This is a genomic window from Curtobacterium herbarum (assembly GCF_016907335.1).
Taxonomy (GTDB): Bacteria; Actinomycetota; Actinomycetes; order Actinomycetales; family Microbacteriaceae; genus Curtobacterium; species Curtobacterium herbarum.
The window spans coordinates 1,815,240-1,871,208 of sequence record NZ_JAFBBT010000001.1 but is presented as its reverse complement, the minus strand read 5'-3'; the positions used below and the strand labels follow the sequence as shown (position 1 = coordinate 1,871,208).

Sequence of the window (55,969 nt, the reverse complement as noted above, 5' to 3'; positions counted from 1 at the left end):
ACGGGAGGCGACATGTACTACCTCGTGAACGTCCTGGACGGCGGGCCCTCATCGGGAACGCAGACGACCGGGCGCGCCTCGGACGCGGAAGCATCAGCGGTCGACGACGTCAACGAACGTCTCCGCGCCGCAGGTCAGTGGGTCTTCGCCGCGGGGCTGTCGGAACCGTCACGGTCGACCGTCGTCGACGACCGCGACGCCGCCGGACTCGTGCACCGCGGCCCGGCCGTCGACGCGCCGGAGCACGTCGCCGGGTTCTGGATCTGGGACCTGCCGGACGACGACACGGCCCTCCGGCTGGCGCACGAGGCCTCGCGGGCGTGCAACCGGCGCATCGAGGTCCGCCCGGTGCTCTGACGACGGGGCCCGTGGCGGGTGTCCAGCCGGCCAGCCGGTACGGTCGGGGCAGGGAGACGCCAGGCCCGTGCGAGGGGCGCACGGTGGCGGAACGAGGGGGAGCGCGCATGGGGAACGTCGTCGGCGCCGACTCACTGCGCTGGTACCGCCCGACCCTGGAGGCCCGCACCCCCGGCCCGGCGCTCCTCTGGCTGCACGGCGGCGGCTTCTTCCGCGGGACCCCTGTGCAGCCCGAGGCGCACGACGTCGCCCGTGTCCTCGCCGACCAGGGCATCACCGTGGTGACCGCGGCCTACCGCCTGGCACCGTTCCCCGGCACCGGGCGGTTGCGCTGGGGTCGAGCGGAACGGGAACGCTTCCGCCTGCCACTCGCAGACGTCGTCGCCGCGGCACGAGCTGCTTCGGAGGAGTCGCCAGACGGCATCGTCCTCGGCGGAGCGAGCGCCGGTGCATGTCTGGCCGCCGCGGCGACCCTGCACGCGCTCGACGACGGCGAGCCCCCGGTCGGCGCCGTCTTCGCGTACGGGTTCTTCCACGCCACCCACTCGCGGACCGGCGACCCGGCACACCGCTCTCGGGGACACCGTCGGATCACGCACGCACCCTGGGCGCTCGACGTCGCGAACCGCAACCACGCCGGCACGCGGCAGGCGCTGGCGCACCGGTACGCGTTCCCGGGTGGGCACGACCTCACCGGGTTCCCGCCGACGCTCGTCGTGAACGCCGAGCGGGACACCATGCGGGCCTCGGGCGACCGCTTCGCCGCCGAACTCGCGGACGCGGGTACCGACGTGGAACGCCACGTCCTGCCGGGCAGTGCGCATGCCTTCCTGAACCGCCCGGGCCTCCCGGCCTTCACCGCGGGGACCGGGCTGATCGCGGAGTGGGTGCGACGGCGGCCCAGCGGCGGGTGAACAGCCGGTGCGGATCTGGCCGGATCGCTTGTGTCCGTCGAATGGATAGCCGTACTCTCCGAGAGTGCGCATATCCGAACTAGCCCGAGAGGCGGCGACGCCGCTGACCGCCGTCAAGTACTACCAGCGCGAAGGCCTGCTGCCCGCGGGCGAGAAGACCGCCCCGAACCAGACCACGTACGACCGACGACACGTCGACCGCGTCCGCCTGGTCCGCGCACTGCTCGAGACCGGCGGCCTGTCGATCGCCGTCGCCAAGCAGGTCCTTGCCGTCCTCGACACCGACGACGCTCCGCTCGCCGAGGTGTTCGAGGTCGCCCAGTACGCCATCACCGACACGCGGTCACCGGAGACCGCCGCCAGCCGGGAGGCCCGTGCCCGCATCGCAGACCGGGTCGCCGCCGCCGGGTGGGCCGCAACGACCGACAACCCCGGTCACGAGACCGCGGCCCGAGCGCTCGACGGCCTCGCCACGATCGGCTTCGACGCCCCCGACGACTACCTCGACGCGTACCTGACGGCCGCCGCCACCGCGGCCCGCGCCGACGTCGCCGCGCTGCAGAGTCGCGACGGCCGGGACTCGGTCGCCGAGCTCATGGTGATCGGCACGGTACTCGGTGACCCGCTGTTCGCCGGACTCCGGCGGATCGCCCAGGAGGACGCGACCCACGACCTGTTCCCCGTCCCGGCAGCGCCCACGACCAGCGCGACCACCGCCACCAGCGCGACGACCGCCACCAGCGGCTCAGTGGAGCCCCGATGAACGCCGCGATCCGCCGCGCCGTCGCCTGGCATCCCGCGCTCATGACGGTCGCCGGGGTCATGGTGCTCTGCACGGCGGTCAGCGTCGTCGGGCTGCTGGTCGACCCGCGGACACTCGTGGGTGCGCCGCTGTGGGCGAAGCCGCTGAAGTTCTCGGTGTCGATCCTGCTGTACGCCGTCACCTGGTCGTGGCTGATCGCCCACCTGCCCCGGTGGCAGCGGCTGGCGCAGCGTCTCGGCACGGTGATCGCGCTCGCGCTCGTCGTCGAGCAGGCCCTCATCCTCTGGGCCGCGGCGGCCGGCACCACCAGCCACTTCAACGTCTCGACACCCCTGCACGTCGTGGTGTGGGGCGTGATGGCGGTGTCGATCACCGTGCTGTACCTCTGCACGTTCGTCACCTCGGCCGCGCTGTTCTTCCTGCGCCTGCCGACACCCGCGCTCACGGTCGCCGTCCGGCTCGGCGCGGTGATCGCCCTGGGCGGCATCGGTGTCGCGTTCCTCATGACTGGTCCGACGCCGACCCAGCTGACGAGCCCGGACGGCATCGTCGGCGCGCACGCGGTCGGCGTGGCGGACGGCGGTCCGGGGCTACCGGTCCTGGGGTGGAGCACCACCGGCGGCGACTACCGGGTCGCGCACTTCGTCGGCATGCACGCCCTCCAGCTGATCCCGCTCGTGGCGCTGGCGCTGACGGTCCTCGCGCGCAGTGTTCCGCGACTGTGCTCGGACACCACACAGGTGCGCATCGTGGTCGTCGTCTCGCTCGCCTACGCGGCCGGCACCCTGCTGCTGACGCTGCAGGCGGCAGCCGGTCAGTCGGTGGTGCACCCGTCCGCAGCCGTGTCCGCGGTGGCCGGGGCGATCCTCCTGGCCGCATCCGCCGCCACGGTGCTCGCGCTCCTCCGGCGACCGCGGCTGCCGCTCCCCACGACGTAACCGAACCGTGTCCCGCCGTCGGGACCGACCGGTGCAGGATCGTCGCATGGGGACGGGGCGGGCGGCGGTCAGCGGCGGGGCGGCGGCGATCGCCCTCGTCGTCACGGTCGGGGTGGCCGGCTGTGCGGGCCCGGCGGCGTGCACCGCGATCGGCTGGGCCAACGGTGTCGAGGTGACCCTGCTCGGCGACACCGCAGCGGTCGCTACCGTGACGGCGTGCGGCGGGGCCGGATGCACCCCGCCCACCGCCGACGAACCGCTCGCCGACCCGCCGGAGGCCGCCCTCGGCAGCACGCCGACCCCGGTGTCGGGCGGCGTCCGCTGGCCGCTGCACCTGGGCATGGACACGCCGAGCCGTGGGGCGGTCGCCGTCTACGACCAGGCCGGCACGCTGCTCAGCGCGCAGGCGGTGCGGTTCCGCTGGGACAGCCCGCACGCGGCGGACCCGTGCGGCGGCCCGTCGTCCGGACGCGTCACGGTGCGCCTGCCAGCATCACCCGGCTGACCGTGTCACCCGACTGACGGGCGTGACCGGAGCCGGACGGGAGGCGCGACACCAGCCCGCACCGCGCCTCCCGTCCGGGACGACGTCGGTGAGCCGGCCCGTCGCGTCGGTCACACCGGCGTCGGCAGCTCCAGGCCCTTGAGCTCGCGCATCACGGAGTTGAGGTGCCACTGGTCGCGGAACAGGCCGTAGCGGTCGCGGTCGGTGGTCACGATCTCCAGGTCACGGCGACGCTCGAGCAACGCGAGGTCGGAGTCGGTGACCAGGCGGACCATCGTCCACGGCAGCGGCTCGACGCGGACCGCGGTGCCGAACTCCGCCTGCAGCCGCGAGGTCAGGACCTCGAGCTGCAGCGAGCCGATGACGCCGACCATCGGGGCCTGCGCGGTCCGACGCTCGGACTCGAGCAGCTGCACGACGCCCTCGCCGGCCAGCTGCTGCATGCCCTTCCGGAACTTCTTCGCCGTGCTCGGGTCGGTCGGTGCGACCGTGGCGAACATCTCCGGCGCGAACCGGGGGAGCGGCTCGAACTCGACCGCCTCGTCGCTGTAGAGCGTGTCGCCGGGGTGCAGCATCGTGGCGTTCACGAGGCCGACGACGTCGCCGGGCCAGGCGACGTCCACGGTGTCGCGCTCCCGACCGAAGACGCTGAGCGCGTGCTTGGTGTTGAAGCGACGCCCGGACTGCGCGTGGGTGAGCATCATGCCGCGGTCGAAGCGACCGGAGCAGATCCGGACGAAGGCGACCTGGTCGTGGTGGGCCGGGTCCATGTTCGCCTGCACCTTGAACACCTGGGCTGCGAAGGGCTCGGTGACCGGGCGGGGTGCACCGTCCTCGGTGCGACGCGGCAGGGCAGGGGGAGCGGTGTCGCGGAGGAACCGCAGCAGGTCGACCGTGCCGAGGTGCTTGGTGGCGACGCCGAAGAACACCGGCATGCTGACCCGCGCGTGGAAGTCGTCCTGGTCGGGCAGACCACGGACCTCGCGGGTGAGTTCGACCTCTTCGAGCGCGGTCGCCCACGCGGAGCCGAAGCGCTCGGCCGCCTCGGCCCCGGAGCGGACCGTCGCGACCGGCAGGTGTCCGCCGCCGGTCGACTCGTACGTGGTCAGGGTCTCGGTCGTGGTGTCCACGAGTCCCTGCAGGTCGCCGGCTTCGCCGACCGGCCAGGTGACCGGGGTCGGCACGCGGCCGGTGCGCTCCTCCAGCTCGTCGAGCAGGTCGAGGGCTTCACGGCCGGGGCGGTCCCACTTGTTGACGACGGCGATCACCGGGATGTCGCGCGTCCGGCACACCTCGAACAGGCGGATCGTCTGCGCCTCCATGCCCTTCGCGGCGTCGATCAGCATGACCGCGCAGTCGACGGCTGCGAGCGCACGGTAGGTGTCCTCGGAGAAGTCCGCGTGGCCCGGGGTGTCGACGACGTTGATGAGCGTGCCGGCGGCGTCGAGCTGGACGACCGCCGAGCTGATCGAGATGCCGCGGCTGCGCTCGATCTCCATCCAGTCGGACACGGTCGCGCGGCGGGTGGCCTTGCCCTTCACCGCGCCCGCTTCGTCGATGGCCGACGCTGCGAGGGTCAGCGACTCGGTCAGCGTCGACTTGCCCGCGTCCGGGTGCGCGATCACGGCGACGGTGCGGCGGCGGTCGGCTTCCCGCTCGATCGTGCCGGCGAGGGCCGCGTCCGCCGGGGCCGGACCGGTCACGCGCCGACCCGCTCGGGGCGTCGACCGACGGCGAGACCTGGGCGTTCCGACTTCTGCACCCCACGACGATACCGACTGCCCCGGACAGTCGACGAACCGGCAGTGTCCGGCAGGCCCGTCCGCGTCCGGCGAGCATCGCCAGCAGGCGACGGATCAGCGTGATCCGGTCTGCTGGGAAGATCGTCGGATGGATCCTGACGAACCCGATGAGGGCGACCGTTCCGACGCCGCAGCTGCAGCCGTGGACGCGTTGCGCACAGCCGCGGCGAACGCGACGATCGCCGCTGCTGGGCAACCGTGCGAGGACGGGTTGTTCCTCCGCGCCAGCGAGCGCATCGGATCGGGCAGTCCCGAGTTCTGAGGCGCGCGATGCGGCCGCTGGCTGGACCCGGCCTACTCCTTCGACTTGGCTGCGCAGGTCACCGTGTCGGCGGTCTGTCCGGAGACCGAGTCCGGCAGCTCGGCGGCGGACGCGCTCGACCCGGGCGTCGCCGGAGCCGTCGTCGGGCTGCCGGCTGCGGGCGGGGTGGTGGTCCCCGATTCGCTGGATGGTGCCGACGCTGTCGCGGTGGGCGCGTCCGGATCCCGCACGGCCGAGCGACCGAGGCTGTTCGGTGCGAGCTGCACGGGTTCGTCCGCCTGCAGCGCCGCGGTCAGGGTCGCCGCCGGCCCCTCGGACACCAGGACCCGGGCCGGGTCGGCGGGGTCGTCGACGACGGGGAACTGCAGGAACACCATGTTCGAGAGCCCGACGGTGTTCACCGCCAGGGCGAGGCGCGCCAGGGTCGCCGGGTCGTTCAGGGTGTCCGACAAGACCATGTTCTTGAAGGCGGTGTCCGCGAGCCGCAGGACCTTCGCCGGGTTGGTGAGCGTGCCGGCGGAGACGGTCTGGCGGGCGAGCGCCGACATGAAGGTCTGCTGGTTGCTGATGCGGCCCAGGTCGCTCGCGTCGCCGACGCCGTGGCGGGACCGGAGGAACGCGGCGGCTTCTGCGCCCTGCAGCTCGCGGTTGCCGGGCTGCAGGTCGAGCGCCGGCGTGACGTCGTCGTCCTTGATCGGTGTGGCGAGGCACACCGTGACGCCGCCGACCGCGTCGGCCATCCGGACGACCCCGTCGAAGGTGATCTTGCCGGCGTATGCGATCTGCAGTCCGGTGAGCTTGCCGATGGTGCTGGCGACGCAGGCGAGCCCGTGCTTCTCGCCGCCGCGAGAGAGGGCGGTGTTCAGCATCGCGGCGGACGAGGCCGGGGTGACAGCACCGTCGTCGTTCGTGCACGCCGGGATCGGGACGACGAGGTCGCGGGGGAAGCTGATGACCGACATGTTCGAGTGGTCGGCCGAGATGTGCACGAGGATGTTGGTGTCGTTGTTGCCGACGCCGTTGCTCGCCTGCTGGTTCGCCGCGTCGTCGAAGCCGGCGCCCTGCCCGTCGCGGGTGTCGGTCGCGACGAGCAGCATGTTGACCTCGCCGGACTGGGCCGTCAGCGCGGGTGCCTTCTTCGCCGTGGTGCCGGGCATCGCCAGCGAGACGGACGGCTGCGCGCTCTGCAGGACCTGCCAGGTGGCGATCGCGGCGACCGAACCGGAGCCCACCACGGCGACCGCGGCGACGACCGCGATGCCGCGCAGCACGAACCCGAACGGACCCCGGCGACGCAGTCGACCGTGTCGGATGAGCGGTGGCGGGCTCGTCGTCCGGTCCGCGTGCGCTCGTCCGTCGTCCGACATGCATCCCCCAGGGTCAGTCCGGAAGTGGTCCCGGTCCCGTCATCATGCCGGACGGCGGGACTCTGCACCGTCGAGACACCTGAGAGACCGTCAGGCGGCGGTGCCCGCGTTCACAGCGAGCGGCGCGGTGCGGAGCGTCGGGCAGTGCTCGGGAGTCGGGTGCTCGGAGATGTGGATGACCTCGTCGAGCCGGTCCCGCGTCGCCGTCAGCTCGGCCAGCTGCGCGGAGATCCGGTCGCGTTCCTGCACGAGCAGGGCGAAGGACTCGGGCGTGGCCGTCCCCGCGTCGACGCAGGGCAGGAGCCGCACGATGGTGCGGCTCGGCAGCCCGGCGCCGAAGAGCTGCTGCACCAGACGGACCCGGTCCACGGCCTCCGTCCCGTACGTCCGCTGTCCGCTGCCGGACCGGGTGGCGGTGAGCATCCCCTGCTCCTCGTAGTACCGGAGCGAGCGGACGCTCACCCCGGTCCGGGCCGCGAGGTCGCCGATGCGCATGTCGTCTCCGTTCGGGGCTTGCCCCTGACACTGATGTGAGGTCCTACCGTAACCGAGCCGCAGCGGGACGGACCCGCGCGGCGGAAGGACACCACCACCATGGACATCACCGGATCCGTCGCCCTCGTCACCGGGTCGAACCGCGGCATCGGACGGCACTTCGTCGAACAGCTCCTGGAGCGTGGCGCGTCGAAGGTCTACGCCACGGCTCGACGCCCCGAACTCGTCGACGTCGCCGGGGTCGAGGTGCTCGCCCTCGACATCACCGACCCGGCCTCGATCGCGGCCGCCGCTGCTGCAGCCGGCGACGTCACGCTGCTGATCGACAACGCCGGCGTCCTGTCGTCCGGCTCGCTGCTCTCCGACGACCTGTCGGACGCCCGTCGAGCCGTCGACACCCACCTCTGGGGAACGCTCGAGGCGATCCGGGCGTTCGCCCCCGTCATCGAGCGGAACGGCGGTGGCGCGATCGTCAACGTCCTCTCCGCGCTCTCGTGGTTCTCGGCACCGGGCGCGGGCGGGTACGCCATCGCGAAGGCCGCCGAGTGGAACATGACCAACGCCGTCCGGCTCGAACTGGCCGGTCGAGGTGTCACCGTCCAGGGCCTGCACCTCGGTGCTGCGGACACCGACATGATGGCGGGCTACGAAGGTCCCATGACGGCCCCCGCGGACGTCGTCCGTGCGGCGCTCGACGGGGTCGAGCGGGACGCCACCGAGGTGCTCGTCGACGACTGGACCCGCATGGTCAAGGCTTCCCTGGCGGGCGACCCCGTCGACTTCTCCGCGCAGATCGCCTGAGCCGGTCGGCGCACGCCGACCGGAACCAGGCTCGGGGACTGACGGACGGGAGGCACGGCGCACCACGTGCGCCGTGCCTCCCGTCCGTCTCGTCCGACGGTCCGGATCAGGACCCGGTGGGTCCGTAGAAGGACGACACCTCGTCGAGCTCCAGCTCGGCGGTCTGCTGGATGAGGGCGAGCAGGTCCGCGTCGAGACCCGGCGCGAACTCCTCCAGGCGCTCCTCGGCGATGAAGGAGGGCGCTCCCGTGGGTGCCTGCTCCGACGCGTCGAGGTCCGTCCCGTCCTTCGACGGCGAGGCGCCGCGGAAGATCTTGCCGGCCTCGGACTTGCCGTCGAGGTCGAAGCTGTACTGCTTGCTCTGCAGGCCGAGGTCGACCAGCTCCTTGACCTCGGGGAACTGCTCGGCGTTGGTCTTCGGGATCGGCAGCAGCGTCTTCCACTCGACCCCGAGCGTCTCCAGTGCCTTGGCGTAGGCGTTCTCGTGCGCCTGGTCGCGGACGATCAGGTAGGCGACCGTCGCACGGGCGGTCGGGTTGTCCGTCATCTCGTAGATGCGGCACTTCTGCAGGCGCCCGGTGGACTCGAGCATGAGGTTGTAGAGCAGGTCGAGCGGCAGGTTGCCGGAGTTGTAGACGTAGCTGCCGCTCCACGGGTTGCCCGCCGAGTCGACCGGCAGCGCGCCCTGCGCACCGACGAGGTAGTGGTGGATGTTGCTCGTGTCGAGCGCGATGTTCAGCGGAGTCGCGCCCTTGGCTCCCGGGGTGTCGAGCGGGTCGGTGAGCTTCCCGGAGTACTGCGGCGAGCCGTCGAGCAGACGGGAGATCGTCGTGCCGATGAGCTCGACGTGGCTGATCTCCTCGGTGCCGACGCCCTGGATGAGGTCGCGGTACGGCTTCGCCGCCGGGCCGCGGAAGTTCATCGCCTGGAAGAGGTACTGCATCATCGTGCGCATCTCGCCGAACTGGCCGCCGAGACCTTCCTGCAGGGCGTTCGCCGCTGCGGGGTCGGGCTCGCCGTCGGCGATGTCGTTGATCCAGGTCTGTGCGTGGAAGTACATGTGTCTCCTCGACATCCGGACAGCGGGGGCGCCGTCTCGCCAGACCCTGCTCGGCGACACCGGCCAACGGGCACAGATCCGCGTGTCCTGGACTGCCCCGTCCAGCGTGCTCCCGGTGCTCCGGACCGTCAGAGGCGTTCGCCCGTCAGGTCCGCCAGCGCAGCGAGGAGTGCGCCCTGGAACGCCGAGTCGCGCGCCGCAGCCACTGGCGTCGCCCGTTCCCGGTGGTACCAGTAGCCCGGTGTCGCGGCGTCGGGGTCGTCGGTGACGGCGAGCCAGTCCTGGGTGTGGTGGCCGGCCTCCAGGTCGTCGGGTGCGCCGGCGCCGCCCATCTTCGTCGGCACCCAGCCCGGGTCGACGGCGTGCGCGACGACGCCGGGCCGTCGGCGGGGGAGCACGGCGGCGAACGCGGTCACGAACAGCTTGCTGTCCGAGTACGACGAGCCGGTCGACGTGCCCCAGTCGATCCGGTCGAGCGAGGTCGAACCGCCGCGGTGCATGCCGCTCGACAGGACGACGTGCCGCCGGACGTCCGGCAGCAGTGCGGTGAGCAGGTACGGCGCCACGACGTTGACCGGCAGGACGTCCGGGCCGGAGATGACGCCGGCGTTGTGGATGACCGCGGTGAGTCCGGCTCCGCGGAGGTCGTCGGCCATCCTCCAGAGGGCACGGATGTCGGCGAGGTCCGCCGTGACCAGGGTGGCGCCGCGGTCGACCAGGTCCGCCAGGGTCTCCGCGCGCCGGCTGTTGCGCGCGTGCACGACGACGTGGTGTCCGTCGGCGAGCAGGGACTCGGCGGAGCGTCGTCCGAGTCCATCGGTGGAGCCGGTGACGAGGACGGTGTGTTCCATCAGCGCAGCGTACGTCGTGACGCGGGTCTCGGGGCCGGTCCGTCGCCGTACCCACGGTCCTTCCCGGCACCACGACCTGCGGCGCGCGACGATCGTGGGAGCCGCGGAGACCCGGCCGACCGAACCGAGCACCGCGACTGCGCGGCAGCGGTCGGACGGGCGCGACGACCCGGGGGAGAATGGGCCCGTGGACGGTCAGGGACAGCAGCCGCGGTGGCGGAAGACGTGGTCGATGGTGCAGGTCGGCGTGCTGTCGGCGGCCGTGGTCGGGTGCATCGTGCTCCTGCTGACCGGCGACGGCACGCTCGACCGGGTGTACGCGGTCGCGCTCGTCTTCTTCGGCATCGCCCTGCTCGGGCACGTCACGTTCCTGGTGCTGACGGCACGCGCTGAGCGGCACCGCTGAGCGGCACCGCCGAGCGGCACCGCCGAGCGGCACCGCTGAGCGGCGACACTGACCCTCCCGTCCGGGCCGGACGGGCACGCTGCGCGGACGACCCGTACGTGCGCGCATCCGCACCCTGCCAGGCTGGAGTCCCCATGGAACTCATCGCGCCCGAACTCGTCGTCGTGCTCGTGGTCGCGATCGCCGTCGCCACCGCCGTCTCGAACCGGCTGCGCGTCGCGCCCCCGGTCCTCCTGCTCGCCTTCGGTGCCGCGATCGCGTTCATCCCGGTGTTCGGCAAGGTGGAGCTGCCGGCCGACGCGGTGCTGCTGCTGTTCCTGCCGGCGCTGCTGTACTGGGAGAGCCTGACGATCTCGCTCCGGGAGATCCGCGCGAACCTCCGCGGCATCGTCCTGATGGGCACGCTGCTGGTCGTCCTGACCGCCGGCGGTGTGGCGACCCTGCTGCACCTGCTCGGCATGCCCTGGGGCCCGGCGTGGGTCCTCGGTGCCGCGGTCGCCCCGACGGACGCCACCGCCGTCGGCGCGCTCACCCGGTCGCTGCCCCGGCGGAACACCACGGTCCTCCGCGCCGAGTCCCTGGTGAACGACGGCACGACCCTCGTGATCTACGGCATCGCCGTCGCGGTGACCGCGGGCGAGCAGGAGCTCACCGTCTGGAACGTCTCCGGCATGCTCCTCCTGTCCTACGTCGGCGGGATCGCGGCCGGACTGCTGACGTCCTGGCTCGGCATGCTCGTCCTCCGTCGGATCCACGCGGTCGTGCTCGAGAACCTCCTGACCCTCCTGGTGCCGTTCGCGGCGTTCCTCCTGGCCGAGGCGGTCGGCGCCTCCGGTGTCCTCGCCGTCGTGGTCGCGGGGCTCGTCGTCAGTCAGGTCGCACCGAAGCTCGACCGGGCCGAGACCCGCCAGCAGGTGCGGTCGTTCTGGTCGTTCGCGACGTTCCTGCTCAACGGTGCGCTGTTCGTGCTCGTCGGCATCGAGGCGACGATCGCCGTCGGCAACCTCGCCGGCAGCGACATCCTGATCGGCCTCGGTCTCATCGGCGCCGTCTCGGTCGCCGTCGTCGTGCTGCGCTTCGCCTTCCTCAACCTCTCGTGGGGCACCATCCGTCTCGTGACCCTCCGGACGGGAGGCTCGCCCCGCGAAGGACACCGCGACCGGTTGGTCAGCGGGTTGACCGGGTTCCGCGGCGCCGTCTCGCTCGCCGCCGCCGTGGCCGTCCCGCGGGTCGTCGAGAGCGGTGGGGCGTTCCCGGACCGTGACCTCATCGTGTTCGTCACTGCGGGCGTCGTGGTGGTCACCATCGTCGGGCAGTCGCTCGTGCTGCCCGCCGTGGTCCGCTGGGCGGCGTTCGACGGCAGCGGCGAGGTCCTCGAGGAGCGTCGGTCGGCGGAGCGGACGGCGATCGAGGAAGCCCTCGACGCGCTGCCGCGGCTGGCACGGAAGACCGGCGCCGAGGCGGAGATCGTCGACCGCATCCGCGAGGACTACGAGGGCCACCTGGCGCTCGTGAAGGCCGAGGAGAGCGACGACGACGACCACCCGCTGCTCGTGCAGCGCGGGGCGGCGGTCGAGCTCGAGCTGGCCCTCGTCCGGCTCAAGGCGGCGACGGTGCTCCGGCTGCGCGACCAGGGCGACATCGACGACCTGGTGCTGCGCCAGGTGCGTGCCGAGTACGACGCCGAGGAGACCCGGCTCCTCCGGCTCGACGAGCGCGAGTAGCCGACCCCACCGGCCCGGCCGGCCCGGCCCGCCCACCGGTCACGACACCCCGCTCCTGTTCCGCCGAGCGGTCACCGATCGTCGTTCCGGAGCGTCGACAACGACGGTTCGTGACCGTTCGGCGGACCCCGCCCGCGCGCGTCGGGCCCACGCCCGCCACGGCAGCGACGACGCCAGGGCCGCACCGATCACGACCGTGCCGAACCAGGCGACGACGGTCCCCGGCACCGGCACGAGCAGGCTCGTCCACAGCAGGACGGCGAGCACACCGAGCACGTACGCGGCCCCCGCCTTGAGGTACCGCAGCCGCCGCAGCCCGGCTGCCTGGTCGAGGTGCGAGGCCAGCCGCGCCAGGAACATCGCGCCGACGCCGATCGCCGCCGCACCCACCGCGGCCTGCTCGAGCGCACCGAGACCGTCCGTGCCGAGCACCCCGGAGCCGGACAGCGAGTACACGCCGTCCAGGATCTCGAACAGCATGAACACCACGAGCCCGCGCTCGAACACGACCGTCGACGCGTACAGGTGGATGCGCCAGGCCCCGCTCCCGGTGCCGATCGACCCGGTGTCGGAGCCGGCAGCCGGACGCCCCTGCAGTGCCCACCGCGCCAGCCGCTTCGACCCGAGGTACGCGGCCAGCCCGGCGAGGCCGCCGACCAGGACCGGCACGACCTGACCCAGCAGGACGGACGTCGGCTGCCCGGCGGCCGCCACCGCGACCAGGACGGAGGTCAGCGCCACGCCGGTCGCCGCGGTGACCAGCGACCAGACGCGCGGCCGGGCGACGGCGGCGAGGCGGGCCTCCAGACGGCCGAGCCAGGACTTGCGGGACGCCCGGTCGGTGTTGAACAGGTACTCGGCGAACACCAGCCAGATGAACGCGGCACCGAACGCGGCGAGCGCGGGACGGACCTCCTGCAGGTGCGCGGCGAAGGCGCCCGGGGCGAAGACGGCCTCGCCGACGGTGGCCGCGGGGTCCTCGGCGGACCCGACGACGACCGCCACCGGTGGCAGCAGCAGGCGCATGCCGAGCACCCCGGCGACGATGCCGAGCGACAGGAACAGCCGTCTGGCGGGGGAGTGCAGGCGGCCGGCGATGCCGGCCATCGGTACCGACGAGTCGGCGGCCATCGCGATCTCGAGGAGCGCGAGGGCGACGAAGGCGACCGCGGCGGCGGGGCCGAGGACGACCCAGGCGAGGACAGCCGCGACGACGGTGAGGGACAGGGGGACGGTCAGCAGGGATCTGGCCATCGCCCCATGGAGCGCTCCCGACCTGCGTCGGTGCTGGGGTGGGCCTGGGCAACGGCCTGGAGGAACGGGCCGGTTCCCCGGTCCGGGTGACGGCCCGTCCCCCCTTCCGCGGACCGGGGCGGGCGGCTGCCGCTGCGGTCGGGTCCCGGGTGACTCAGCGGGAGCGCGACGGTCAGTGCAGTCCGCCGTCGTGGAGGGTGAGCACGCGGTCCGCCGATGCCAGGGCAGCCGGTTCGTGGGCCGCGTGGACGACGACGACCCCGCGCTGCGCCTCGGCGGCGAGCGCGTCGAGCACCAGTCGGAGTGATCGGGCGTCGACGCCGGCGGTCGGTTCGTCGACCAGAAGGACCGGGGCGCGCTGGGCGAGGCCGGTCGCGACGAGGGTGCGTTGCCGTTGGCCGCCGGAGAGCTCGGCGAGCGGTCGGTCGGCGAGGTCGGCGAGTTCGAGTCGGTGCAGCTGTTCGTCGACGAGGTCACGGTCCCGGCGGCCGAGCGGACGCCACCAGGGGAGGGCGCCCCACCTGCCCATCGTGACGGTGGCGCGCACGGTGAGCGGTGGCCCGGGGTCTGGGACGGTCTGGGCGACGTGCGCGACCCGGCCCGGTGTGGTGCCGCTGACCCGTCCCTCGGCGGTGGGCAGGGTGCCGGCGACGGCTTCGAGCAGGGTGGACTTGCCCGAGCCGTTCGCGCCGGCGACGACCGTGACGGTGCCGGCGTCGAAGTGCGCGTCGGTGCGGTGCAGGACGGACCGGGGGCCGCGGCGGACGGTGACCGCGTGCAGTCGGACGGGCTCGTGGGGCATCTGAGGAGACTATCAGTAAGGAGAATCGTTTTCATGTAGCGTTCGGGACCGTGACCTGGCTGACCGATCCCTTCTCCGTCGACTTCATGCTCCGAGCCCTCGCCGCCGGGGCGACCGCCGCGGTGCTCTGCGCGGTCGTCGGCACGTGGGTGCTCGTGCGGGGGATGGCGTTCCTCGGCGAGGCGCTCGCACACGGCATGCTCCCCGGGGTCGCGGTCGCCACGCTGACCGGTGCGCCGGCGGTCCTCGGCGCCGCGGTCAGTGCCGGCGTGATGGTGCTCGGCGTGCAGGCGCTCCGTCGACGTCGCGGACTGTCGGTCGACACCGCGATCGGACTGCTCTTCGTCGGCATGCTCGCGCTCGGGGTGATCATCGTGTCCGGGTCGCGCTCCTTCGCCACCGACGTCACCGCGATCCTGTTCGGCGACGTGCTGGCCGTGACCGTCACCGACGTCGTCACACTGACCGTCGCGGCTGCCGTCGCCCTGGTCGTCACGGGCCTGTTCCACCGGTCCTTCACCGCCACCGCCTTCGACCCGCGGAAAGCCCGCACGCTGGGGCTGCGCCCCCGGCTGGCGGAGGTGGTCCTCGTCGCCCTGGTGACCCTCGCGGTCGTGGCCTCGTACCGCGCCGTCGGCACGCTCCTGGTCGTCGGACTGCTGCTGGCTCCCGCGGCCGCCGCCCGGGCCTGGACCCGCGGCACCGCCCAGACGATGGTGCTCGGCGCGGCCCTCGGGGTCGCGGCGGTCACCACCGGGCTCCTCGTCTCGTGGCACGCCGGCACTGCAGCCGGAGCGAGCATCGCCCTCGTCGCGATCGTCGCCGTGGCCGCCTCGCACGGACTCCGCCGTGCCGTCCAGCTCCTCGTCCCGAACCCCCGGAAGGAACCATGCACCACCTCCGCACCCACCCCGGCCGGATCGTCGGCCCGGCGTCCCTCGGCGTCGCAGCCACGCTCCTCCTGACCGCCTGCTCCCCGTCCGGTCCCCCCGTGGCGGAGCGCGGAGCGTCGTCGTCCGCGCCAGCAGCCCCGCACGGCTTCGTCGCCGGCGCCACCGAATCCGCCGAACCCCAGCTCCGGCTGGTCGTGGCGGACACCGACGGGCGGGTCGCGCTGCACGACCTGCTCACGGGGGAGTCCGACGAGCTCGACGCCGTCCCCGCACCGCGGCACGCGGCGACCGACGGACGCTTCCTCGTCACCAGTGACGGTTCCGGCTCCACGATCGTCGACGGTGGCTCGTGGACGGTCGACCACGGTGACCACACGCACTACTACGACGCCTCCGCCCGCGTCGTCGGCTCGCTCGACACGGGCGGCCCCCTGACGGTGGCGTCCGCCGAGACCGTCACGACCGTGGCGTGGCCGGACTCGGGGACCGCCGTCGCGCTCGACCGGGCTGCACTCGGCCAGGGGGAGGTCCGTCTCACCGCGACCGTCGACGGCGCGGGGGTGCTCCTGCCGCTCGGCCCGTCACTCGTCGCCGGCGACGCCGAGCGGGACCGCGTCGAGGTGCTCGCCGGTGACGGGCGGTCGACCGGCGTCGGAGCCGACTGCACCGACCCCGCGGGTGGCATCACGACCCGCGTCGGCGCCGTGGTCGGGTGTGCCGACGGTGCCGTCCTCGTGACCGAGGACCCCGACGGTGGTGACCCCGTCGTCGAGATGATCGCTGCGCCAGCCGGTCTGCCGCGCGCGACCGACTTCGCGAACCGCACCGGTCGGCCGACGGTCGCCGCGCTCGCGGGGGACACCGGGTACTGGCTCCTCGACACACGCGAGCGCGCCTGGGAGCACGTCCCGACCGAGCGTCCGCTCGCGCAGGTGGTCGCGGTCGACGACGCCGACGAGCACGTCGTCGCCCTCGACGCGGACGGGAGGATCGTGGTCTGGTCCGACGGGCAGCGGCACCGGGTCGAGACCGGACCGCTGGTCACACCTGCCGCCGACGCCACGCTGCAGCTCGACGCGCAGCGCGCCTACCTGGCGGACCCGGCGCGGTCCGTCGTGCACGAGATCGACTTCGCCGACGACGCACGCCTCGCCCGGTCGATCGACGTCCCGGTCCGCCCCGACGTCCTCGCCGAGGTCGGCCGGTGACCCGGGTCCTGCGCGCCGCCCTCGCCACCGCCGCGGTGCTCGCGACGCTCGGAGCCGCGGGGTGCACCGCCGCCGGCGGGGGCGACCGACCGCTCGTCGTCGTCACCACGAACATCCTCGGCGACGTCGTCGAGCAGGTCGTCGGCGAGAGCGCGGACGTCGAGGTGCTGATGCCCGCGGGTGCCGACCCGCACTCGTTCGAGGTCTCCGCCCAGCAGGCCGCGCGGATGCGTGCCGCCGACCTCGTGGTCGAGAACGGTCTCGGGCTCGAGGAGGGGGTGGCTCGGCACGTCCGGGCAGCCGAGACCGACGGCGCCCGGGTGTTCACCGCAGGGGACGCGATCGACGTGCTCGAGTGGACCACCGAGGACGCCAGCGGACCGGACCCGCACTTCTGGACCGACCCGGCGCGGATGCGGGCCGTCGTCGACGCACTCGGAACCGAGCTGCACGACGTCCCCGGGCTCGACGACGCCCGGCTCGACACGGCGCTGGACGACTACCGCGACGACCTGACCGACCTCGACCAGGACATGACAGCGGCCTTCGCGGCGCTGCCGGAGGACCGCCGGGCGCTCGTGACGAACCACCACGTCTTCGGCTACCTCGCCGACCGGTTCGACTTCCGCGTCGTCGGAGCGGTGATCCCGAGCGGGACGACGCTGGCGTCCCCGAGTGCCGCCGACCTCCGTGACCTGGCCACGGCGATCGAGGACGCCGGCGTGCCCACGGTCTTCGTCGACGCCTCGCAACCGGCCCGACTCGCCGAGGTGCTGGCGGACGAGGTCGACGTCCACGTCCGGATCCGGTCCCTCGCCACGGAGTCGCTCAGCGCCGAGGGTCAGGGCGCCGCGACGTACCTGGAGATGATGCGGTCGAACACCGCGGCGATCGTGGACGGCCTGTCGGTTCGCAAATGAGAATGAGAATCAATACAGTGTCGACCATGACGACGAAACGACTCCTCGCACCGGCCGTACTGCTCGGCGCGACCGCCCTGCTCCTCACCGGTTGCGCCAGCGCCGACCGTCCGGCGGGCACCCGCGCCACGGACACCGCGACCACCGACCGCACGAGCACCGACACCGGCCACCGCGTCACGCTGACCGTCGACGGCGGCCTGCTCGTCCTCGACCAGGACCTGCACGTCGTCGGCGAGCACGACGTCGACGGCTTCACCCGCGTCAACCCGGCCGGCGACGACCGGCACGTCCTGGTGACCGTCCCCGAGGGCTTCCGCGTCCTCGACACCGCCGCCGGCACGACCGGTGACACGGCCCTGACCGACCTCACGTTCCCAGCGGACACCGGCGGACACGTCGTCGTGCACGGTGACCGAACTGCGCTGTTCGCCGACGGCTCGGGCGACGTGACGACCTTCGACACCGCCGACCTCGGCACCGCCGTCGCGTCGGGGGAGCTGCCGGAGGCCGACACGACCGAGTCCGAGGCCGCCCACCACGGCGTCGCGATCGAGCTCGAGGACGGCACGCTCCTCACCACGATCGGCACCGAGGAGTCCCGCTCCGGCGTCCGTGCGCTCGATGCCGACGGGCAGGAGACCGTCCGCAGCGAGGAGTGCCCCGACGTGCACGGTGAGGGCGCGGTGGCCGACGAGGTCGCCGTCTTCGGCTGCAGCGACGGTGCGCTCGTGTACCGGGACGGGGCCTTCGAGAAGCTCGACGCACCGACCGAGTACGGCCGCAGCGGCAACCTGTTCACGACCGAGACGTCGAGCATCGCCGTGGGTGACTTCAACGACGACCCGGACGCCGAGGGGTACCTGCTCCACCAGGTCGCCCTCGTCGACGCGGCAGCCGGCGAGTACCGGGTCGCGGACCTGCCCGACGGCGTCGGCTTCACCTTCCGTGACCTGGCCCGTGGCCCCGGCGACTCGGCGGTCGTCCTCGGCAGCGACGGCGCCCTGCACGTCCTCGACGAGGAGACCGGGAAGTCCCTCGACACCGTCCCGGTGATCGACGCGTGGGAGGGACCGGCCGAGTGGCAGGACGCCCACCCCGCGCTGGAGGTCGTCGACGGCATCGCCTACGTCACCGACCCGGCGGAGCGCCGCGTCACCGCGGTGGACCTCGAGACCGGCGACGTCGTCGCGACGAGCGAACGCCTGCCGGGCGTCCCGAACGAGATCGCGGTCGTCTGACCCACGACCCGACCACCTGACGGACGGGAGGCCCGTGGTGACACCGCCACGGGCCTCCCGTCCGTCCACGCGCTTACGGACCGGACGCCTCCGCCGATAGTGCGCACTGACCACCCACGGACGGGCGGTCGAACACCTGCCCCACGGACGGCGGCGGGTCGATCGAGAACCAGGACGGGCCATGATCGTCGTCACACGACTGAACGGCAGCGGATTCGCTGTGAACCCCGATCTCGTGGAGCGCATCCAGGAGACGCCGGACACGACGCTCATCATGGTCGACGGGGCGAAGTACATCGTCCGCGAGTCGTTGGCCGAGGTCATCGACCGCATCGCCGCGTACCGGGCCCGCATCGTGAGCATGGCGTACGGCACCGACCTGCCCGTCGGCCGGGACGCCACCGGCCCGCAGCCGGTCCTCGCCCCGGTCGCGCCGCTCCGCACGCAGGACGGGGGTCGCTGACGTGGACATCGCGACCATCATCGGGATCCTCCTGGCCTTCGGCGCCCTCTTCGGCATGATCGAGATGGAGCACGTCGAGCTCGGCGGGCTGTTCCTGCCGGCGCCGATCCTGCTCGTGTTCGGTGCCACCATCGGCGCCGGCATCGCCAGCACCACGCTGAAGGACGCCCTCTCGGCGTTCAAGTCCGCCCCGAAGGCGTTCACCGGCAAGGTCACCCCGCCGCAGGCCGTCATCGACGACGTCGTCGGGCTCGCCGAGACCGCCCGGTCCAACGGCCTGCTCGCCCTCGAGCAGGAGGCCGACAAGCACGACGACCCGTTCATGAAGAAGGCGCTGCAGAACATCGCGGACGGCACCGACGGCGACGAACTCCGGATCCTGCTCGAGGACGAGATCGAGTCGAACGCGGCACCGATGCGGAGTGCGAGCTCGTTCTTCATGGGGCTCGGCGGCTTCGCCCCGACGGTCGGCATCATCGGCACCGTCGTCTCGCTCACCCACGTGCTGGCGAACCTCGGCAAGCCGGACGAACTCGGCCCGCTCATCGCCAGCGCCTTCGTGGCGACCCTCTGGGGCCTGCTCACCGCGAACTTCCTGTGGTTGCCGATCGGCGGCAAGCTGCGGAAGCTCGCACAGCTCGAGTCGGACCGGCAGACGCTGCTGATGGAGGGCCTCCTGGCCGTGCAGGCGGGCAGTCAGCCGCGTCTCCTCGGCGAGCGTCTCACCGCGATGGTCCCGCCGAGCGCGCGCGGTGCCTCGGGCAAGGGCGCGAAGGCGAAGGCCGGCGCCGACGACCAGCAGCTGGCGGCCTGAGCATGAGCGCCAACCCCCGCGGCCGTGGTCGCGGTCGCGGTCGGAAGCAGGGCGGCCACGACGAGGCCGAACACCCCGACGAGCGCTGGATGGCGTCGTACATGGACATGATCACGGTGCTCATGTGCATGTTCCTGGTGCTGTTCGCGATGTCGACCGTCGACCAGGAGAAGTACATCGCCCTGAAGAACTCGCTCGCCACCGGGTTCGGCGAGGTGACGTCGCAGAAGGTCGACACCGCCTCGGGCACCGTCGTCACGAAGGACCAGGTCGAGGACGGTTCCGGCTACTCGGTCGACAAGGCCCAGGCCGACCACTCCACCGCGGCGTCGGGCACGAAGGACACCAACGTCGACCCGGCCTCGACCGTCGTCCCGGCGACCGCGACCAAGGCGGACATGAAGGCGGCGCAGGCCGAACTCGACGACCTGAAGGCCATCGAAGCGGCGATCAAGGGCAACCTCGACAAGGCCGGGCAGTCCACGAACGTGCAGTTCACGGTCGACGCGCGCGGCCTCACCGTCCGGCTGATCGGCAGCGAGACGTACTTCGGCACGAACAGCGCCGACCTGTCCGACCAGGCGAAGCGGATCATGGACGCCATCGCCCCGGTCCTCCGCGGTGCCGACCACGACGTCAGCGTCGAGGGCCACGCCGACAGCCGGAACTCCACCGCCCCGTACGCCACGAACTGGGAGCTCAGTGCCGCCCGCGCCACCGGGGTGCTCCGCGACCTGGTCGAACGCGGCAGCATGCCGGCCGCCCGGATCCAGTCCGTCGGCTTCGGCTCCAGCCGGCCGCTCGCGAAGGGCAGCACGGACCAGGACCTCGCGCTCAACCGCCGGGTCGACATCGTGGTCCTGTCGAACGCCGACCAGGACGTCAGCGCCCTGATGCCGACCCTGGCGAAGGCGCAGGACGGAGCCCGTTCCGGGTAGGCACGACCGTCGCCCCAGAAGAGGGGCCAGAGCTGACGGGCGCCCTCCGGCGGCCGAGAGTACGACTCGTGACCGAGACCCTGACCGCGCCCGAGGTGTACGACTTCGCGCGCCCGTCGACGCTCGCTCGTGAGCACGCCCGGGTCCTGGAACTCGCCTTCGAGACGTTCGCCCGCCAGTGGGGCACGCAGCTGACCGCCAAGGTCCGTGTGCTCAGCCAGGTCACGTGCGAGCAGGTCGCGATGATGACCTACGACGAGTACGCCGCGTCGCTGCCCGCCCTCACCGGCATGGTGCTGCTGCCCATCGAGGGCGTCCCCGCCAAGGGCGTGCTGCAGGTCCCGCTCGACGCCGCCCTGACCTGGGTCTCGCACTCGCTCGGCGCCTCGAAGCCGCTGCCGACGCCCGAGCGCACCTTCACGCCGATCGAGCAGGCCCTCGTGCGCCGCCTGGTCGAGGACGCGCTCGACGACCTCCGCTACTCGCTCGGCGGGCTGCTCGACCAGACCGTCACCGCCGGCGCCTTCCAGTTCAACAGCCAGTTCGCCCAGGCCGCGCAGAAGTCCGACCTGATGATCGTCGCGTCCTTCGAGATCCGCGTGGGGGAGCGCGTCGCCGCCAGTACCCTCGCGCTGCCCGCCGAGGCCGTCCTGCCGCAGCTCGTCGACCGGCCCGCCGACGTCTCCACCGCCGACGCGAAGGCCCTGCTCGACGCCCAGCTCGCGTCGGTGCCGGTCGGCGTCTCGCTCCGCTTCGCCCCGGCCACCGTGCTGCCCGCGCAGGTCCTCGGCCTCGCCGTCGGCGACGTCCTGCCGCTGCCGCACCCGCAGCACCGCCCGCTCACCATCTCCGTCGACGGTGAACCCGTCGGCACCGCCGCCGTCGGCGCGAACGGCTCGCGGCTCGCGGGCGTCGTCGTCACCACCACCGCATCGGAGCCGTCCGCATGACCGCCGTCACCTCAACGCTGCACACGACCGCCGCCGAGGCGCTCGCCAGCGCGCTGCCCACCGCCGTCCCGCTCGTCGCCGTCGCCCAGCCGGGAGGCCCGTCCCCCGACCTGCAGGCACGTGCCGCCGACGCCGTGGTCGCCTCCTTCGTCGGTGGCGTCTCCGCGGACCTCGCCGTGGTGCTGCTCGACCTGGCCGCGATCACCGCCGCGGGCGGCGTCGACTCCGGGCTCGTGTCCGTCGCCGACGTGCTCCGCCCGTCCCTCGAGGCCGCGGTCGCCCCGCTCGGCGCCGGTGTGCTCGGCGAGGGCCGCCGCGACTCAGCCGTCGCGCTCGTCGCCGACCCGGAGGCCGTGGTGTTCGCCCTCACCGCCGCCGGGCAGCCGATGGGCTGGGTCGCGATCCGGATCCGCGAGAACGGCACCGTCGCCGAACCGGTCGCGGTCGCCCCCGTCCTGACCACCGGCAACCTCGGCCGCATCAACAGCGTCGAGATGACCCTCACCGTCGAGATCGGCCGCACCCGGATGTCCGTCCGCGACGTGCTCGGCATGGAGCCCGGCGCCGTCGTCGAACTCGACCGCTCAGCCGGCGCCCCCGCCGACGTGCTCCTCAACGGCCGGCTCATCGCCCACGGCGAGGTCGTCGTCGTCGACCAGGACTACGCCGTCCGCATCACCAAGATCCTCGACGTCGCCGAGACGGTCTGACCCGGTGGACACGCTCGTCATCGCGCTCCGCGTCGCGCTCTCCCTCGGCGTGGTGCTCGCCCTCATGTGGGTGCTGCACCGACGCATGCAGAAGGGGCAGTTCGGCGCGGGCCGCACCCGGGGGCGCCGTTCGGCGTCGCTCGAGGTCGTCGCCCGCCAGGGCATCGGCGGCAAGGCGAGCGTCGTCGTGGTCGACGTCGACGGGGAGCGGCTCGTCCTCGGCGTGGCCGAGCACGGCGTGACCCTCCTCACGAGCGGCCAGGCGCCGGCGCCGGAGCTCACGATCGTGACGGGTCCGGTCGCGCTGCCGACGGCGGACGCGTTCCGTGCGGAACTGGACCGGCACGACGGGGGTGTGACGGGCCTCCCGTCCGACGCCGCTGCAGCGACCGCGACCGACGTCGCCCTGCCGCTGCGGCCGCGCGGCCGCCGTGCCGCGCCGCGCACCACCTCGGTCGTCCCGACCGCCGCGCAGCTGCAGGGCTCCGTCCTCTCCGCGGACACCTGGCGCCAGGCCGCGTCGGCACTCCGCTCCCGGCGGACCGGGTGAGCGCGGCCCGCACGGGTCGGCTCCTGCTGCTCGTCCTGCTCGGCGTCACCGTCGTCGCCGGGTACCTCATGCTCACCACGACCGGCGCGCACGCTGCCGGGGTCGTCCAGCCCACCGCTCCGGCGGCGCCGACCGCCCCGGCGACGCCGTCCACCGGCGGCTTCAGCGTCGACGTGAACGGCCCCGACGGCACGCCGTCCTCGGCCGTCGTCACCCTCATCGGGATCACGCTGCTCAGCGTCGCCCCGGCGCTGCTGCTCATGATGACGTCGTTCACGAAGATCTTCGTCGTCCTCGCGATGACCCGGAACGCACTCGGCCTGCAGTCGATCCCGCCGAACCAGGTGATCGCCGGACTCGCGCTGTTCCTGTCGCTCTTCGTGATGGCGCCGGTGATCGGACACGTCAACGACGACGCCCTGCAGCCGTACCTGGCCGGGCACCTCGACTTCCAGCAGGCCGTCGAGATCGGCACCAAGCCGCTCCGGACGTTCATGCTGCACCAGACCCGTGACGAGGACGTCGCGCTCATCACCCGGGCCGCCGGTCAGGCGAACCCGGAGCACATGAGCGACGTGCCGATGACCACGGTGATCCCGGCGTTCATCATCTCCGAGCTCCGCAGCGCGTTCATCATCGGGTTCGTCATCTTCATCCCGTTCCTGGTCATCGACCTCGTCGTCTCCGCGGCGCTCATGTCGATGGGCATGATGATGCTCCCGCCGGTGATGATCTCGCTGCCGTTCAAGATCCTGCTGTTCGTGCTGGTCGACGGCTGGGGGCTCATCATCACCTCGCTCATCGAGAGCTACCACCTGTGAACCAGCAGGCGGTCATCGACCTCACCCTCCAGGCGCTCCTCGTCGCGGGGAAGCTCGCCGCGCCCGTGCTCGTCACCTCGCTCGTCGTCGGGTTCGCGATCTCGCTGTTCCAGTCCGTGACGCAGATCCAGGAGGTCACGCTCTCGTTCGTGCCGAAGGCCCTGGCCGTCGCCATCGCCCTGGTCGTCTGCGGCAACTGGATGATCTCCGAGATGATCGCGTTCACCCACGTGGCGTTCGACATGATCCCGAAACTGCTCGGGAGCGGCTGATGGACCTGTTCGTCGACGCCGCCCGACTCGAGGGCACGATGCTCGCCGGGGTCCGGCTCGTCGCGTTCTTCGTCGTCGCGCCGCCGTTCTCGTACAAGGCGTTCCCCGGCGTCGTGAAGGTGATCCTCGGCCTGGGGCTCGCGATCGGTGTCGCTCCGAAGGTCACCGCCGGGTACGAGCAGCTCGACACGGCCGCCTTCCTGGTCGCCCTCGTCACCCAGCTGCTCGTCGGCCTGGTGCTGGGCTTCATGGTGTACCTGGTGTTCGCGGCCGTGCAGTCCGCGGGTGCCCTCGTCGACCTGTTCGGCGGGTTCACGCTCGCGCAGGCGTACGACCCGCAGTCCCAGGTGAACGGCGCACAGTTCACCCGGCTGTTCCAGATGGCGTCGCTCGCGCTGCTGTTCGCCTCGGGCGGGTACCAGCTGATCATCGGCGGGCTCGTCCGCTCGTTCGACGGTGTGCCGCTCGTGGACGGCCGGTTCCCGATCGACGGCGTCGCACCGATGCTCGTCGCCGCGTTCGGGCAGATGTTCCTCGCCGCACTGCAGATCGCCGGACCGCTCGTCGTCGTCCTGTTCCTGGCCGACGTCGGTCTCGGGCTCCTGACCCGTGTCGCCCCCGCGCTCAACGCGTTCCAGATGGGCTTCCCGATCAAGATCGGCCTCACCGTCCTGTTCGCCGGCGCGCTGTTCATGGCGCTGCCGAGCGTGGTGTCCTCGCTCACCGGCGACGCCGTCCAGGCGATCACGGGCAGGGGGTGACGACGTGTCCGACAGCGGAGAACGCTCCGAGCAGGCATCCGACAAGCGGATGCGCGAGGTGCACCGGAAGGGGCAGCTCGGACGGTCGCAGGACCTCAGCGCGTGGATCGGCATCGCCGTCGCCGCGCTGATGATCCCGTCGACCATCGGGCACGCCTCGGCCGCCGGACAGCAGCAGCTGCACGCCGTGACGCTCGTCATCGCGGACCCGAGCATCGGCACCCTGCGCCAGGTGCTCGACGACGCCCTCGCCTCGATCGGCAGCACGGTCGGACCGATGCTCGCCGTCGTCGCGGTCGCGGTGCTCGCGGTCGCGGTCGCGCAGGGCGGCGTCCACATCAAGAAGCTCACCCCCGAGCCGGACCACTTCGACCCGGTGGCCGGCGTCAAGCGGGTCTTCGGCACCCAGGCGCTCTGGAACGGGCTGAAGGCACTGCTGAAGACCGCGGTCGTCGGCCTCGTGCTGTGGTTCGCCGTCCAGGGACTCGTCCCCGTCCTCATGTCGAGCGGGTCCCTGCCGCTGACGAGCGTCCTCGAGGCCGCCGGCGCCGGCGCCGGCACCCTGCTCCGGGCCGCGATCGCCGCCGGGCTCGTCCTCGCCGCCCTCGACGTGTTCGTGGTCGTCCGCCGGAACCGCAAGCGCACGATGATGACCAAGCGCGAGGTCAAGGACGAGAACAAGCAGGCCGAGGGTGACCCGCTCGTGAAGTCGCAGCGCCGCTCCCGCCAGCTCGCCGCCAGCCGGAACCGGATGATCGCCGCGATCGGCACCGCCGACGTCGTGATGACCAACCCGACGCACTACGCGGTCGCGATCCGGTACCAGGCCGGCAAGTCCGCGCCCCGGGTCGTCGCGAAGGGCGCCGGTCCGGTCGCCGACGCCATCCGGCAGAAGGCCACCGAGGAGCGCGTGCCGATGGTGCAGGACATCCCGCTCACCCGGGCACTGCACGCCGCGTGCGAGCTCGGCCAGGAGATCCCCGTCGACCTCTACACGCCCGTCGCCCGTGTCCTGTCCTTCGTCATGACGCTCGCCGCCCGCGGGGCCACCGCCGGCACCCACACCCCGCCCCGTCCCACCACCCCGGAGGAGGTCGCCACCGTGCTCGACCCGACCACGCTCAGCGGCGACGTCCGCCCCCGGAAGCTCCGGACCCCGCGTCCCGTCACCGACCACACTCCCGGAGAGGCCCTCCCCGCATGAAGCGCGCCGACCTGCCGAAGTTCGCCGTCCCGGTGCTCATCGTCGGCATCATCCTGCTGCTGATCCTGCCGGTGCCGCCGTTCCTGCTGGACGTCCTGATCATCTGCAACATCCTGCTCGCGCTGGTGATCCTGCTCACGACGCTGTTCGTCAAGAAGCCGCTCGACTTCTCGGTGTTCCCGTCGCTGCTGCTCGTCGCGACGCTGTTCCGGCTCGGGCTGAACGTCGCCTCGACCCGGCTCGTGCTCGCACAGGGCTTCGCGGGCGACGTCATCCAGGCGTTCGGGCACGTCGCCGTCGCCGGTTCGGTCATCATCGGCGCGGTGATCTTCCTCATCCTCGTGGTGATCCAGTTCGTCGTCGTCACGAAGGGCGCCGAGCGCGTCGCCGAGGTCGGCGCACGCTTCACCCTCGACGCGATGCCCGGCAAGCAGATGGCGATCGACGCCGACCTCAACGCCGGACTCATCACCGACGTGCAGGCCAAGGAACGGCGTGCCGCGGTGTCCGCCGAGGCCGACTTCTACGGCGCGATGGACGGTGCGTCGAAGTTCGTCAAGGGCGACGCGATCGCCGGCATCCTGATCCTCGTCATCAACCTGGTCGGCGGCATCGCGATCGGCATGCTGCAGAACGGCATGTCGATCACCGACGCCCTGTCGCACTACGGCATCCTCACCATCGGCGACGGCCTGGTGTCGCAGATCCCCGCGCTCCTGATGGCCGTGTCGACCGGCATGATCGTCACCCGTTCCGGCGCCGAGTCCGACATCGGCACCTCGGCGTCCGACCAGCTCTCGCAGTCCCGCACCGCGCTGATGATCGCCGGCGCCGCCGCGATCGCGATGGGGTTCATCCCCGGCATGCCGATCCTGCCGTTCCTGCTCATCGGCGCGACGCTGCTGTTCACCGGGTGGCGGATCGGCCAGAACGCCAAGCGCGCCGCCGCCACGGCCGCCGAGCAGCAGGCACGCGAGGCCGCCGCACCCACCAGCGACACCCCCGAGGACCTGCTCGAGCAGATGCGCGTGCACGCCCTCGAGATCCTGCTCGCCCCCGACCTCGTCGACATGGTCTCCGGCGCCTCCGACGACCTGCTCGGTCGGGTCCGGGCACTCCGCCGGAAGATCGCGGTCGACATGGGCATCGTCGTGCCGCCGGTCCGCACCCGCGACAGCATCGACCTGCCGCCCGCGACTTACGCCATCCGCATCGCCGGGGTGGAGGCCGGCCGCGGCACCGCCCCCGCCCGCAGCGTCCTGGCCCTCGGCGAGCAGCTCGACGGCCTGCCCGGCGACCCCACCGTCGAGCCCGTGTTCGGCCTGGCCGGCAAGTGGGTCCCCGCGGAACTCCGGCACGCCGCCGAGATGACCGGCGCGACCGTCATCGACCGGGTGTCCGTGCTCGTCACCCACCTGCAGGCCGTCATCGGTGACAACGCCGCCCGACTGCTCACCCGCGAGGACGTCAAGGTCCTGACCGAGGGCGTCAAGCAGGTCAACCCCGCCGCCGTCGAGGAGCTCGTCCCCGGCATGCTCTCGATGGCGGAACTGCAGCGCGTCCTGCAGGGGCTGCTCGCCGAGCGGGTGCCGATCAACGACCTCGGCCGCATCTGCGAGGCACTGACCCTCCGCGCGAAGGTCTCCACCGATCCGGAGGGCCTGGTCGAGTCCGCACGCGCCGCACTCGGCCCGGTGCTCGCCGCCCGACACCTCGACGGCACCGTGCTCCGGGTCGTCATGATCGACCCGGTGCTCGAACAGGCGATGCTCGAGGGACTCCGACCGTCCGAGCAGGGCAGCCAGATCCTGCTCGACGCACACCGCATCGAACAGGTGCTCGGCTCCGTCCGGGACGCGGTCCGCGCCGTCGAGGACCAGGGGCTCTCCGCCGTCCTGGTCTGCGCCCCACAGCTCCGCCCGGCCGTGCACCGCATGGTGTCCGCGCAGGCGAACGGCCTGCCGGTGCTGTCGTACCAGGAGGCCACCGCCGCGGGCTCCACCATCGAGACCGTGGGGGTGGTCCGTGCCGCCGATCCGATCGCAGCGTAGCGGCGCCACGCTCGACGAGGTCCGCGCCGGCGTCCTCGCCGAGTTCGGCCCCGGCGCCCGCATCGTCTCCGCCGAACGCGTCACCAGCGGTGGGGTCGCCGGGCTGTTCCGGAAGGCCCACGTCGAGGCCGTCATCGAGGTCCCCGATCCGCTCGACCCGCCGACCGCGCGCGTCGCCATCGCGTCCTCGCCGGCGAAGCGGGTCGGGATCGCGGCGCTCCTCGCCGACGCCGAGGCGGCCGAGTCCCGCATCGCCCGGACCGACGGCACCGCGGACGCCCGTGCGGACGCCTTCGCGTCCGTCCTCGACGGCTTCGCCTCCGACGGACTGGCCCCGCCGCGTCGGGCCGCCGGCCGACCTGCGCCGGGCGAGCCGGGCCTCCCGTCCGCGACCGACGGATCCGTCGCGACCGTCACCAGCCTGCCGGGAGGCCCGGACACCGATCCGTGGGTCGACCTGCGTACCGAACTGCTCGCCCCCGGCACGACCGTGCCGACCCCCGCCCCGCCACCTGCACCAGCCGTCCGGTCGGCGGACGGCGACCTCGTCCTGCTGGTCGGCCGCGCGACCGACGTGGACGCCGCCGCCGGGGTCTTCGCGAACCGGCACGGACTGCGGGCGACGGCCGCCTCGGACCGGCGGAGCGGGATCCTCGCCCGCGCCGACGCGGTCCGGGACGGCGTGGCGCTGCTCGCGGTCGCCGCGTGGACCGACGTGGCGACCACCGCGTCGCTCGCGCCGGACCAGGTGTGGGTCGTCGTCGACGTCGGACGGAAGCACGAGGACGCCGTCGCCATGCTGACCGCCGTGGTCGAGGTCGGGGTCCCCATCGCCGGCGTCCTGGCCATCGGTGCCGAGGAGACCAGCACCCCGGAGACCGTCCGCCGACTCGGGGTCCCGGTCCGCACGCTCTGACCGGCGCTAGGGTGGTCGGGTGCTGGTACTCACGCGGAAGGTCGGCGAGCGGATCCTCATCGGTGACGACATCGTCATCACGGTGCTCGACTCCCGCGGTGACGGCGTGCGAATCGGGATCGATGCCCCGCGTGGCGTGAAGATCCAGCGTGAAGAGGTCGTCCGGGCCGTGGCCGAGGCGAACGTCGCCGCCGCTGCCGGAGCCGACGACGACGCCGAGGCCCGCCTGCGCGCCGCACTCGGCGCCCCGCGGCCGCCCGCCGCGGACTGACGCGCGCGCGGCGCCGTCGCGCCGTGGCGCCGTTCGGCTGCGCCGAACCGCGTCCGGCCCGAGCCGCGGGATCCCGCGGTTCGCGCGGGTTGCCGTTGGGCGGGTCCGCCTCGCGCCGCCCTGCGCCGACCCGTCGGCGCCGCTGCCGCAGCCGGCTGGCCGCCCGCGGCGCGGGTCGGCTGCGCCGAACCGCGTCCGGCCCGAGCCGCGGGATCCCGCGGCTCGCGCGGGTTCCCGTTGTGCGGGTCCGGCCCGCGCCTACGGCCGGGGCTTCTTCTCCTGCTCGGGGAGCCGACCCGCGGCACGCTCGGCGGCGTACCAGGCGCGGGCCTCGTCCTGCCGAGCCTGCTCGTCACCGGCAGCGATGGGGGAGCGGAGGTGCTCGGGCTCGTACCCGAACGACTCGATCAGCTGCGGGACGACCGGGCGGATCCGCGCGACGAGCCGGTCGACGTACGCCGACACCGCGCGGGCCCGCTGTGCCGAGAGGCGCCCGTGCAGCAGGTGCCAGTCGAGGTGCTGCTCGATCAGCCCGAGGGCGAACAGGTCCCGCAGCCAGACGAGCACGGTCCGGGTGTCTCCCGGCGGCACGTCGGCGATCGCGTCGGTGAAGGCGTCCCACTGCATGAGCTCCGCGTGCGCCTTCGACGCCTCGATGAGCTCGTGCTGCGAGCGGTTGAGGAGCACGGCGGCGCGGGCACGGTCCTTGCCGGCGGTCCGCAGCCGCATCCCGATCTCGGTCACCATCGTCTCGACACGCCCGGCCAGCAGTGCGCGCTGCGTCCCGGCGTCCTGCAGGTCGGTGACCGAGGCCGCGAGCGACCCGCGGTCCGACACGGTCTGGCCGAGCCGACGGAGGCCCGTGGCGTCGGCGAGCTTCGCGCCCACCTGGGCGGCGACGAACTTCGCGGTCGACGCGGCGTCACGCGGTGCCGCCTTGCGGAAGTCGGTCAGCAGGCGCTTGCCGACGAGCTGCAGCAGCACGGTGTTGTCGCCCTCGAAGGTCACGTAGACGTCGAGGTCGGCCCGGAGGCTCGTGATCCGGTTCTCGGCGAGGAACCCCGCGCCACCGGTCGCCTCCCGGCACTCCTGCAGCGTGTCCAAGGCTGACCAGGTCGACATCGACTTGAACGCCGCCGCCTGGGTCTCGAGGTCCTCGCGGCGCTCCGGGGTGTCGGCACGGCCGCTGAACACGTCGTCGAAGGTCTGCAGCAGCTTCTCGTGGGCGAAGGACTGCGCGAACACGGTCGCCAGACGCGGGATCAGGCGGCGCTGGTGGCGGCCGTAGTCCAGGAGCACGCCCTCCTGCCCGTCACCGGTCGGGAACTGCCGGCGCTGCATGGCGTAGGTCAGGGCGATCTGCAGCCCGACCTTCTGCGCGACGACCGCGGCTCCGTCGAGCGACACGCGGCCCTGCACCAGCGTGCCGAGCATCGTGAAGAACCGACGGCCGGGGGACTCGATCGGCGACGAGTACGTGCCGTCCGCGGCGACGTCGCCGTACCGGTTCAGCAGGTTGGTGCGGGGGATCCGGACGTGGTCGAACCAGAGCCGGCCGTTGTCGATGCCGTTCAGCCCGCCCTTGACGCCGTCGTCCTCGCCGCCGACCCCGGGCAGGAACCCGTCGTCGTCGCGGAGCGGGACGTAGAACGCGTGTACGCCGTGGTCGACGCCCTGGGTGACGAGCTTGGCGAACACGACCGCGGCCTTGCCGTGCAGGGCGGCGTTGCCGATGTAGTCCTTCCACGCACCGCGGAAGGGTGTGTGCACGACGAACTCCTGCGTCTCCGGGTCGTAGGTCGCGCTGGTCGCGATGTTCTGCACGTCCGAGCCGTGGCCGGTCTCGGTCATCGCGAAGCAGCCGGGGACGTCGAAGGCGATGATGCCGGGCAGGAACTCGCGGTGGTTCCGCTCGGTGCCCAGGTGGTGGACCGCGGAGGCGAAGAGCCCCCACTGCACGCCGGCCTTGATCTGCAGCGACGGGTCGGCGACGGTCAGTTCCTCGAACGCCGCGAGGTTGCCGCCGTGGTTGTCCTGGCCGCCGAACTCGAGCGGGTACGGGCGCTGGATCGCACCGGCGTCGACCAGGATGCGGAGCTGCTCGAAGACCCGCGCGCGGTGCTCGGCGATCGGCTGTCCCTCGATCTTGTGCAACGCGGGGTCGCGGGCCAGGCGGCGGGAGATCCGGCGGTCCTCGGCCCAGCGACCGAGCAGGTGCTCGGCGAGCAGGTCGACGTCGATGCGGACGTCGGTGTCCGTGCCGCCGGTCGGGGTCCCCGCTGCGGGGTCGCCGGTGGCGTCGGCCTTCGGCGCGCTGCCGGTGTCGGTCGGGCGGCGTTCGGCGCTGCTGCGGACTGGTGCGATGTCGACCATCGGGTGCCTCCTGGACTGCACGGTGGTCGGACCGCGTCACTACACGGCGGTCCGACCAGATCAGCGTAGGCACCCGTGTTGCGGATGGCATGACAGCCGTGCCAGGGCCACAACCGGTCGGCCGGGCGACACGACGACGTTCGTGGGAACCCTCCAAGACCCGCCCGGGACATCCGTCGGGACCCTGGTGCCGATTCGGTGCGGCCCACGTTCCGGAGGCACACTGTGCGCCATGTCGAGCACCACGAAGCCCGAGCGGCGCACCAGCGGACGCACCTTCTTCGGGCAGCCGTTCGAGCTGTCCACGCCCTTCGCCGTCGAGCTGTGGGAGCGCTTCTCGTTCTACGGCATGCAGGGCATCGTCCTGCTGTACATGTACTACTCGGTCACGCGCGGCGGCCTGGGCATCGACGAGGGTCTGGCCAAGGGGATCATGGGCGCCTACGGCGGGTCGGTGTACCTCTTCACGATCATCGGTGCCTGGGTCGCCGACCGGCTGATCGGCGCGGACCGCACGCTGTTCGGCAGCGCCGTCGTCGTGATGCTCGGGCACATCGCGCTCGCCCTGGTCCCCGGGGTCGCGGGGATCGGCGTCGGCCTCGTGCTCATCGCGCTCGGCTCCGGCGGCCTCAAGGCCACCGCGACGACGATCGTCGGCTCGCTGTACGCTCGCGACGACCCCCGTCGTGATGCCGGCTTCTCGCTGTACTACCTGGGTGTCAACCTCGGCGGGTTCGCCGGGCCGCTGCTCACCGGGCTGCTGCAGTCGACGCTCGGCTTCCACTACGGCTTCGGGCTCGCCGCGGTCGGCATGGCCGCGGGCCTCGTGCAGTACGCGATCCGCCGCCGGAAGCTGCCCGACGCGGTGCAGCACGTCACGAACCCGCTGCCGCGCTCCCGGTACCCGCTGGTCGTCGTCGTGGCGGTCGTCGCGGTCGTGGTCGTCGCGGTGGCCGTGCTCACCGGACTGCTCAACGTGTCCACGCTGCCGGTCGTGGTGGTCGCCGTCGTGGTCGTCGCGACCATCGCGTACTTCGTCGTGATCCTGTCCAGCGGCCTGACCGCGGACGAGCGCTCCCGGGTGTTCGCGTTCATCCCGCTGTTCATCGGCAGCGCGGTGTTCTGGTCGCTCTACCAGCAGCAGTTCACCGTCGTCACGGTCTACGCCGACCAGCGCCTGGACCGCGACCTGTTCGGCTTCCCGATGCCGGTGTCGTGGGTGCAGTCGATCAACCCGATCATGATCATCGCGCTGTCCGGGCTCTTCGCCGCGCTCTGGACCCGCCTGGGCGACCGCCAGCCGTCCACCCCGACCAAGTTCGGCCTGGGCACCGGGATCATGGGCGTGGCGTTCCTGCTCTTCCTGCCCTTCGTCGGCACCGGGGAGAACGGCACGCCGCTGCTCGCCCTGGTCGGCATCCTGCTCGTGTTCACGGTCGCGGAGCTGCTGCTCTCGCCGTCCGGGCAGTCCGTCGCGACGAAGCTCGCGCCGTCGAAGTTCCAGACGCAGATGGTCGCACTGTTCTTCCTGTCGGTGTCGCTCGGGACCGCGATGACCGGTGTGCTCTCCCGCTACTACGACCCCGAGAACGAGGCGCCCTACTTCACCGTCCTCGGCCTGGTCGCGGTCGTGGTCGGCATCGTCCTGCTCGTCGTCGCCCGCCCGGTGCTCCGACTCATGCGTGGCATCCGCTAGCTCCGCGCCACCGTGTGCAGAGCGCGCGCCACCGCACGTCGGACCGGCACCGTCCGGTAGCCTTGCGACAGCTGAACAGCACCGGATCACGAGGAGTCACCCCCATGCTCGAGCTCATCGCAGGCATCATCATCGGCATCGGCGTCCTCGGTGGCTTCGGCACCTGCCTGGCCTTCGCCGCCATGATGAAGTCCGGCTCCGAAGAGTACTGACCGGTCAGGACGCTCCGGCGTCCACGGTCTCCGGTTCCATCGGCACCGGCACCAACTGACGACTCTGGACGGTCGCGCGCTCGAACGGGCCGCGGCCGTCCGTCGTCCAGGCGGGCTCGTCGAACTCGACGACCCAGGCCACCCGGACACCGGCGCCGGCGTACCCGGCGAGCTGCGCGCCTCCCGGAGCGACGATCAACCCGATCGGGTCGTCCGCCCACTGGTCGCCGCGGTCCGACGGGACCACCCGGACGACGGCACCGATGCCGAGCACCGGGACGTCCGGCGGCACCGCCCCGGCGGGGTCGTCGGGGGCAGCAGGGCGGGGAGCGCGACGTCCGAACACGCCACGACCCTACCGCCGGACCCCCGGCAGCGGCCTCCGGACCGTGCTCAGTCCCGCCGGATCTCCGTCACCGACGAGTACCCGGTGTCCGGGTGCTTCCGCATCGACAGCAGCCGCTCCATCGACGGCTCCAGGGCCGTGACCTTGTCGAGCGGCGCACTGACCACGAGCTGGAACCCGAGCCGCAGCCACGCCGTCACGGCACGCCCGGCGAACTCGGAGTCGGCCTTGATGAACGCCTCGTCGAGGAACACCGGGGCGAACCGCGGGCGCGGCCGGGTCTCGTCACCGAGCTGGTACCGCAGCGCCGCGCCGACGATGAACGCCACGAGCTCCTGCGTCTCCCCACCGGACTTGTCGCCGAGCGACGAGTACACGCCCAGGTCGTCGCCCGCGGTGTCGTACCGGACGGCCGTGATCTCCATGTGCCGGCGGACGTCCAGGACGGCGTCCCGCTGCGTCGTCCGGCCGCGCGGGGACTCCGGGTCGGGGCGGATGACGGCCATGAACCGGCGCAGGCGTCGGAAGCGGGTCTCGAGGACGTCGTCGGTCAGCTCGGTGTCGACCGACGCGGACAGGGCGCGGAGCTCCTTGCGGAACTGGGTGACGTCCTCGCGGGTGACACGGCGGATGACGATCTTCAGCCGGTCGCGGTTCGCGCCGAACGGCAGGTCGCGCAAGATCTCGTTGACCGGCTCGAGCCGCTCCTCGATCTCCACGACCGCCCGGTCGAAGGCGCCGGAGAGCGGCACCAGGTCCTCGCCGCTCCACTGCGACAGCCGGCGACGCCACTCGCTGCGTCGGGCGTGGAGGCCCGTGGCGACGATCTGGTCCAGGATCGCCCGGTAGTCCGGGTACGACGCGACCCCGGTGCCGAGGTTCGGGTCCGGCCAGGCGTCCTGGTAGCGCTCGAACGTCGTGGTGAGGGCCACCGAGGCGGTCGCGGCGCCGTCGAGGGCCTGCGACAGTCGTTCCTCGAGCCGGCGGCGGAGGCGTTTGGTCGCGTCGTCGAAGCCGTCCACGCCCTCGGGTGCGCCGACCTCGTCGAAGGCCTCGGCGAGCAGGCGTTCCTGCTGCTCGTCCGGCAGCCGCTCCGGGGCGTCGGCGAACCGCTCGAGGATGTCGGCAGCGGCGTCCTGGCCGTCGACGAGCACCGCGTGCCGTTCCTCGAGCCGCTTGACGCTGAGCCGGGCGGCGGAGCGACGGTCGGCGGCCTCGTCGAGCGCGGCGCGCAGGCGTGCGACGGACTCGCGGAGCGTGCGCAGCCCGTCGTCGGCGGCCAGGAGGGCCTGGCGTTCGTCCTCCAGGCGGGTGAGTGACGCGTCGGCACCGGCCACGTCGACGGCGTCCCACGTGACGTCCACGCGGTGCTGGTGGGCGCTGCGGAGCGCGTCGAGGGCGGCCAGGTCCTGCGCGATGTCGGTGCGGCGGGCCTCCAGGGCGGTGAGGTCCGCGGCGATCTCGGCGAGCTCGTTCTCGACGGAGCGGACCCGTGACTCGTTCGTGAAGCCGATGACGTTCGCCTGGCGACGGTCGCCGTGGGCACCGCGGCGGCCGTCGCGGAGCTGCCCGGCGGCGGTGACGCGGCGGCCACCACCACCCAGGTCGGCGGCGTCCTCGACGCAGCGGGCGTCGATCCGGTCGGACTCGATGCGCTCCCGGACCCACGTGCTGAACGGGGAGGGCTTGATCGCGAGCTTGCCGGAGACCATCGAGCTGTCGCCCGGCAGGTCGAGGTGCGGCCCCATCGGGACGCCCTCGAACTGCACGCGGACCGGCAGACGCAGGGAGTCGATGGCGGCGCTGAAGTCGTCGAGTCGGTCCTCGTCGACGAGCAGGGTGCGGGCGACCGGGGCGAGGACGGACTCGATCGCGGTGCGCCACTGTTCCTCGGCGGGCAGGACGTCGAGCAGCTCGGCGACGAAGGGCACGTCGGCGGGGTCGAGGCCGGCGGCACGGGCCATCGCGACGCGGGCCTCGTGCATCGGCAGCGGCATGGCGCCCTGGCGGTGCTCGAGCGACCGGCGTTCCTGGCGCAGGGTCCGCTCGCGGTCGAGGAGCGGGTACTCCTCGCGGGTCAGTGCGTCGCGCCGGCCGTCGAGGTCGTCGCGGCGGGCGCTGTACGTGCCGAGGAACTCGTGGCTGGCGCGCTGGGCCTCGGCGAACTCGGCCTCGGTCGTCAGCGGTTCGCCGAGGGGGGCGGTGCGCTCGTCGAAGACCTCCCGGGTGCGGGCGACGGCGGCGCGTTCCCGGGTGCCGCGGTCGATGCGGTCCTCGAGCTGCGCCAGCGCGTTGCCGCCGGAGTCACGCAGTCGGGCCTCGGCGTCGCGGAGTTCGACCTCCACCGCGGCGTGCCGGGCCGACGCGGCCTCGACCTCGGCGCGCGTGGCGGTCCGCTCGCGGGTGTTCCGTTCGACCTCCAGGTCGAGCAGCTCCCGCTTCCGGGACGCGGTCCAGTGCGCGAACGGCGAGACGTCCGCGCCGGTCGCGATGCCGTCGAGTGCCGCCGCGGCCGCGCGGGAGCGTTCGATCTCGTCGTGCAGCTCGGTGATGGGGGAGAGGATGCGGACCTTGCGCTCCTCGGTGTCCATCGCCTCGTACGCCTCGTCGAGGGCGGCGAAGTGCGCGAGGGCACGGTCGGCCGCCTCGTACGTGCCGGGGGTCTCGAGGACGAGCGACTTGTAGAGCGCGTCGACAGTCGGCATGTGCTGGCCGGCCTGGATCCGGGCGAGCAGGCGCATCGCCCGGTTGCCGCCGCCGGAGTCGCCGATGCCCAGCCGGGTCTGCAGCGTGTACGCGAGCTCCTGGTAGGTGTCCCGGATCACGAGCCCCGGGATCCGTCCGGTCAGCTCCAGGTGGGCGAACCGGGAGGGCACGAAGTCCTCGAGCCGGCGCAGGTCGAACACGTCGTCGACGGTCGCCATGGTCATCTGGATGTCCGCCACACCGCGGGCACGGCGCGGCACGATGTAGGCGCGGAGGACCGTGAACCGCCGCTCGTCGTCGTTCCGGAAGGTGACGGCGACGGCGCCCCACGTGGTCTGCTCGTCGCCGCGGAGCGTGACGTCCTTGAGCGCGCCGGTCTCCGGGTCCCGCCGGGTGTCGACCTTGCCGCGCAGGTAGGTCAGCAGGTTCCGCTGGTCGGCGCTCCGGGCACGACCGGTCGTCGCGTCGTTGGAGGCGCCGTTGAACGGCACGTCGGACGGCATCATGACCGCCAGGTACGCGTCCATCAGCGTCGACTTGCCCGTTCCGGAGGCGCCGGAGATGAGCGTTGCCGTGCCGGAGAGCTCGACCTGGCGGTGGCCCTGGAAGCCGCCCCAGTTGACGACCTGCAGGGACTCGGCCCGCCACTGCGCGACGGTGTCGAACAGGGCGGGGATGCCCGTGGTGTCGGTGTCGACGGTGCTCACGCGCGGTCCTCCTCGGTGTCGTCGGCGTCGGTCTCGGGGTCCGTCTCGGCGTCGGCGTCGGTCTCGTCGGCCGGGAGGCCCGGCTCGCCCCCGTCGGTCGCCGCACCGCCGTCGGCGGTCGCGTTCCGCAGCGCGGTGCTCGTCAGCCACCGGTCGAGCTCGACCAGTCGCTCGAGCGGCAGGAGCACTTCGATGACGCTCGCGATCCGGAAGCGGTCCGGGTCGGAGGTCTTCAGCAGCACCCGGGCCGTCACCAGGCGCTCGATCGCCTTCGCCACGCGGGCCTCGTCGCGGGTGCGGTCGGTCGCGGTCGCCGGTCGGAAGCCGGACACGTGCCCGAGGATCTCGGCCCGGTCCACGACGACCTGGTCGGGCCCCGGTCGGGCGTCGGCACGCAGGCGCATCCGCAGGTAGACGAGGACGATCGTCTCCTCGCGCGTGTACGGGGCGTCGCGGAGCAGGGTCGGGAAGCCGCGTCGGGTGCTCTCGGACCGGGCCTGGCGCTTGAAGGCGACCTCGCGGTCCCGGTCGACGTGGAGTTCGAGGAACAGGTCGTTGAGTCGCGACCGCAGCTGGTGCTCGGCGTCCAGGACGGCGCGCCACTCGTCGGCGTGCGTGCGGGCGCTCACGTACGGGTGGCGGAGGAGCGCGACCAGGGCGCGGCGCTGTGGTTCGTCGAGGCGACCCTCGTCGCCCTCGAACAGCGCGAAGGTGCTCTCGTCCCGCTCGGCCTCGCGCTCGTCCGCGGAATCTCCGGGGGCGTCGTCGAGTCCGTCGTCCACCGAGGTGACCTCGTCGTGGACGGGTGCTGGCGTCGTGTCGCTCACCGTGCCTCCTGGCCGGGTTCGTCGTCGGGGTGCGGTGTGTCGCCCGCGGGGGCGAGGGCAGCGGTGGGCATGTGGAAGGTGACCGGCTCGCCGTCGGGCCGGACCGTGTGGTGCGGTGCGGAGGCCGTGCCCGCCTCGAAGTCGTCGTGTCCGGTGAGCAGGTGGGCGAGTCCGAAGAGCTCGACGGGGCGGCGCTGCCCGGCGGGGAGCGCGTGGAAGGCGTCGACGCTCGAGCCGTTCGCCGCGTGCGCCAGGACGTCGCGCAGCTCGGCGAGCAGCGGACCACCGTGGCGGCGGAGCGAGTCGACGTCGATGTCCTCGAACACGTCGTCGTCCGGTTCCTCGATCGGCGGCGGCACGGACTCGGCGTCCGGGTCGTAGAACCGTTCGCGGAGTGTGCCGACCGTGGCGGACGGCGGGAGCAGACCGAGCGGGACGCGGTCACGGGCCGAGCCGGTGTCCATCCAGGCCGCCAGCCCCCGGTTCACCGAGCGGAGGACGGCGTCGAGTTCGCGGTCCCGGACGACGTCGTGCGCGACGATCTGGTCGCGGAGCGTGGCCGTGAGCATCCGGCGCTGGGCGAGGACGTCCTCGATGCCCTGGCGGAGGATGCCGACCGTGCCGCGGAAGGTCCGGCGTTCGGTCGGACTGAGGGAGCCGGCGAACGGGTGTTCCAGGATCGTGGTGATGTCGTCCCGGAGCCGGAGGAGCAGAGCGTCGTCGCGCAGCAGCTCGAACGCTCCCTGGAACGCCCGGCCTTCGGGAGTCGACTCCATCAGGTTGTCGGTGCGGGCGAGGTAGTCGTCGAGGATCTCGCCGATCGGGCGGACCTCCTGTCGGAAGTCCTCGACGATCTCGCGGTGCATCGTGGCGACCGCCTCCTCGACGCGCTTGAAGTCGCTGGGCAGCTGCCGGATCAGGTCGGTGAGGTTCGTGTAGCCGTCGCGCATCCGGTCCTCGTCGACCGTGACGACCGCGTCGCCGCGCGCCAGGCGGTCGCGTTCGGCCTGCAGCTCCGCGATCTGGGCGTCGAGTCGGCGGACCTGGGTGTCCCGGTCGGGCTCGGCACGGGCGGCCCAGCGGTGCACGGCGTCGACGATCATCGCCAGTCGGCTCTCGCTGATGAGCGCGCGCTCGGACGACAGCGCGTCGATGAGGCTCAGTGCTTCGAGGGCGTGGCTCGTCAGGCTGTACTGCTCGTCGCCGTCGGGGGAGTTCGAGCGGACCAACCACTGCGCGGCCACCCACTCACGGCAGAGCGACCGGCCGTTCGGACGCGGGGCCTCGCCCGCCGGGGTGTCGACGGTGGGGGAGTCGCTCGCCGGTACCCGCGCGCCGGTCGCCTGCAGCCGCGCGACGTGCTCCTCGACCTGCAGGTGCATCCGGTCTGCCGGGACGTACTGCACGTCACGGTCGAACACCGTGCGGAACACCGAGACGACCGCGGCGCTCGTCGGACGCGACATCAGTCGGAGCGTCGGACGGTCGAGCACCTGGCGGACCCGGGCGAACTCGAGGTCGACGTCGGTCATGCTGCCCCTGGTGGTCGGACGGGTCGTGGTTCAGGTTCGTGGTGGCACGGGTTCATGGCTGCGCGGTTCGCGATGGCACGGTCCGCGACGGCACGGTCCGCATTGGCACGGGTGCCGGGATGCGAAGAGCCCGACGCGGTGGCGTCGGGCTCTTCGGGTGTTCCGCTTGCGCGGAACGGGCACGTGGGCGATACCAGACTCGAACTGATGACCTCTTCGGTGTGAACGAAGCGCGCTACCAACTGCGCCAATCGCCCGTCGCACTTGCGTGCGGATCGATAGTAGCGGATGTCCGGCCGTGGTCGGAACACCGGCCGCCCGTCGCGCGCGTCGCTGGCCGGGCGGGCGCCCTGGAGGCCCGTGGAGACCCCGCCGATCCGCATGAACCCGGGGGACACGCCCGGTGAACGGAACGGGTTTTGGAGAAACAGCGTGAACTGGGTACAGTTTACGAGTCGCCGCGAGAGCGGGTCGGACAACACCGGTGTGACTCAGGTCAGACCATGCGGATGTGGCGCAGTGGTAGCGCATCACCTTGCCAAGGTGAGGGTCGCGAGTTCGAATCTCGTCATCCGCTCGAGGTGCCTGTCTTCTCCGGAAGACAGCAACTCTCCAGAAGAGGTATCCCACCGATCGGGTACTACGCCAGACGTGGACCTTGATGGTGGGGTGGCCGAGAGGCGAGGCAGCGGCCTGCAAAGCCGTCCACGCGGGTTCGAATCCCGTCCCCACCTCCAGTCCGCTCCGGCGGAACTCATCTGGGCGATTGGCGCAGCGGTAGCGCGCTTCCCTGACACGGAAGAGGTCACTGGTTCGATCCCAGTATCGCCCACGGAACGAAAACCCCCGGGAATCCCGGGGGTTTTCGTGTTTCTCCGGCGCGGTGTGACCAAATACGCCGCCATCGTCTGCTCCGCCCAGAAGTCGAGGGCGTCGTCTAGCCTGACGGTCGTCGTCTTGCTCCCCGGCGCCGTGCTCTCGTTCGGCCTGACCGCGATGATCGTGTCCCTGCTGAGCCAGGCACACGCAGCATCATCGTGACGCATCGACATCCCGTCGGACCACACAGCCTGGAAGGAACAACCCATGCCCGAGGCCGCTGACGGCGCACCGTCCCCGTCCTTCTCTTGGCCGGAAGAAGAACCCGACCAGCGCACCATCGCCGTGATGAACACGCGTCGGAAGGCCTTCCGGGTTACGGCACGGACGGGGTTCATCGTCGCGCCCGTGATGTTCCTCCTGCCGTTGCTCATCCCACTGCTCTCCGGCGACTACTCCTTCCTGGCCATCGTCTGCATGACCGCGGCATGGGCTGTGCTCGTTTCCGCGACCTCGTTCCAGGCGATGGCGCACACGAAGGCGGGCGGTCAGCCCTGGTTGCACCAGCTGTGGGCGGTCCCCGCCGCCGTCATCGCCATGCTCCCCGGCGGGCTCGCTGCGTTCGAGCTCTCCGCAGCGGTCGTGCAAGCGGTCTACCACGCCACGAAGTAGCACCGGGCTCCTCCGCCAGCAGCACCACGGGAGGAACCTCTCGCCAGGGACGACCTTGCTCACATCGCTGCGGACCTTCGCCACGCGTCCGCCACCTGGTCCGGGTCCATTCGCCGCGTGGCCGGCGGGTTCTTGAGGCCGGGGTGACGCCGGCAGGCAACGCCCACCGGTACGGGTACCCGCCGTGCTCAGTCCTCCGGGAGGGAGCGGACCCAGCGCTCGAACGATGCCGCTTCGCTTGCGGTGAAGACCGTGGATGGGTGGGTGTCTTCGACGGCGACGGAGAGGAGTACGAGGGTGCCGTCGGGCAGGTCAGCGGTTGCTTCTCCGACGATGGAGTCCGGGGCGGCGATGCCAGTTCGGGTGAGGAACGTCAGCGGGCCAGCGACCGATTCGGCCGTGGCGATCTCCTGGTCGAAGAACCCGGCGAGTTCCGAGAGACGGAACACGGGCGCCCCGCCCGCGGCGGACACGGTGACTGCGGCGGCTGTCCGGCGTCCAGCGCCGTGAGTCGTCGGTGTTGCGGTGACCTCGGACTCGGACTCGGACCCGGACCCGGACCCGGACCCGGACCCGGACCCGGACGGACGTCCTCGACGGCGACCTTCTTCACCGAGGACGGGGCAGGCTTCTCCGGGAACAGGGCCCTGACCGCGACGGCGCCGATCATCACGGCGATGAACCATGCCGGTGCTGAGACGACTCTCGTCGCCAACAGCGCCCAGAAGACGATGAGCCATCCAGCCGGTGTCAGGTTGGACAGCCATTTCGAGTTCCGCCGGCTGCCGAACCCCCACAGCAGCGACCCGTACGCGAGGCCGACGACGGTCGGCAGCCAGAAGGTCAACGGGTTGCTGCTGAGCAGCTGCCGGTGCGCGACGAAGGTCGTGATGAGCGCGATGCCGACGACCGCCCCCAGGACGTACTGCGTGCCCCGGCGGTTGCGTTCTCGGGTGGTGAGTGCGGCCAAAGTGGCCCCCCCTGTGCTTCGTGGTGCGCTGGCCACCTTCGAAGATGCGGCGCGATGCGCGGGTTCCCTGTCCGGCGGCATCCAGTCAAGCAGAATGCCGGGTGGGGGACTGCCCCGCCGGACACTGCGTAGGCTCGGGACGACCGACACCGAGGGGGCACCGTGCGCAGTGTGACGAACGGGGACGGACGCCTGGTGATGCGGGTCGTCGTCACCCGCCTGCTGGGGGTCGGGCTGAGCGCTGCTGTCCTGGGGAGCCTGCTCATCAGCCTGGCCGCAGGGTTCGACTGGCGGTCCGTGGCGTTCGGGTTCTCGATCGCCGGCCTCGCCGTCGTGATCACAGCGTTCACGCTGCGGGCGTCGCTCGGGACGAGCTGGTCCAACGGGCGGCGCTTCGGCGACGTCGATGCTCCTCGTCGACTGCGCCGGGCGGTACGGCGCGGGTCCGTGGACGGGCTGAGCGAGGACGACCGGCGGGTGGCCGCGGAGTACGCCCGCGCGTCGCGGGACAACATCGTGGTCGATGCGGTGCAGAACGCCGGCCTCGGGCTCTCGATCGGGATGAACCAGGTGGCCCGGATGCTCGAGGGCACCGAGGTGGAGGGCTTCACCATCGTCCTCTTCGTCGTCGCCGTCGGGCTCGTCGTCGCCGCGGTCGTCACTGCGCTCGTGCAGGACCGTCGCCGCCGCCGGTTCCTCGCGGTCCTCGACACGGCCGACGTCGCGCGCCGACAGCCGGCGGCGTGACGGCGGTCCGCGCGACGTCAGCGCTCAGCGAGGGCCCGGCACGTCGGGACTGGTCGCCGGGGACGACCTGCCCGCTCCCCGCAGCAGACACACGCCGAACACGACCCCGCCCCAGACGACCGCACCCAGCACGACGAGGAACGGTGCCGGCACCCGTGCGGCGCTCAGCAGTGCCGCGACCCACACAGTCGTGATCGCCCCGGTGCCGGCGGTGATGCCACCCATGACCCCGGCGGCGCCGAGGCGGCTGACGTCGGCGGACAGCGGCACGGCGAGCACCGAGCAGAGGACCGCGCCCGCCAGCCCCGGCACGAGCAGCGTCCAGAACAGCGACGACGTCGAGCCCCACTGGTCCGCGCCGGCGCCCGACCAGTGCACCGGGATCCGCGTCGGCGCACCGGTCCAGGTGGTCCGCACGAGGACGACGACCAGTGCCGGCACCCACGACAGCGCGGCGGCGGCGACGAGTGCCCGGCTCACGTGCAGCCGGGTCGTCCGCGGTTCGCTCGTCGTGGTCACTCCGCCGCCACCCCGAACTCGGCGAGGACCGCCGGCAGGGTCGTCCCGAGCAGGACGGCCGTCCGTTCGTACTTCTCCTGCAGGCGAGTCCGGGTCGCGTCACCGTGGAGTGCGCCGAGTGCGCTGAGCCGTGCCGGGTCGGCGTTGTGGCTGACGTCCGCACGCTTCACCCGCAGCGCGACGCCCGACGGATCGTCCACGACCCGCGCGATCGACTGCTCGAGCGTCTCCCCACGACGCTTCGTGACCGCGTCGACGGCGAGCACCTGCTCGACCGAGAACCCCGCCGACCGCAGCTGGGCGAGCGTGCCGCCGGTGTCCTCGACGACGTCGTGCAGGAACCCGACGACCTGTTCGTCCTCGGTGCTGAGCCGTCCTGCCACCGCCGTCGGGTGCTCGATGTACGGCCGACCGGCCTTGTCGACCTGGCCCGCGTGCGCGCGGGTCGCCACGTCTCGGGCCAGGGTCACCAGGTCGGTCGTCATGCCCTCCAGCGTGGCACGACCGCGCGCCCACGTCACCCGTCGGATCGGTCTCGGTCACCCGCACCGACGACGGACGGGAGGCCCGGTACCAGCTGGTACCGGGCCTCCCGTCCGTCACGTGGTCGCGTCCGCGACCCGACGCGGTCAGGCCGCCATCGGTCCGTACCGGCGGTGCCCCTTGACGTCGAAGCGGTCGAGCATCATGACCTTGTCCCAGACGCGGACGAAGTCGCGGATGAAGCGCTCCTGGCCGTCGGCACCCGCGTACGCGTCCACGATCGAGCGCAGCTGCGCGTTCGAGCCGAAGAGCAGGTCGTGGCGGGTGGCGGTGAACCGGGCCTCGCCCGTCGCCTTCGTCCGGCCGGTGAAGGTCGTCTCCGACTCGTCGTCCGGCGTCCAGTCGAGGTCCGTGTCGGTGAGGTGCACGAACCAGTCGGTGCTGAGCACGCCGACCCGGTCGGTGAGCACGCCGGTGTCCGAGCCGTCCCAGTTCGCGCCGAGGGAGCGGAGGCCAGCGGTGAGCACCGTCCACTCCGGAGCGGTCAGCGTGAGCAGGTTCGCCTTGTCCAGGAACACGGACTCGGGGGCGACGCCGGGTGCGAACTCGGCGAAGCGCGGTGACAGGAAGTTCCGGAACCCGTCGGCGACCGGGCGCAGCCACTCGAACATCTCGACGTCGGTGAGCTCCTGCGTGGTGTCGACGCGGCCGGGCGTGAACGGCACCGTCGTCTCGGTGCCGGCTGCCCGGGCCGCCTGCTCGACCGCCGCGCAGCCGCCCAGGACGATGAGGTCCGCCAGCGACACCTGCTTGCCGGAGGTGCGGGTGAAGTCCGCCTGGACCTGGCGGAGGGCCGCGACCACGGGGACCGTGCGGCGGTTCACCGCCCAGTCCTTCTGCGGTGCAAGGGCCAGCCGACCGCCGTTCGCGCCGCCGCGCTTGTCGCTATCGCGGTAGGTCGAGGCCGCCGAGAACGCGGTGAAGACGAGGTCGGACACGGACTGCCCGGTCGCGAGCGTCGCCAGCTGCAGTGCGGCGACGTCGGACGCGTCGAGGGGCGCACCCTCGGCCTCGGGCAGCGGGTCCTGCCAGAGCAGGTCGTCGGCGATGGTGACCTCCGGGCCGAGGTAGCGGTGCTTCGGGCCCATGTCACGGTGCGTCAGCTTGTACCAGGCCTTCGAGAACGCGAGCGTGAACAGGTCGAAGTCGGCGAGGAAGCGTTCGCAGACCTCCCGGTAGGCCGGGTCGACCTTCAGCGCGATGTCCGAGGTCATCATCATCAGCGGGTTCATCTGCCCGGGCACGTGCGCATCGGGCGTCTTCGGGGCGTCCGGGTCGGTCGGGGTCCACTGCAGCGCCCCGGCCGGGCTCGTCGTCTGCTCGAAGTCGTACGTGAAGAGGTTCTCCAGGTACGTGTTGTCCCACTGCGTCGGGTTCGGGGTCCAGCTGCCCTCGATGCCGTTGGTGGAGGTGTACTGCCCGTTGCCGGTGCCGACCGGGTTGTGCCATCCGAGGCCCATCGACTCGATCGGTGCGAGCTCGGGGGAGGGTCCGATGTCCGCGGCGGGCACCTGACCGTGGCTCTTGCCGAACGCGTGGCCGCCGGCGATGAGCGCGACGGTCTCCTCGTCGTTCATCGCCATCCGGGTGAAGGTGATGCGGATGTCGCGGGCCGAGCCCATCGGGTCGCCGTTCGCGTACGGGCCCTCCGGGTTGACGTAGATGAGCGCCTGGTGGGACGCGGCGAGCGGGCTCTGCAGGTCGTAGTCGGCGTCGCCGTTCTGCCCGGTCCACCGCTCGTCACGCGAGACCATGTCGTCGCCCTGGTGTGCCTGGTGCGGGTCCCACACCTCGGGTCCCCACCACGTGCCGTCGTCCGGCTCCCACGCGTCCAGCCGTCCGCCGCCGAAGCCGTAGGTGGGCAGGCCCATCAGCTCCAGCGAGCAGTTGCCGGTCAGCACCATCAGGTCCGCCCAGGACAGCGCGTTGCCGTACTTGCGCTTGATCGGCTGCAGCAACCGCCGCGACTTGTCGGTGTTGCCGTTGTCCCACCAGCTGCCGATCGGTGCGAAGCGCTGCATGGCCGTGCCGGCGCCACCCCGGCCGTCGGCGATGCGGTAGGTGCCGGCTGCGTGCCAGGCCATCCGCACCATCTGCGGGCCGTAGTTGCCGTAGTCGGCGGGCCACCAGTCGACCGAGGTCGTCAGCAGCGTGGTGATCTCACGCTTGAGCTCGTCGAGGTCGATCGTGGCGAAGGCCGCGGCGTAGTCGAAGTCGGCACCCAGCGGATCGGCGTCGATGCCGTTCCGGTGCAGCAGCTCGACCCGGAGGCGCTGCGGGTACCAGCTCTCGAGCGTCGGGGCGTCGCCGAAGCTGCCGCCGAGGTGGTCGCCCCCGGCCGGTAGTTCGCCGTCCATGTGGTGTGGGCAGGTGTCGGTTCCGTCGTTCTGCACAGCTGACTCCTCGAGACGTCGTCCGACGCGGCGGGTCCGTCCCCCGATGGGCGGCACGTCGCAGCCAGCGTGCGCGGTCGCGCTGAGAAGTGCAGGAGGAGGAGCGCGTGTCGTGCTGCGAAGACTCGAACGAAGTCGCTCCGGACGCAGCCGCTCCGGACGCAGTCGCTCAGTCTGTCGGACGGTGCAGGGTCGAGACGGCGTCGTGCAGCGGCTCGGTCTCCCACGCTGCCGAGGCGCTTCCCGTCGCCAGGTCCCACCGCACGTGCAGCAGGTGCGGGGTCTCCACGAACCGGACGTCGATCGCGACGACGTCGCCGGTCCGCGCACCGCTCGTCGCCGTCGCCCCGGCGACCAGCCACGAGCCGTCGCCGACCGGAGCCGTGACCTCGCCCCACGCGTCGCGGAGGGTGAGCACCCACCCGCGCTCGGTGTCCTGGGACAGGTGCAGGGCCTCCAGGCCGGCGCCGATGCGCGTCGACGGAGCGTCGGGCGTGGCGACGGACCCCGCCGGCAGGTCGCCGAGCGGGTCGCCGTGCACCGGGGGGAGTGCGAGTCCGGCGAGTCGTCCGTGCAGGCGCTCGTCGTCCCCGGCCGATCCCGGCCGGTCGACCGCCGGCAACAGGTGCGCCCACACCGCGTCGAGGACTGCCTGCATGTCGAGGCTCTGGCCGGTCATCGCGACGACGACGTCCTGCTCCGGCAGCACGATGCAGAACTGCCCGTACGCACCGTCGCCGCGGAACCCGTGCCGCGCCATCCAGAACTGGAACCCGTAGCCGACGGACCAGTCCGGGTTGGCCTCGTCCGGGTTCGGCACGCGCGTGCTGGTGGCCGCGGCGACCCAGTCCTCGTCGAGCAGACGTTCGCCGTTCCACACACCGCCCTGCAGGTACAGCTGGCCCAGGGCCGCGATGGCGGCGGTCGTCGTGTAGCCGCCGCTGTACCCGAGTTCGGCGCCGGAGTCGTCCCGCCGCCACGAGAAGTCGTCGATGCCGAGCGGCGCGAACAGCCGCGGGCCGAGGTAGCCGAGCAACGACGTCCCGCTGACCCGTCGGACGATCTCGCCGAGGGTGTACGTGCACGGCTGGTTGTAGGCGAAGACGGTGCCGGGCTCCTCGTCGACCGGCAGCAGCAGGAACCCGCGGACGGTGTTCGTCGGGTCGAGCCGCCGTGCCCGGTCGATCGTCTCGGTCCGGTGCCCGCTCGCCATCGCCAGCAGGTGCCGGACCCGCATCCGCCTGGTGCGGTCGTCGGTGACCTCGGCGTCGAGCTCCGGGAAGTGGCTGATGACCGTGGCGTCGAGGTCGATGAGCCCGGCGCGCACGGCGATGCCGACGGCCGCTGCCGTGAAGCTCTTGCTCATTGAGTAGAGCAGATGCACCCGGTCGGCGGCGAAGGGGGCCCACCACCCCTCGGCGGCGACCTCGCCGTGCCGGAGGACCATGATGCTGTGCGGCTCGACGCCGGGCGCGCCCTCGAGGGCGGAGACCAGCCGGTCGACGCCGGCTGCGTCGATGCCGAGGGCGGACGGGGAGCTGCGTCGGAACGTCGTCGTCACGTCTCCGACAATAGTCTCGGGTCGCCGGTCGGGAGCGCGACTTCCGTCCGGCACGCCCGACACGCGGTCGGGAGGCCCGCACCACCCCGGTCGTCAGGTACAGTTGACGACGTTGGTCACCCCGGTGAGCAGCATGCGGATGTGGCGCAGTGGTAGCGCATCACCTTGCCAAGGTGAGGGTCGCGAGTTCGAATCTCGTCATCCGCTCGGTACGAGAAGCCCCCCGACCATCGGTCGGGGGGCTTCGTCGTTGGCGGCGCTGTGTCGTTGGCGGGCGCTGTGTCGTTGGCGGGCGCTGTGTCGTGTGTCGTTGCCGGCTCGGGGTCATCGGTGCCGGCGGGGCGCTGGGTTCGGGTCCCTGCGCCCACGCCGGCGCAGAGGCTCCGTTGCCTCCGGGGGACCGGCGGATGGGTGGTCCGCGTCAGGTCCCGGCCACTTCTTCGGAGCAGTCGACCCCCCGGATGGGGGCAGCTCGGACCGCGTGCGGTTTCCCGCAAGGATCGCGCATCCCTCGATCGGGCTCTTGACACCGGACCGACGGGCACTGTCGGACCAGCGCACCGTACGCATGACATTCGATATTCCGCCAGTTCAGTAGTCCACAGTTCCTCCGGCACGATCCCCATCGATCACTGGAGTCATCCCCCCATGCAGAAGAAGTGCACCCTCATCACCGCCGCCGCCGGCCTGGTCCTGGCCCTCGGCGCACCCGTCGTCGGCGCGCTGCCCGCCGGTGCGGCGACCCTGCCGGCCGCAGCGACGGCCTCGTCGACCGCGACACCCGAACTCGGCACGGGCGGTCACGTGTTCACCGGCGACAGCGGGCTCGTCCTGACGTCCGCCGTGTACGACCACGGTCGCATCACCGTCCACGGTGTGTTCCGCAAGCCGGCGCGCGACGTCCAGATCGCCGTCGGCGACGGGTTCGAGCCGGCCGGCACCATCGGCGCCGACGGTCGGTTCTCGGCGAGCATCGCGTCCTCGTCCGACGACTTCGGGCTCCGGTTCGGGCAGAAGGTGAACACCGAGTACTTCCGCACGGTCGAAGCGGTGAACTGGTACGCCGTCGCGCCCGGCACGCCCGCACCGACCCCCACCCCGCTGCCGACGCTCACGCCGCTGCCCGTGCCGCCGGACCCGGACCCGGCGCCCGAGCCGCTGCCGGCGCCGGACCACGGCGCGAAGCAGCCGGGGACCCCGAACGTCGTCGCCGTCACCGGTGCGACCAGCGAGGTGACCAACGACATGGTCACCGGTGCCGACGAGTCACTGTTCCGGGCCGACGGCCACGGCCGACGGACCGCGACGATCACCCGGCCGACCGACGGCACGCTGCACGTGCAGCAGTCCTCGGACGGGTCCACCTTCACCGATCGTGCCACGTACCAGGTCGGCGGTGGGCTCGGGAAGTACACCGACGTGGACGTCACGCTCCCCGAGGGCGAGTCCTTCCTCGAGTTCCGGATGTGGGTCGAGGACGCGTCCGGGCGGAAGTCCGACGCGCTGAAGTTCTTCGTCCAGGAACAGCCGTCGCAGGGCTGACCCCGGTCCCGTGAGCGGGCGGTGCAGCACCGGCACCGCCCGCTCGCGCCGGTTACGGGCTCGTCCCGGTCGACCGCTCAGCCCGGCAGCCGGTCAGCCGCCGAAGCGCTCCGCACGGACGTCGGTGGTGTCGTGACCCAGTTCGCCCAGCCAGCGGAGCACCTGCTCCACGAACGGGGTCGAGCCGCAGACGTAGACGAGCGCTCCGGCCTCGGGCGGCAGGACCGACGCGGCGAGCCGATCGCGGGTCAGTCGTCCGGCGGGCGTCTCGGCCCCGGGCGGTGTCCGTCGGCTGTAGACGACCTCGAGGGTGAACGGCGCCCGGTCCGACGCCGCGACCGCCGCGTCGAGCTCGGCGCGGAAGAAGACGTCCTCGGGGGTCCGGACGGCGTACAGCATCCGGAACGGGGACGGGTCGGCGGCCTCGGCGTGCGCGGTCACCATCGGCAGCAGCGGCACGATGCCCGAGCCGCCGGCGATCAGCTGCACCGGACGCGGATCGGCCGCCGAGACGTCCGGGCGCCAGACGAACCACCCGCCGAGTGGACCGTGCACCTCGAGCGTGTCACCGACCTCGACGGCGTCGACCAGGAACGGGGAGACCTCGCCGTCCTCGACGCGGTCGACCGCCAGCGTGATCCGGGTGCCGTCGCCCGCGGACGCGATCGAGTACGAGCGGGTCGCCTGGTAGCCGTCCTCGGCGGTCAGCCGCAGGTCCAGGTGCTGTCCGGGGTCGTTGCCCGGCCAGGTCGGGACCTCCAGGACCAGGCGGCCGGCGTTCGGCGTCTCGGGTGAGACCACGGCGACCGTCGCGTCGTGCCAGGCCGGGCGGCGGAGCGGCCGGACCGGTGCGGAGGGCAGGCTCACCAGTACCGCTCTTCCTTCCACGGGTCACCGTGCATGTTGTAGCCGGCGTTCTCCCAGAACCCGGGCTCGTCCTCGGCGTGCATCACGATACCGCGGACCCACTTCGCGCTCTTCCAGAAGTACAGGTGCGGGACGAGCAGCCGCGCGGGGCCGCCGTGCTCCGGGGTGAGGGGTTCGCCGTCCGCCTCGAACGCGATCCACGCCTGGCCCGCGAGCAGCTCGTCGAGCGGCACGTTCGTGGTGTACCCGCCGAAGCTGTGCACCATGCAGTAGTCGAGCGAGGTGTCGATGTCCGCGAAGAGCTTGTCGAGCGGCACCCCTCGCCACCCCATGCCCAGCTTCGTCCAGTGCGTGACGCAGTGGATGTCGACCGTGATGTCCTCGAGCCCGAGCGCCCGGACCTCGTCCCACGTCCACGAGTGCAGACCGGACTCGGTGCGGATCGAGAAGCTCCACTCGGACGGCTCGATCTCCGGCGTGGCACCGGCGGACAGCACCGGCCAGTCGTGCACGAGGGTCTGCCCGGGCGGGACCTTGCTGTCGTCGACGTCACGGCGACGTCCGCCGAACCCGCGGGTGAAGCTGGCCATCGTGTCCTCGTTCCCTGTCCTCGCCGGCGTCGAGACCGCCGCCCTGTCGATCCTGCCACGGCGGCGGTCCCGTCCGCCGACGCAACCGGCACGACCGACGCAACCGACGCAACCGACGGGACTGACGCAACCGACCGTCGGGCTCAGCCGGCCGGCGTCACCAGGCCGGACTCGTACGCCAGCACCACGGCGTGCACGCGGTCCCGCAGCTGCAGCTTCGCCAGAACCCGGCCGACGTGGGTCTTCACGGTCTGCTCCGCGATGAACAGCTCGCGACCGATCTCCCCGTTCGAGCGTCCGCGGGCCATGAGCATGAAGACGTCCCGCTCGCGGTCGGTCAGGACGGCGAGCACGTCCGCGGTCGGCGCAGCGGGTCGGGGACCGGCGATGAACGCCTCGACCAGGTGTCGGGTGACCCGAGGTGCGAGCAGGGCGTCCCCGGCGGCGATGGTCCGGACCGCGGCGATGAGGTCCTCGGCCCCCGCGTCCTTGAGCAGGAAGCCGCTCGCGCCGGCCCGCAGCGCGTCGAGGACGTAGTCGTCGATGTCGAACGTGGTGAGCATCAGGACGCGGACCGGCGTCGAGGTCGGTGCCGCCGTGAGTCGCCGTGTCGCCTCGATCCCGTCGAGGACCGGCATCCGGACGTCCATGAGCACCACGTCGGGCTCGAGGTCGATGCCGAGCGTCACGGCCTGTGCCCCGTCGCCGGCCTCACCGACGACCTCCAGGTCGGGCTGGGACCCGAGGATCGCGACGAGTCCCGTGCGGAACACGGACTGGTCGTCGACGACGAGCACTCGGGTCATCGGGGGTCTCCGTCCGGCTGGCGGGGCAGGGTCGCGGCGACGCGGAAGCCGCCGTCCGCGGTGGGGTCGGCGTCGAGCGTGCCGTCGAGTGCGGCGACACGGGAACGCATGCCGGCGAGGCCGTACCCGCCGTCGTCGGCCGGTGGCGGGGGAGCGAGGGGCACCGGCGCGTTCGTCACCGTCACGGCGACGGCGGACGTGGACACCCGGACGAGGACGATGGTGTCGGCACCGGGGGCGTGGCGCACGACGTTGCCGAGCGCCTCCTGCACGACCCGGTACACCGTGAGCTGCGTGACCCGGCCGACCGTGTCGGCGGCCCCGGTCACCTCGGCGGCCCCGGTGTCGCCGCTGTCCCCGTCGCCGCCGACGTCCAGCGTGACCGCCAGTCCGGCGGCACGGGTCGACGCGACGAGCGCCGGCAGGTCCGACAGCCCTGGCTGCGGGGCCCGCTCGGCGTCGTCCTCACCGCGGAGGGTGCCGAGCAGCTGCCGCATCTCACGCAGCGCGGTCCGGGAGGTCTCGGCGATCGTCCGGAACTCCGCCCGCGCCGCCGGCGGCAGGTCCGACACCCGGTAGGGCGCCGACTCGGCCTGCATGTGCACGACCGACATGCTGTGCGCGACGACGTCGTGCAGCTCACGGGCGATGCGGGCGCGTTCCTCGACGGCGCGCCGGGCACCGGCCTGCTGCTCGGCGTCCTGCCGTGCGGCGACGAGCTCGGCGCCGACGCTCCGGCGCTGCCCGAGCAGGACCGCGGCGGCGCCGATGAGCAGCCCACTGCCGGACGACACGACGAGCGTGCTCACCCAGACCTCCGGTTCGGCCCACCGGCACGGGGTCGCGGCGACGAGCACCAGGGTCAGGACCGTCGACGTGCCCCACGCGACCGCGGTGGTCCGCCACCCGGTCCGCAGCCCGAGGACGACGAGCAGGACGGCCAGGCCGATCATGGCGGTCACGGGCAGCGGCCACGGTCCGACCGTGCCGGGGGCGGTCAGCACGCCGAGTCCGGCGAGGGCGAGCAGGTGGACGGCCGTCGCCGACCGCGGCCGGGCCGGGGCGACCAGGAGCGTTCCGCTGAGCACGGCGGTGACCAGCAGCGCCAGCGGGACCGGCACCCCGTGCACGACGGCCGCGACCGGCGCACCGACGGCGAGCAGCGTGACCGCGGCGACGACGAGCGACCCGCGGGTGAGGACGACCGACCGGGAGGCCCGCAGCCGCGTCCCCGGGATCCGGAACGTCCCGGGGACGGTCCGGCCCACGGCCGGGGCCGGGGCCGGGGCGCTCCTGCTGGTGCGGTCGGTCACGGTCGGGCGGTCTCTCCGGTGGTGATGGGGCAGGTGGCGGTGCGCGGGGTCGTCGTGGGCCGAGCGACGCGGACCGGACGTCCCGTCGCGGGGGTGCGGCGTGCCTCCCGGCCGGCGACCGTGTCGGTGGTCGTGGCCGTGGCGGCGGCGCGTGCGTCCCGTCTGCGCTGGAGCCTACCGAGGACGCGGTCCACCAGCAGGCCGAGTCCGCCGGCGACGACCATCGAGACCGCGGCGGCGACGAGCGGCTCGTGCAGGAACGACGACGTCGCGAGCGCGATGCCGATCGAGGTGGCGCTCCACGCGACGCCGGCGATCGCGCTGATGCCGAAGAACCGGCGGTAGGGCAGTCCGGTTGCGCCGGCGGTCATGTTGACGGCGACCCGGCCGACCGGGATGTACCGCCCGACCAGGATCAGGCTGGCGGACCGACGCTGCATCTGCCGTTCGGCGAACGCGAACGCCGCCGCGATCCGGGGACGTCGGGCGTTCCGCAGACGCTGCAGGCCGACCCGCCGGCCGATGGCGTAGGCGATCGAGTCACCGGCGATCGCACCGAGTGCTGCGGCGCCGAGCACCACGGCCAGGACCGGCTGTCCGGAGGTCGCGGCCACCGCGGCGACGGCGACGAGGGCCGTCTCGCTCGGCACTGGCGGGAAGAACCCGTCGACCAGGCAGAGGACGAACAGGACGAGGTAGACGAGCGGCGAGGACGCCAGGTCGACGACGAAGGGGGTGATCTGGTCGAGCACGGGTGTCGCTCCTCCCGTCGGCGGACCTCGCCGACGGGTTCGACGCTACGGAGCCGCGGACTCCCTGCCATCCCGCTGGGGTCGTGTCCCACCCCCTACCGCGGTATGACTCCGAGGTCAGTGCTGCTGCTCCTGCTGCATCCCGTGCTCGTGGGCGAAGACGACGTCCGGGGCGTCGACCGAGCGGTCCGTGACGGTCGTCGGCGCCTCGAGGTGCACGGCACCCGAGGGGACGATGCCGACCCCGCCGAACCGCTCCATGACGAGCCACTGCGCGACGACGTCCTCGCCCGCGTGCCCGGGCGGCAGCGACTCCCAGAACCGGAAGCCCCCGACCGACTCGAGTGCAGCCCGGTCGTACAGCGCGCAGGCGCCGACCCAGGCGACCCGGTAGGGCAGCCAGCCGCCGGGTTCGACGTCGAGTCCGGCCGCGACGTGCACCAGGTTCGCGGCGTTGTGCAGGGACCAGCGGTCGAAGCCGGGCGTGCCGCGGCGGACCACCTCGGGGACGACCGGGCCGTCCCAGAGCGCGAACGGTTCGGTCTCGTGCGGTCGGCGGTCCTGCAGGTACGACAGCCCCTGCACGGCACTGCCGACGAAGCCGGTGTCGAGCGACCGCAGCGCGTCGAGCATCCGGTGCACCGAGCCGGACTCCAGCCACACGTCGTCGTCGAGGAACAGGACGGCACCGGCCTCGGCGTGGTCGAGCAGGAACTGCCGGTGTTCGGCGAGGCCCCGCCGTTCCGGGTGGGTGAGGAGCGTGACGGGGCGGCCCTGCGCCTCCAGGACGCGGACCATCGCGGCGACCGCCGGACGTTCCGCGACGTCACCGGTCTCGGACTGGTCGCTGAGGACCAGGCGGAAGGCGACGTCGGTCTGGGCGGCCAGGCCGGCGAGGGTCGCGGCGAGCTCGGCGGTCCGTCCGACGGTCGGGATCAGCACGTCGACGTCGACGGGCGGACGGTCGACCGACGTCGGTTCGGCGGGACGACCCCACTCGCCGGACCACCGCGCGCTCCGCCTCACGCGTCCCCGGAGCCGGGCGTCGCCGGGCTGGTCGTCGGGCTGCTGCCGTTGCCGGCCGCGGTCTCGCGGATCCGGCGGACGACGGCGCTCGTGGAGTGCTCGGCGACGTAGTCGACCATGACGACCTCGCCACCGTGGGCGCGGACCACCTCGGTCTCGCTGAGCATCTCGGGGGAGTAGTCGCCGCCCTTGACGTAGACGTCGGGGCGGATGCGCTCGATGAGCGGGATCGGGGTGTCGGTCGCGAAGACCGTCACCAGGTCGACGCAGGCCAGCGCCGCGAGCACGCCGGCGCGGTCCTCGGCGGTGTTGATCGGACGCTCGGGTCCCTTCAGCCGACGGACCGAGTCGTCGTCGTTCAGCGCGACGACGAGCAGGTCGCCGAGCTCGCTCGCCTGCCGCAGGTACGTCGTGTGTCCGCGGTGGACGACGTCGAAGCAGCCGTTCGTGAAGACGATGCGTCGACCGGCACGACGGGCCTCGTCGACCGCCTCGGCCAGCTGGTCGTGGTCGACGACCGTCTCGGCGGGGGCGGACACCGACGACACCAGGGCCTCGGCGGTGCAGACGGACGTGCCGGCCTCGCGGACGACGACGTCGGCCGCGGCCTGGGCGAACGACACGGCCTCGCGTACCGGGGTGCCGACCGCCAGGGCGACCGACGCGGCGGCGCAGAAGGTGTCGCCGGCGCCGGAGGCCTGCTGCTCGGACGCCGGCGTGGCGCGGGTGCGATGTGCCTCCCGGACCGGGGCGTCCGTGACCGGGGCGACCGCCTCGAGCAGGACGGTGCCGTTCCGGTCGAGCGTGACGACCGCGTTCCGGGCGCCGGTGACCGTGAGGACCTCGTCACGCGCTGCCACCACGGTGCCGGCACGTGCGGCGCCCTGACCGAGGTCCCGGCCGAGCAGGGCAGCCGCCTCGCCGGCGTTCGGGGTGACGAGGTCGGGACGCAGGGCACGCCAGCGGCTGAGGTCGTGCGCGTCGACGACCACGGTCGTGGGGCGGTCCCGCTCGAGCACGGGGACGATCGCGGTCGCGTCGACCCCGAGGTCGTAGTCGCAGACCACGACGGCGTCGGCCCGCGCTGCGGCGGATTCGGATGAGTCGTGCGAGTCGGCTGACCCGGGCACGCGGCCCTGCACCGCGGCGGCGGTCGCCCGGGCGAG

55 protein-coding genes and 5 tRNA genes (1 of these 60 running past the window's edge) are annotated in these 55,969 nt (G+C 72.5%); 35 read left to right on the top strand and 25 right to left on the bottom strand.

Annotation, left to right across the window (positions count from 1 at the left end):
• The first annotated feature begins 12 nt into the window (after window positions 1–12).
• The 5 genes from JOD51_RS08970 to JOD51_RS08950 all read left to right on the top strand — a co-directional run bounded on the left by JOD51_RS08970 (window position 13) and on the right by JOD51_RS08950 (window position 3,477).
• Window positions 13–357 carry a YciI family protein gene (locus JOD51_RS08970; protein WP_204607937.1) on the top strand — a complete coding sequence of 115 codons (345 nt, stop codon included), beginning with the start codon at window positions 13–15 and terminating at the stop codon, window positions 355–357.
• Window positions 358–464: 107 nt separating this feature from the next.
• Window positions 465–1,271 carry an alpha/beta hydrolase gene (locus JOD51_RS08965; protein ID WP_204607936.1) on the top strand — a complete coding sequence of 269 codons (807 nt, stop codon included), beginning with the start codon at window positions 465–467 and terminating at the stop codon, window positions 1,269–1,271.
• 64 nt (window positions 1,272–1,335) lie between these two features.
• Window positions 1,336–2,034 (top strand): MerR family transcriptional regulator, encoded by a 699-nt coding sequence (locus JOD51_RS08960; protein ID WP_204607935.1) that lies wholly within the window; start codon window positions 1,336–1,338, stop codon window positions 2,032–2,034.
• The gene (locus tag JOD51_RS08955; RefSeq protein ID WP_204607934.1) at window positions 2,031–2,972 is read left to right on the top strand and encodes a hypothetical protein; all 942 of its coding nucleotides are present in this window, start codon (window positions 2,031–2,033) and stop codon (window positions 2,970–2,972) included. The genes JOD51_RS08960 and JOD51_RS08955 overlap by 4 nt, the downstream gene beginning before the upstream one ends.
• 46 nt (window positions 2,973–3,018) lie before the next feature.
• The gene (locus JOD51_RS08950) at window positions 3,019–3,477 is read left to right on the top strand and encodes a hypothetical protein (protein ID WP_204607933.1); all 459 of its coding nucleotides are present in this window, start codon (window positions 3,019–3,021) and stop codon (window positions 3,475–3,477) included.
• A gap of 110 nt (window positions 3,478–3,587) precedes the next feature.
• Here JOD51_RS08950 and JOD51_RS08945 read toward each other — a convergent pair whose 3' ends face one another.
• Window positions 3,588–5,180, bottom strand: a complete 1,593-nt coding sequence (locus JOD51_RS08945) for a peptide chain release factor 3 (RefSeq protein WP_259556897.1) — start codon at window positions 5,178–5,180, stop codon at window positions 3,588–3,590.
• A gap of 187 nt (window positions 5,181–5,367) precedes the next feature.
• Here JOD51_RS08945 and JOD51_RS08940 point away from each other — a divergent pair, with 187 nt between their 5' ends.
• On the top strand, window positions 5,368–5,541 hold the full coding sequence (locus tag JOD51_RS08940; RefSeq protein ID WP_204607932.1) for a hypothetical protein: 174 nt from the start codon (window positions 5,368–5,370) through the stop codon (window positions 5,539–5,541).
• 32 nt (window positions 5,542–5,573) lie between these two features.
• On the opposite strand, the gene JOD51_RS08935 is transcribed toward JOD51_RS08940, so the two are convergent.
• Both JOD51_RS08935 and JOD51_RS08930 read right to left on the bottom strand, forming a co-directional pair.
• A complete protein-coding gene (locus JOD51_RS08935; RefSeq protein ID WP_204607931.1) occupies window positions 5,574–6,908 on the bottom strand; it encodes an LCP family glycopolymer transferase in 1,335 nt (444 codons plus the stop codon).
• Between the two features lie 90 nt (window positions 6,909–6,998).
• A complete protein-coding gene (locus JOD51_RS08930) occupies window positions 6,999–7,403 on the bottom strand; it encodes a MerR family transcriptional regulator (protein WP_204607930.1) in 405 nt (134 codons plus the stop codon).
• Between the two features lie 99 nt (window positions 7,404–7,502).
• Between JOD51_RS08930 and JOD51_RS08925 the strand changes: the two genes are divergently transcribed.
• On the top strand, window positions 7,503–8,204 hold the full coding sequence (locus JOD51_RS08925; RefSeq protein WP_204607929.1) for an SDR family oxidoreductase: 702 nt from the start codon (window positions 7,503–7,505) through the stop codon (window positions 8,202–8,204).
• A gap of 106 nt (window positions 8,205–8,310) precedes the next feature.
• Here JOD51_RS08925 and JOD51_RS08920 read toward each other — a convergent pair whose 3' ends face one another.
• Together JOD51_RS08920 and JOD51_RS08915 are read right to left on the bottom strand one after the other, a co-directional pair.
• Entirely contained in the window at window positions 8,311–9,264 is a 954-nt protein-coding gene (locus JOD51_RS08920) for a manganese catalase family protein (RefSeq protein WP_204607928.1), read from the bottom strand.
• A 128-nt stretch (window positions 9,265–9,392) separates the two neighbouring features.
• On the bottom strand, window positions 9,393–10,115 hold the full coding sequence (locus JOD51_RS08915; protein WP_204607927.1) for an SDR family NAD(P)-dependent oxidoreductase: 723 nt from the start codon (window positions 10,113–10,115) through the stop codon (window positions 9,393–9,395).
• Window positions 10,116–10,302: 187 nt separating this feature from the next.
• On the opposite strand from JOD51_RS08915, the gene JOD51_RS08910 reads away from it, so the two are divergent.
• Window positions 10,303–10,521, top strand: a complete 219-nt coding sequence (locus JOD51_RS08910) for a hypothetical protein (RefSeq protein ID WP_204607926.1) — start codon at window positions 10,303–10,305, stop codon at window positions 10,519–10,521.
• A 134-nt stretch (window positions 10,522–10,655) separates the two neighbouring features.
• On the top strand, window positions 10,656–12,245 hold the full coding sequence (locus JOD51_RS08905) for a Na+/H+ antiporter (RefSeq protein WP_204607925.1): 1,590 nt from the start codon (window positions 10,656–10,658) through the stop codon (window positions 12,243–12,245).
• 39 nt (window positions 12,246–12,284) lie between these two features.
• Here JOD51_RS08905 and JOD51_RS08900 read toward each other — a convergent pair whose 3' ends face one another.
• Window positions 12,285–13,499 carry a DUF475 domain-containing protein gene (locus JOD51_RS08900; protein WP_204607924.1) on the bottom strand — a complete coding sequence of 405 codons (1,215 nt, stop codon included), beginning with the start codon at window positions 13,497–13,499 and terminating at the stop codon, window positions 12,285–12,287.
• A gap of 172 nt (window positions 13,500–13,671) precedes the next feature.
• A complete protein-coding gene (locus JOD51_RS08895) occupies window positions 13,672–14,301 on the bottom strand; it encodes a metal ABC transporter ATP-binding protein (protein WP_204607923.1) in 630 nt (209 codons plus the stop codon).
• A 50-nt stretch (window positions 14,302–14,351) separates the two neighbouring features.
• Between JOD51_RS08895 and aztB the strand changes: the two genes are divergently transcribed.
• The 17 genes from aztB to csrA all read left to right on the top strand — a co-directional run bounded on the left by aztB (window position 14,352) and on the right by csrA (window position 29,284).
• On the top strand, window positions 14,352–15,266 hold the full coding sequence (aztB, locus tag JOD51_RS08890) for a zinc ABC transporter permease AztB (protein WP_204607922.1): 915 nt from the start codon (window positions 14,352–14,354) through the stop codon (window positions 15,264–15,266).
• Window positions 15,191–16,402: an ABC transporter gene (locus tag JOD51_RS08885; RefSeq protein WP_239539820.1), complete on the top strand. Its 1,212-nt coding sequence runs from the start codon at window positions 15,191–15,193 to the stop codon at window positions 16,400–16,402. The genes aztB and JOD51_RS08885 overlap by 76 nt, the downstream gene beginning before the upstream one ends.
• Window positions 16,399–17,322: a zinc ABC transporter substrate-binding protein AztC gene (gene aztC, locus JOD51_RS08880; protein ID WP_372377871.1), complete on the top strand. Its 924-nt coding sequence runs from the start codon at window positions 16,399–16,401 to the stop codon at window positions 17,320–17,322. The genes JOD51_RS08885 and aztC overlap by 4 nt, the downstream gene beginning before the upstream one ends.
• 26 nt (window positions 17,323–17,348) lie before the next feature.
• A complete protein-coding gene (locus tag JOD51_RS08875) occupies window positions 17,349–18,563 on the top strand; it encodes a hypothetical protein (RefSeq protein ID WP_204607921.1) in 1,215 nt (404 codons plus the stop codon).
• Window positions 18,564–18,744: 181 nt separating this feature from the next.
• The gene (locus JOD51_RS08870; RefSeq protein WP_204607920.1) at window positions 18,745–19,026 is read left to right on the top strand and encodes a flagellar FlbD family protein; all 282 of its coding nucleotides are present in this window, start codon (window positions 18,745–18,747) and stop codon (window positions 19,024–19,026) included.
• A gap of 1 nt (window position 19,027) precedes the next feature.
• Window positions 19,028–19,840, top strand: coding sequence for a motility protein A (locus JOD51_RS08865; protein WP_204607919.1), 813 nt, complete (start codon window positions 19,028–19,030; stop codon window positions 19,838–19,840).
• Between the two features lie 2 nt (window positions 19,841–19,842).
• Window positions 19,843–20,778 (top strand): OmpA/MotB family protein, encoded by a 936-nt coding sequence (locus tag JOD51_RS08860; protein ID WP_204607918.1) that lies wholly within the window; start codon window positions 19,843–19,845, stop codon window positions 20,776–20,778.
• Between the two features lie 68 nt (window positions 20,779–20,846).
• Entirely contained in the window at window positions 20,847–21,728 is an 882-nt protein-coding gene (locus tag JOD51_RS08855; RefSeq protein WP_204607917.1) for a flagellar motor switch protein FliM, read from the top strand.
• Window positions 21,725–22,438 (top strand): flagellar motor switch protein FliN, encoded by a 714-nt coding sequence (gene fliN / locus JOD51_RS08850; RefSeq protein ID WP_204607916.1) that lies wholly within the window; start codon window positions 21,725–21,727, stop codon window positions 22,436–22,438. The genes JOD51_RS08855 and fliN overlap by 4 nt, the downstream gene beginning before the upstream one ends.
• 4 nt (window positions 22,439–22,442) lie before the next feature.
• The gene (locus JOD51_RS08845; protein ID WP_204607915.1) at window positions 22,443–22,988 is read left to right on the top strand and encodes a FliO/MopB family protein; all 546 of its coding nucleotides are present in this window, start codon (window positions 22,443–22,445) and stop codon (window positions 22,986–22,988) included.
• A complete protein-coding gene (fliP, locus tag JOD51_RS08840; protein ID WP_204607914.1) occupies window positions 22,985–23,809 on the top strand; it encodes a flagellar type III secretion system pore protein FliP in 825 nt (274 codons plus the stop codon). Before JOD51_RS08845 ends, fliP begins: the two co-directional genes overlap by 4 nt.
• Complete coding sequence (locus JOD51_RS08835; protein WP_204607913.1) at window positions 23,806–24,081, top strand: flagellar biosynthetic protein FliQ; 276 nt, start codon at window positions 23,806–23,808, stop codon at window positions 24,079–24,081. The genes fliP and JOD51_RS08835 overlap by 4 nt, the downstream gene beginning before the upstream one ends.
• Window positions 24,081–24,842 carry a flagellar biosynthetic protein FliR gene (locus JOD51_RS08830; RefSeq protein ID WP_204607912.1) on the top strand — a complete coding sequence of 254 codons (762 nt, stop codon included), beginning with the start codon at window positions 24,081–24,083 and terminating at the stop codon, window positions 24,840–24,842. The genes JOD51_RS08835 and JOD51_RS08830 overlap by 1 nt, the downstream gene beginning before the upstream one ends.
• Before the next feature lie 4 nt (window positions 24,843–24,846).
• Entirely contained in the window at window positions 24,847–26,046 is a 1,200-nt protein-coding gene (locus JOD51_RS08825; protein WP_204607911.1) for an EscU/YscU/HrcU family type III secretion system export apparatus switch protein, read from the top strand.
• Window positions 26,043–28,097, top strand: coding sequence for a flagellar biosynthesis protein FlhA (locus tag JOD51_RS08820; protein WP_204607910.1), 2,055 nt, complete (start codon window positions 26,043–26,045; stop codon window positions 28,095–28,097). The genes JOD51_RS08825 and JOD51_RS08820 overlap by 4 nt, the downstream gene beginning before the upstream one ends.
• Entirely contained in the window at window positions 28,072–29,013 is a 942-nt protein-coding gene (locus JOD51_RS08815) for a hypothetical protein (RefSeq protein WP_204607909.1), read from the top strand. The genes JOD51_RS08820 and JOD51_RS08815 overlap by 26 nt, the downstream gene beginning before the upstream one ends.
• 19 nt (window positions 29,014–29,032) lie before the next feature.
• A complete protein-coding gene (csrA, locus tag JOD51_RS08810; protein WP_111044175.1) occupies window positions 29,033–29,284 on the top strand; it encodes a carbon storage regulator CsrA in 252 nt (83 codons plus the stop codon).
• A 258-nt stretch (window positions 29,285–29,542) separates the two neighbouring features.
• Here the strand turns inward: csrA and JOD51_RS08805 are convergent, their stop codons facing one another.
• Window positions 29,543–31,657: an acyl-CoA dehydrogenase family protein gene (locus JOD51_RS08805; RefSeq protein WP_204607908.1), complete on the bottom strand. Its 2,115-nt coding sequence runs from the start codon at window positions 31,655–31,657 to the stop codon at window positions 29,543–29,545.
• A 232-nt stretch (window positions 31,658–31,889) separates the two neighbouring features.
• Here JOD51_RS08805 and JOD51_RS08800 point away from each other — a divergent pair, with 232 nt between their 5' ends.
• Entirely contained in the window at window positions 31,890–33,353 is a 1,464-nt protein-coding gene (locus JOD51_RS08800) for a peptide MFS transporter (protein ID WP_204607907.1), read from the top strand.
• Window positions 33,354–33,569: 216 nt separating this feature from the next.
• On the opposite strand, the gene JOD51_RS08795 is transcribed toward JOD51_RS08800, so the two are convergent.
• The 5 genes from JOD51_RS08795 to JOD51_RS08775 form a co-directional block, all read right to left on the bottom strand.
• Complete coding sequence (locus JOD51_RS08795; protein WP_204607906.1) at window positions 33,570–33,911, bottom strand: hypothetical protein; 342 nt, start codon at window positions 33,909–33,911, stop codon at window positions 33,570–33,572.
• 47 nt (window positions 33,912–33,958) lie between these two features.
• Window positions 33,959–37,324: an ATP-binding protein gene (locus JOD51_RS08790; protein ID WP_204607905.1), complete on the bottom strand. Its 3,366-nt coding sequence runs from the start codon at window positions 37,322–37,324 to the stop codon at window positions 33,959–33,961.
• Entirely contained in the window at window positions 37,321–38,151 is an 831-nt protein-coding gene (locus tag JOD51_RS08785) for a DUF4194 domain-containing protein (protein ID WP_204607904.1), read from the bottom strand. Before JOD51_RS08785 ends, JOD51_RS08790 begins: the two co-directional genes overlap by 4 nt.
• A complete protein-coding gene (locus tag JOD51_RS08780) occupies window positions 38,148–39,683 on the bottom strand; it encodes a DUF3375 family protein (protein WP_204607903.1) in 1,536 nt (511 codons plus the stop codon). The genes JOD51_RS08785 and JOD51_RS08780 overlap by 4 nt, the downstream gene beginning before the upstream one ends.
• Window positions 39,684–39,867: 184 nt before the next feature.
• Window positions 39,868–39,940 (bottom strand) — tRNA-Val (locus tag JOD51_RS08775).
• 248 nt (window positions 39,941–40,188) lie between these two features.
• Here JOD51_RS08775 and JOD51_RS08770 point away from each other — a divergent pair.
• The 5 genes from JOD51_RS08770 to JOD51_RS08750 all read left to right on the top strand — a co-directional run bounded on the left by JOD51_RS08770 (window position 40,189) and on the right by JOD51_RS08750 (window position 41,174).
• A tRNA-Gly gene (locus JOD51_RS08770) sits at window positions 40,189–40,260 on the top strand.
• A gap of 86 nt (window positions 40,261–40,346) precedes the next feature.
• Window positions 40,347–40,420: transfer RNA gene (locus tag JOD51_RS08765), tRNA-Cys, on the top strand.
• Between the two features lie 23 nt (window positions 40,421–40,443).
• Window positions 40,444–40,515 (top strand) — tRNA-Val (locus JOD51_RS08760).
• Window positions 40,516–40,568: 53 nt separating this feature from the next.
• On the top strand, window positions 40,569–40,724 hold the full coding sequence (locus JOD51_RS08755; RefSeq protein ID WP_204607902.1) for a hypothetical protein: 156 nt from the start codon (window positions 40,569–40,571) through the stop codon (window positions 40,722–40,724).
• Between the two features lie 45 nt (window positions 40,725–40,769).
• Entirely contained in the window at window positions 40,770–41,174 is a 405-nt protein-coding gene (locus JOD51_RS08750; RefSeq protein ID WP_204607901.1) for a hypothetical protein, read from the top strand.
• 188 nt (window positions 41,175–41,362) lie between these two features.
• Here the strand turns inward: JOD51_RS08750 and JOD51_RS08745 are convergent, their stop codons facing one another.
• Window positions 41,363–41,623, bottom strand: a complete 261-nt coding sequence (locus JOD51_RS08745) for a hypothetical protein (RefSeq protein ID WP_204607900.1) — start codon at window positions 41,621–41,623, stop codon at window positions 41,363–41,365.
• Between the two features lie 692 nt (window positions 41,624–42,315).
• Here JOD51_RS08745 and JOD51_RS08740 point away from each other — a divergent pair.
• Window positions 42,316–42,891 (top strand): hypothetical protein, encoded by a 576-nt coding sequence (locus JOD51_RS08740; RefSeq protein WP_204607899.1) that lies wholly within the window; start codon window positions 42,316–42,318, stop codon window positions 42,889–42,891.
• Between the two features lie 24 nt (window positions 42,892–42,915).
• Here JOD51_RS08740 and JOD51_RS08735 read toward each other — a convergent pair whose 3' ends face one another.
• The 4 genes from JOD51_RS08735 to JOD51_RS08720 all read right to left on the bottom strand — a co-directional run bounded on the left by JOD51_RS08735 (window position 42,916) and on the right by JOD51_RS08720 (window position 47,907).
• Window positions 42,916–43,410: a hypothetical protein gene (locus JOD51_RS08735; protein ID WP_204607898.1), complete on the bottom strand. Its 495-nt coding sequence runs from the start codon at window positions 43,408–43,410 to the stop codon at window positions 42,916–42,918.
• A complete protein-coding gene (locus tag JOD51_RS08730) occupies window positions 43,407–43,895 on the bottom strand; it encodes an HD domain-containing protein (RefSeq protein ID WP_204607897.1) in 489 nt (162 codons plus the stop codon). The genes JOD51_RS08735 and JOD51_RS08730 overlap by 4 nt, the downstream gene beginning before the upstream one ends.
• Before the next feature lie 144 nt (window positions 43,896–44,039).
• Entirely contained in the window at window positions 44,040–46,346 is a 2,307-nt protein-coding gene (katG, locus tag JOD51_RS08725) for a catalase/peroxidase HPI (RefSeq protein WP_259556863.1), read from the bottom strand.
• Between the two features lie 169 nt (window positions 46,347–46,515).
• On the bottom strand, window positions 46,516–47,907 hold the full coding sequence (locus JOD51_RS08720) for a serine hydrolase domain-containing protein (protein WP_204607896.1): 1,392 nt from the start codon (window positions 47,905–47,907) through the stop codon (window positions 46,516–46,518).
• A gap of 135 nt (window positions 47,908–48,042) precedes the next feature.
• Between JOD51_RS08720 and JOD51_RS08715 the strand changes: the two genes are divergently transcribed.
• Together JOD51_RS08715 and JOD51_RS08710 are read left to right on the top strand one after the other, a co-directional pair.
• Window positions 48,043–48,114: transfer RNA gene (locus JOD51_RS08715), tRNA-Gly, on the top strand.
• Window positions 48,115–48,555: 441 nt separating this feature from the next.
• On the top strand, window positions 48,556–49,449 hold the full coding sequence (locus JOD51_RS08710) for a hypothetical protein (RefSeq protein WP_204607895.1): 894 nt from the start codon (window positions 48,556–48,558) through the stop codon (window positions 49,447–49,449).
• Between the two features lie 93 nt (window positions 49,450–49,542).
• On the opposite strand, the gene JOD51_RS08705 is transcribed toward JOD51_RS08710, so the two are convergent.
• The 7 genes from JOD51_RS08705 to rfaE2 all read right to left on the bottom strand — a co-directional run.
• Window positions 49,543–50,316: an FAD-binding oxidoreductase gene (locus tag JOD51_RS08705; RefSeq protein WP_259556860.1), complete on the bottom strand. Its 774-nt coding sequence runs from the start codon at window positions 50,314–50,316 to the stop codon at window positions 49,543–49,545.
• Window positions 50,313–50,906, bottom strand: a complete 594-nt coding sequence (locus tag JOD51_RS08700; RefSeq protein WP_204607894.1) for a molybdopterin-dependent oxidoreductase — start codon at window positions 50,904–50,906, stop codon at window positions 50,313–50,315. The genes JOD51_RS08705 and JOD51_RS08700 overlap by 4 nt, the downstream gene beginning before the upstream one ends.
• 143 nt (window positions 50,907–51,049) lie before the next feature.
• A complete protein-coding gene (locus JOD51_RS08695) occupies window positions 51,050–51,712 on the bottom strand; it encodes a response regulator (RefSeq protein ID WP_204607893.1) in 663 nt (220 codons plus the stop codon).
• The gene (locus JOD51_RS17350; RefSeq protein WP_204607892.1) at window positions 51,709–53,025 is read right to left on the bottom strand and encodes a sensor histidine kinase; all 1,317 of its coding nucleotides are present in this window, start codon (window positions 53,023–53,025) and stop codon (window positions 51,709–51,711) included. The genes JOD51_RS08695 and JOD51_RS17350 overlap by 4 nt, the downstream gene beginning before the upstream one ends.
• Entirely contained in the window at window positions 53,022–53,777 is a 756-nt protein-coding gene (locus tag JOD51_RS08685) for a DedA family protein (RefSeq protein WP_204607891.1), read from the bottom strand. The genes JOD51_RS17350 and JOD51_RS08685 overlap by 4 nt, the downstream gene beginning before the upstream one ends.
• Before the next feature lie 117 nt (window positions 53,778–53,894).
• The gene (locus tag JOD51_RS08680; RefSeq protein ID WP_204607890.1) at window positions 53,895–54,803 is read right to left on the bottom strand and encodes a glycosyltransferase family 2 protein; all 909 of its coding nucleotides are present in this window, start codon (window positions 54,801–54,803) and stop codon (window positions 53,895–53,897) included.
• A protein-coding gene (gene rfaE2, locus JOD51_RS08675; RefSeq protein WP_204607889.1) for a D-glycero-beta-D-manno-heptose 1-phosphate adenylyltransferase crosses the window boundary here: on the bottom strand, window positions 54,800–55,969 show its 3' portion. The gene runs 429 nt beyond the window's last position; only the last 1,170 of its 1,599 coding nucleotides appear in the window; its start codon lies beyond the right edge, outside the window; its stop codon occupies window positions 54,800–54,802. Before rfaE2 ends, JOD51_RS08680 begins: the two co-directional genes overlap by 4 nt.

Coding starts and splice junctions, on each gene's coding strand:
- JOD51_RS08860 (WP_204607918.1), top strand. CDS start 19,843: ATGAGCGCCAACCCCCGCGGCCGTGGTCGCGGTCGCGGTCGGAAGCAG.
- fliN (WP_204607916.1), top strand. CDS start 21,725: ATGACCGCCGTCACCTCAACGCTGCACACGACCGCCGCCGAGGCGCTC.
- JOD51_RS08870 (WP_204607920.1), top strand. CDS start 18,745: ATGATCGTCGTCACACGACTGAACGGCAGCGGATTCGCTGTGAACCCC.
- JOD51_RS08920 (WP_204607928.1), bottom strand. CDS start 9,264: ATGTACTTCCACGCACAGACCTGGATCAACGACATCGCCGACGGCGAG.
- JOD51_RS08950 (WP_204607933.1), top strand. CDS start 3,019: ATGGGGACGGGGCGGGCGGCGGTCAGCGGCGGGGCGGCGGCGATCGCC.
- JOD51_RS08830 (WP_204607912.1), top strand. CDS start 24,081: ATGGACCTGTTCGTCGACGCCGCCCGACTCGAGGGCACGATGCTCGCC.
- JOD51_RS08940 (WP_204607932.1), top strand. CDS start 5,368: ATGGATCCTGACGAACCCGATGAGGGCGACCGTTCCGACGCCGCAGCT.
- JOD51_RS08965 (WP_204607936.1), top strand. CDS start 465: ATGGGGAACGTCGTCGGCGCCGACTCACTGCGCTGGTACCGCCCGACC.
- JOD51_RS08935 (WP_204607931.1), bottom strand. CDS start 6,908: ATGTCGGACGACGGACGAGCGCACGCGGACCGGACGACGAGCCCGCCA.
- JOD51_RS08970 (WP_204607937.1), top strand. CDS start 13: ATGTACTACCTCGTGAACGTCCTGGACGGCGGGCCCTCATCGGGAACG.
- JOD51_RS08930 (WP_204607930.1), bottom strand. CDS start 7,403: ATGCGCATCGGCGACCTCGCGGCCCGGACCGGGGTGAGCGTCCGCTCG.
- JOD51_RS08955 (WP_204607934.1), top strand. CDS start 2,031: ATGAACGCCGCGATCCGCCGCGCCGTCGCCTGGCATCCCGCGCTCATG.
- JOD51_RS08800 (WP_204607907.1), top strand. CDS start 31,890: ATGTCGAGCACCACGAAGCCCGAGCGGCGCACCAGCGGACGCACCTTC.
- JOD51_RS08805 (WP_204607908.1), bottom strand. CDS start 31,657: ATGGTCGACATCGCACCAGTCCGCAGCAGCGCCGAACGCCGCCCGACC.
- JOD51_RS08925 (WP_204607929.1), top strand. CDS start 7,503: ATGGACATCACCGGATCCGTCGCCCTCGTCACCGGGTCGAACCGCGGC.
- JOD51_RS08730 (WP_204607897.1), bottom strand. CDS start 43,895: ATGACGACCGACCTGGTGACCCTGGCCCGAGACGTGGCGACCCGCGCG.
- JOD51_RS08820 (WP_204607910.1), top strand. CDS start 26,043: ATGAAGCGCGCCGACCTGCCGAAGTTCGCCGTCCCGGTGCTCATCGTC.
- JOD51_RS08710 (WP_204607895.1), top strand. CDS start 48,556: ATGCAGAAGAAGTGCACCCTCATCACCGCCGCCGCCGGCCTGGTCCTG.
- JOD51_RS08695 (WP_204607893.1), bottom strand. CDS start 51,712: ATGACCCGAGTGCTCGTCGTCGACGACCAGTCCGTGTTCCGCACGGGA.
- JOD51_RS08780 (WP_204607903.1), bottom strand. CDS start 39,683: ATGACCGACGTCGACCTCGAGTTCGCCCGGGTCCGCCAGGTGCTCGAC.
- JOD51_RS08885 (WP_239539820.1), top strand. CDS start 15,191: ATGCACCACCTCCGCACCCACCCCGGCCGGATCGTCGGCCCGGCGTCC.
- JOD51_RS08905 (WP_204607925.1), top strand. CDS start 10,656: ATGGAACTCATCGCGCCCGAACTCGTCGTCGTGCTCGTGGTCGCGATC.
- JOD51_RS08895 (WP_204607923.1), bottom strand. CDS start 14,301: ATGCCCCACGAGCCCGTCCGACTGCACGCGGTCACCGTCCGCCGCGGC.
- JOD51_RS08750 (WP_204607901.1), top strand. CDS start 40,770: ATGCCCGAGGCCGCTGACGGCGCACCGTCCCCGTCCTTCTCTTGGCCG.
- JOD51_RS08875 (WP_204607921.1), top strand. CDS start 17,349: ATGACGACGAAACGACTCCTCGCACCGGCCGTACTGCTCGGCGCGACC.
- JOD51_RS08700 (WP_204607894.1), bottom strand. CDS start 50,906: ATGGCCAGCTTCACCCGCGGGTTCGGCGGACGTCGCCGTGACGTCGAC.
- JOD51_RS08915 (WP_204607927.1), bottom strand. CDS start 10,115: ATGGAACACACCGTCCTCGTCACCGGCTCCACCGATGGACTCGGACGA.
- JOD51_RS08900 (WP_204607924.1), bottom strand. CDS start 13,499: ATGGCCAGATCCCTGCTGACCGTCCCCCTGTCCCTCACCGTCGTCGCG.